Genomic DNA, 51,459 nt, shown 5'->3' with positions numbered 1-51,459 from the left:
CCGGGCGGTCTGCTGCGTTGCAAATCCTCGCGATACCGCCAGGTATCGCTGCGGTTTGCGCCTTGCAGCCCATCCCGATCCGCATCCCACACCCCTCACGCTGAGACTTTGAACACGCTCTTAGCCCAGTCGCACCAGCAACCCTGCCAGGGCATGCGCCACCGTCTGGGCACGCACGGCGGCGCGGTCGCCTTCAAAGCGCTGCACTTGGCTGGTAATGGCATCGCCCACACACCAGCCGAACCACACGGTGCCCACCGGTTTATCAGCACTGCCACCGGCAGGCCCGGCCACGCCCGTCACGGCCAGGCTGCATGTTGCGTGCGATCGCTGCACTGCGCCATATGCCATAGCGCGTGCCACCGGCTCACTGACTGCGCCGTGGGTGGCAATCAGCTCGGGCAGCACGCCCAGCAGTTCAGATTTGGCGGCGTTGCTGTAGGTGACCAGGCCGCGCTCGAACCACACGGACGACCCCGCCAGATCCGTGCAGGCGACGGCAATCAGCCCGCCGGTGCAGCTTTCAGCCGTGGCCATTTGCCAGTGCAGCGCGGTCAAGCGGGTTGCGACTTTCTGAGTCAAATCGGTTGTTTGCGCCCGTGCAAACTGCGTCAAAAGCTCACTTTGTTGTCGCATGCATGTTCACCATGTACGCCACAGTGCCATGACCAGCAGTGTGCAGAAAGCGGCTACCACGTCGTCCAGCACGATGCCGAAGCCGCCGCGCCAGCCGCGTGCGCCGTGCAGCCAGCGGTCGGCCCAGCCCACGGGGCCGGGTTTGGCGGCGTCAAAAAACCGGAACAGCGCAAACGCCACGCACTGCGCCCACCACCCGGCGGGCAGCACCAACCACAGCACGGCCCAGAAGGCGACGATCTCATCCACCACGATGGCGCTGGGGTCGGCCGTGCGCAGGTGGCGCGCGGTGACGGTGCTGGCCCACCAGGCGATGGGCAGCGATACGGCCAGCAGCCCGCCCAGTTGCGCCGCGTTCAGCCACTGGCTGAGCAGCCCCCACGTCAGCCAGGCCCACAGCGTGCCCACGGTGCCCGGCGCGATGGGCGACAGGCCGCTGCCAAAGCCCAGCGCCACCCAGTGCGCCGGATGGCTGCGCATGAAGCGCGCGCTGGGGCGCACCGCGCCTGCGGCGGCAGGCCCGTTGCCATGGTGGGCATTGCTGTGCGATGAAGTCGGCCCAAGCGGCTCCAGTCGTGTGGGTTGTGCACTGGTTGAAGCGCTTGCGGGCGACGCGTCTTCGTCCGGCCGCAGCGGCCTGGACTGCACGTCGCTCACGTTGTCGCGCGGGATGTCGGCCAGGCTCACAGGGGTGGGCTTATCGGGGTGGGCGGGAGCCGGTCAGCGGTTGTCGATCAGGCTGGCGTCTTTGGGCCAAGTGATGACGTGGTCGGCCGTCAGGCGCTGGGTGGCTCCGGCGGCCAGCGCTTGCTGCCACAGCACGGTACCGGGCTGGTCGTTCCATTTTTCGGTTTCGGGCTTGGGCTGGTAGCTGGACTGCACCTTTACCTCGTCGTTTTGAGGCACCGGGGCGGCGTCCAGCACTTGCAAGGTGATGGCTTCTTTGTGGCGATTTTCCACCACGAAGATGTGGCCTACGCGGCGTTCGCGGCGGCTGCCGATAAAGCCGCCCGTGCCATCGGTGCGCGCGGGCTGCTCGGTGCGCACCGTGACACGCTCGTCGCGGCCAAAGCTTAAGCCCTGGCGGGGCAGCAGCGTGGTGTCCAGTCGGCCATGGCCCACGTAAGCACCATCGCGGTACAGGCTGATGCTGCCCACCGGCCACACGCCGGGTGGCGCGGCCATGTCGGCCACCAAAAAGACGCTGGCGTCGCTGGCGGGCGTGGTGCGGGTCAGCAATTTGGCGCCTAGCACCTGCTCACCCAGCGACAGCGTGACGCGCTGGCCGTTGGACGGCACGCTGATGCGTTGGGGCACCACGAACTGGGTGGCAAAGCTGCCCTCGAACACGCTGACGTCGAAGTTGGGCATGTCGGGTTCAGCCGGAGCGTCGGCCCCGGCGGCTGCGACTTTCGAGCGCTCCAGCGCAGCAGGGGCAGGTGCCATCATGGGTGCGGCTTCTGCCAGCACCGGCACGTTGTTGGGCGACATCATGTCCACACGCCACGGGCTGGGCAGCGGCCCTTGCGTGGCTGCGCCGGGCTGGCCAGTGGACAGGGTGATTTGCGCGTCAGTCCAGTCCTCGCCGGTGTTTTGCGCCACCTGGGCCTGGCGTTCCAGCCGCACTTTGCGTGCGGCGCTGTCCAGCGTGGCGCGGTAGCTGGGCTGCCAACTGGGGCCGCGCACCTGGTACGACAGGCGCAGCTCGCCGCCTTGCGGTGCGGCCAGGTTGATGTGCACCACGCTGACGTGTCCGCGCGCGCCACCGGCGCGGTCGCGTTCGGCTTTCAGGGGCTTGAGTTCCATCTCCAGCACTTCGCGCTCGCGCTGAATTTGGTGCGCGCGCGTCAGCGGGGCCTTGGCGTTTTGGCGCAGCGCCTCTACTGTGGCGCTGATCTGTGCGGGCGTGCTTGCGCCGCCCCGGCCTGCACTGTCTTTTTCAGCGCCGCTAAAGCTGTTCAGGTAACCCAGCGCGTAGCCAATGCCTGCCTGCTCGGCTTGCAGCGTGGCGATCTGGTCTTCAATGCCTTTGATGCGATCTTCCAGCGGGCTGACGCAGGCTTTGCCCAGCAGCTCGCGCGCTTGCTGGCGTACGGCAATGTCGCCCACGCGGATACCTGCATCGCTGGCCACTTGCAGGCTTTGCGCATCCAGCCCCGCCGGCAGGCAGGCAAAGGTGGCCTGGCGCGCGCCAGCAGCCAGCCGCAGCGTGCGCTCTACCGTGGCGCTGCCGGGGTAGACGGTGACGCGCGCCAGGCGTGAAGCGTCGACATTGGCCGCGCCAGACGGCGTTGGCTGCGACCAGGCTGCGGGGGGCCAGGCTGCTGCCGCAGCGGCCAGGGTCAATACCCCAACGCCTGCAATGCGAACAATGGCGGACGGGTGTTTGCGGGCAGGTTTTTTCATGGGTCTGGTTGGTCAAAAGAAAAGCTTGTGGATGCCGCGCATGGTAGCAGTCGACGCCGTCGGACATGGTGGCATGACCAGCTCGCCAGGAATCTAAAGTTTAGAAGCCAAAACATGCTTTTGTGCTTATTTATAAAGCGAAGTGTGCTATTGATTTTGAATAAATTGGTGTCCAAAGTATTGGCCTTCAACGATCAGTCTTCATCGTGCCGATGCTTGGCCCATTTGGCATGAATGGCGTCAGCGATGGAAAGCGCGCGTGGGCCAGGGTGCAGGGTAAACCGCTCGCCAGCGGCCAGCGTGCCGGGCTGTTCTGCGGCCAGATAAAAACCGCAACGGGCTTGGCGCACCATCTGCTTGCCTGCGGCGGCAAAGCCCATCACGGCAGCCAGCTTGAAGCACGGCTCGCGCGGGCCAGTCACGCGCAGCACGCAGTGGGGAAAATGCAGCATATCGCCCACCCACACGTGGCCCTCCAGAAGATCGGTAACCCCCAAGTTTTCGCCCACAAAACCAGGAGGCAGCACTTCACCTGGCGGTGCAAGGCCGCGTGCGGCACGCTCGGCCTGCCAAAACGCCATGTGCTCCACAGGGTAGGCGTACACCGCTTTGTGCAAGCCGCCGTGCACGCTCAAATCCACCTGCTCGTCGCCCGCCAGACCCAGCGCGCCTACGGCCACTGGCCCGGTGACTTGCCGCTTGGCAATGCCCGACAGTACTGTGCGTCCCGCAATTGTCAGCGGCTGTGCTGCTCCCACGCAGACGTGGCGTATCTGGCCGGACAGGGCGGGGGTCATGTGGCGCAGCAGGCTTTATGCGGCCATCAACGCTTCAATGGCGTCCGCCTCCACGGGAACGCCGCGCGTGATCAGCTCGCAGCCGTCAAAACGCGGATCGGCGGTGACCACGGCATCGTCTTCGATGCGAATGCCGATGTTGTGGAATGCGGCGGGCACGTCATCGGCGGCGCGCAGGTAAATGCCCGGCTCGATGGTCAGCACCATGCCGGGGCGCAGGATGCGGGCGGGGCGGTCTTGAATGGTTTCGCCCGACAGCGGGTCGCGCCGCTCGCTCACCTGGCCCAGCTCGCCCGGCTCGACATAGCTGCCGCAGTCGTGCACGTCCATGCCCAGCCAGTGGCCGGTGCGGTGCATGTAAAAGCGGAAGTAGGCTCGGCTGGCGATCACGTCATCCACGTTGCCCACTTGGGTTTTGTCGAGCAGGCCCAAATCCAGCATGCCTTGCGCCAGCACGCGCACTGTGGCCTCGTGCGGTGCGGTAAAGCGCGCGCCGGGCCGTGTGGCCGCAATCGCCGCCTGCTGGCTGGCCAGCACCAGTTGGTACAGATCGCGCTGCGGACCGGTAAAGCGGCCATTGGCGGGAAAGGTGCGGGTGATGTCGGCGGCATAGCCATGCAGCTCGCACCCGGCGTCGATCAGCACCAGATCGCCCGCCCGCACCGGTGCGGCATCGGCGCGGTAGTGCAGCACACAGGCGTTGGCCCCGGCGGCGACGATGCTGCCGTAGGCGGGAAACTCAGAGCCGTGTTGGCGAAATTCGTGCAGCAATTCGGCATCCAGGTGGTATTCGCGCACGTCTTCGCCCGCGCGCAGCATGCGGGCGCAGCGCTGCATGGCGCGCACGTGGGCGGCGGCGCTGATCTGCGCGGCGCGGCGCATGAGGTCCAGCTCGTGGGTGTCTTTCACCAAACGCATCTCGTCCAGCAGCGCGCACACGTCGCGCTGCGCCTCGGGCACCAGCGCGCCAAAGCGCGCACGGACGCGTACTTTTTGCAGCCAGCCATCGACCTGTGTTTCCAGCCCTGTGTGGGTGGCAAAGGGGTACCAGACGGTGCGGCGGTTTTCCAGCAGTTTGGGCAGGCGCTGATCCAGCTCGGCCACGCTGTGCGCTTCATCCACGCCCAGCGTGGCGGGCGCGGCCTCAGGCCCCAGGCGGATGCCGTCCCAAATCTCGCGCTCCAGGTCTTTGGGCTGGCAAAACAGTGTGCTGCGGCCATCGCTGGTCAGCACCAGCCAGGCGTGGGGTTCGGTAAAGCCCGTCAGGTAATAAAAATAGCTGTCGTGTCGATACGGGAAATCGCTGTCGCGGTTGCGCATATGCACCGGTGCGGTGGGGATCAGGGCCACGCCGCCTTCGCCCAACTGGGCGGCCAGGCGGGCGCGGCGGGCGGCGTAATTGGCGATTGGCATGGCTGTGGATGCTGCGGCGTGGGGGCGATCGTTGATGACCGCACTGTACGGGATGGGTATGGCGCGGTTGATGTGGACTTAGCGATGCAGGGCGCTTTATTTCAGCCAGCCCCGCCGCCGGAAGTACCACATGGGTACCAGCGCGCTGGCCACCATCAGGCCCAGTGCCCAGGCGTAACCGTATTGCCATTGCAACTCGGGCATGAAGCGGAAGTTCATGCCGTACAGGCTGGCCACCAGCGTGGGTGGCAGCAGGGCCACGCTGGCCACCGAGAACAGCTTGATGATTTTGTTCTGGTTGATGTTGATGAAGCCCACGGTGGCGTCCATCAGGAAGTTGATCTTCTCGAACAAGAAGGCGGTGTGGCTGTCCAGCGAGTCAATGTCGCGCACGATCTGGCGTGCTTCTTCAAACTGCTCGGCGTCCAGCATTTTGCTGCGCATCAAAAAGCTGACCGCGCGCCGTGTGTCCATCACGTTACGGCGGATGCGACCGTTCAAGTCTTCTTGCCGGGCGATGGCGGCCAGCACGTCGCTGGCGGCTGAGTCGTCCACGTTGCCGTCCAGCACTTTTTTGCTGGCCGCTTCCAGCTCGTCGTAAATGCCTTCTAGCGTGTCGGCGCTGTACTCGGCATCGGCGTCGAACAGTTTGAGCAGCACCTCTTTGGCATCGGTCAGCAAGCCGGGCAGTCGCCGCGCGCGCATGCGCAGCAGGCGAAAGGCGGGCACTGTCTCGTCGTGGATCGAAAACAGCACGCCATGGCTGCGCAATTGTGCGTTGACCTGGTTCAGGATGAAGGCCACGCGCTCCTGGCGCGGCTCGTCTGGGTCGGCCACCAAAAAGTCGCAGCGAATGTGCAGCTCGCCGTTGTCTTCTTCGTAAAAGCGGGCCGACTCTTCAATGTCTTCGTCAATAGCGTCTTCAGGGATCGACAGGCCGTAATACTGCTTGATCCAGCGCTTTTCTTCTGGCGTGGGTTCTTCCAGATCGACCCAGATCGGGTGGAACTGCGACAGCTCTTCCAGCGATTCAATTTCTTCCTGGAACAGCCGCCCGTTGGACAGCGTGAAAACGTTGAGCATGAAAGATTCCCTGGGTTCAAAAAAGACCAACGCGGCGCTGCAGGTGAGGGGCTTGGCTTTCGGCCCCCCGCGCGCCAGCGGTTCCCAGGGAGGCGAAAGCTATCGACTTGGGACGGGTTCCAAAACGGGCTTTCGTAAAGTGGATGTAACGGGTGAATTATCGCACCAGGGGTTGGCCTTGCATGACAAAGCGCGCAGCGGCACGCGCCTGACCTTGTGCAGCGTATGGAATCGCGGTTGCCCCGGTTGATTTCGATGCCAATCCAGCGCATAGTGGGCTGGCGTGTCGGTTGTCGGGCCGCTTTTTGGTGGTCATCAACCGACGGTTTGGGCCGCTTGGTTTGAGCGGCCGATTTGTCCAAGAAGGAGCCTTTTGCCATGAACCTGACGATCAGCGGCCACCATCTCGAAGTCACGCCCGCGCTGCGCAGCTATGTGACCAGCAAGCTGGATCGAATTACCCGGCACTTCGATCAGTTGGTGGACGTGAAGGTTTTGCTGTCGGTTGAAAACCAGAAGGAGAAAGACCGGCGACAACGAGCTGAATGCCGCATCGGCGTCAAGGGATCGGACCTTTTTGCAGAAAGCAGCCATGAGGATTTGTACGCCGCCGTGGATGATCTGGTGGACAAGCTGGACCGGCAAGTGGTGCGCCACAAAGACAAGGTGCAATCACATGATCGTGCCGCTGCCAAGCATTTGATGTAATAATGCTTACAAACAACGAGCGAAGACCGTAGACTCCAGCTTCCAAGAGCCGCCCCGATCAACAAGTCGGGCGGCTTTCTTTTCGATCCTTGTTCTGCCTTGTATCCCATGCACTTTGTTGAACACTGTTTGGCTATCCACGAGATGACTGCTGCGTTTTCTTGATGCCTTGCCCAACGTGACAATTTAAGCGTGACAATTGCATACAAGGGCTGAAGCGGCATAAACTGGCACAAGTTCAGTGCTCGCCGCCATCGGGCACCATCAAGGCATAATTCCCGCACACTTATGAACCGTCTTGCCTCCATCCTTCCGGCATCGCAGGTGTTGGTCGGCGTTGACGCCACCAGCAAAAAGCGCGCTTTTGAAGAAGCCGGTCTGCTGTTTGAAAACCTGCACGGCTTGTCGCGAGCGCTGATCACCGACAGCCTTTTTGCACGAGAACGTTTGGGATCCACCGGCCTGGGGCATGGCGTGGCCATTCCGCATGGTCGCATCAAGGGGCTGAAAGCGCCCATGGCGGCGGTGATTCAACTGGCGCAACCGATTGGCTTTGATGCGCCAGACGAGCAACCCGTGGGGCTGTTGATCTTTTTGCTGGTGCCTGAGGCAGCCACGCAAAAGCATCTTGAAATCCTGTCCGAAATTGCCGAACTGCTGAGCGACTCAGCTTTGCGCGAACGTATCAAATCGGCCCCGTCAGTGGATGACCTGCACAGCCTGATCACCGACTGGCAGTCTGCGCAGGCGGCTTGAGAAGCAGCCGTGCCTTGCGCCTTGGCACATCAGCTTTCAACTGACAGCGCCTGATCTGCGGCCATGAAACCTTCAGCCATCAGCGCCGACGTTCTGTTTGAAGAACACCGGGCCGCCTTGCGTTGGCAGTGGGTGGCAGGCTTGGGGGCATCGGAGCGGCGTTTTGATGAGGTAGCAATTCGCGAGGCGCGCTCCAGCGCCGACCTGGTGGGTTACCTTAACTACATTCACCCTTATCGGCTGCAAATTCTGGGCGAGCGCGAAGTCGCTTACCTGAGCAACGCCGCGCCTGAAGACTGTGCGCGCCGCATCGCCCGCATCGTCACGCTGGAGCCGCCGGTGCTGGTGTTGTGCGACGGGCAGACCGCGCCTGAAGCGCTGGTGGCCATGTGCGAGCGCGCCCAGTTGCCCATGTTTGCCACGCAGGAGTCGGCGGCCTTCGTTATCGACGTGTTGCGCACCTATTTGTCCAAGCACTTTGCCGACCGCACCACCATGCACGGCGTGTTCATGGACATTCTGGGGCTGGGCGTGCTGATTACGGGCGAGTCAGGTTTGGGCAAGAGCGAGCTGGGGCTGGAGCTGATTTCGCGTGGCAACGGCCTGGTGGCCGACGATGCGGTGGATTTGTTTCGCGTCAACCAGACCACCATTGAAGGGCGCTGCCCCGAACTGCTGCAAAACCTGCTGGAAGTGCGCGGCATTGGCTTGCTCGACATTCGCACTATCTTTGGCGAAACCGCCGTGCGCAGGCGCATGCGCCAGCGCCTGATCGTGCACCTGGTGCGGCGTGAAACGCTGGAGCGCGATTACCAACGGCTGCCCTACGAGCCGCTGACCCAAGAAGTGCTGAGTGTGCCGATTCAAAAAGCAGTGATCCAGGTGGTGGCGGGCCGCAACATCGCCGTGCTGGTGGAAGCGGCGGTGCGCAACCACATCCTGCAATTGCGCGGCATTGACACTTATCAGGAATTTGTCGAACGCCATCGTCGGGCGATGGAGCAGCAAGGCAGCGCCTGAAACCTGCGCGGGCTAAATTAGGTTGCCCCAAGGGGCAGCGTTCCAGCCGCTTTGACTTCACCCAGCGAGAAGCTGGTGTGCAGGTCTTTCACGTTGGGCAACTGGATCAGCACCTCGCGCGCAAACTTGCTGAATTGCGCCAGATCGCGCCCCACCACTTGCAGCTCAAATGTGCCTGCGCCGCTGATGTAGTGGCAGCTGACGATCTCTGGTATGGCGCGAATGGCGTCTTCCAACTGGCGCAACTGGGCGGTGTTGATCTGGTCGGCGTCCAGTCGCACAAAGGCCAGCACGCCCAGGCCGATCTTGTGGCGATCGACCTCCGCGCGGTAGCCCAGGATGTAGCCAGCGGCTTCGAGCGCCCGCACGCGCCGCCAGCAAGGGGCTGCCGACAGGCCCACACGCTGCGCAAGCTCTGTGTTGGTCAAGCGGCCATTGGCTTGCAAATGCTGCAAGATGGCGCGGTCATAAGCATCAAGTGTTTCCATGATGGGCTAATTGTAGAAATTTTCTTTCTTTGATAAAGCCTTTGGCAGTATGCAAAGAAAGCACTTATCGCCCCATGCGGCCTACACTTTGCCTGGACAGCGGGCAAGCGATGTGGCACCGAAGGTGCCGCACGCCAACGCTGCCACCGGTTCACAAGACCGGCCTTACAGGAGACAAACACGATGAACGCCCCGCTGCCCGAGCACATCCGCCAGGCGCTGGAAACAGTGACTCTGGACGACAAGTACAGCCTGGAACATGGCCGCGCCTTCATGAGCGGCATTCAGGCCCTGGTCAAATTGCCCATGCTGCAACGCCAGCGTGACGCACTGGTTGGTCAAAACACAGCGGGCTTTGTCAGCGGCTACCGCGGCTCGCCACTGGGCGGCTACGACCAGGCGCTGTGGGCGGCGCGCCAGCATCTGGAAAAACAGCACATCGTCTTTCAGCCTGGCGTCAATGAAGAGCTGGCCGCCACCGCCGTGTGGGGCACGCAGCAACTGGGCTTTGCGCCGCCGGGCAGCAATCGCTTTGATGGCGTATTCGGCATCTGGTACGGCAAGGGGCCAGGCGTAGACCGTTGCTCGGACGTGTTCAAACACGCCAACATGGCGGGCACCACCGCCTGGGGCGGCGTGATCGCCATCGCAGGCGACGACCACGTGGCCAAGAGCAGCACCGCTGCGCACCAGAGCGACCACATTTTCAAAGCCTGCGGGCTGCCGGTGTTCTTTCCGGCCAGCGTGCAGGAGATTCTGGATTTCGGCATCCACGGCTTTGCCATGAGCCGCTATGCCGGCGTGTGGACCAGCATGAAGACGATTCAGGAGGTGGTCGAGTCCAGCGCCACCGCGCTGATCGACCCCGAGCGGGTGCAAATCCAATTGCCCACCGACTTCGAGATGCCGCCCGGTGGTGTGCACATCCGCTGGCCTGACGCCGCGCTGCCGCAGGAAGAGCGCCTGTTCAACACCAAGTGGTACGCCGCACTGGCGTACGTGCGCGCCAACCGGCTGAACTACAACGTCATCGCCGGGCCGGATGACCGACTGGGCATCATTGCCAGCGGCAAGGCTTACAACGACACCCGTCAGACGCTGCTGGATCTGGGGCTGGACGAGGCCGCCTGCCGCCAGTTGGGCATTCGCCTGCACAAAGTGGGCGTGGTGTGGCCGCTGGAAGCGCAAAGCACACGCGAATTTGCCTCTGGCCTGCGCGAAATTCTGGTGGTGGAAGAAAAGCGCCAGGTGATCGAATACCAACTGAAGGAAGAGCTGTACAACTGGCGCGCCGACGTGCGCCCCAACGTGGTGGGCAAGTACCACGAGATTGACGGTGACCATTCCGGCGGCGAATGGTCGCACGCCAACCCCACGGCCAACACCTTGCTGCGCGCCACCGCCGATTTGACGCCCGCGCTGATCGCTCGCGCCATTGCCCAGCGCCTGATCAAGCTGGGCCTGAGCGTCGAGATGCAGGCGCGCATCGACCGCCAGTTGGTGGTGCTGGATGCTGCCGACCACACCATGCAGGTGCTGCAAAAGGCGGGCACAGGGGTTGAGCGCCAACCCTGGTTTTGCTCCGGCTGCCCGCACAACACCAGCACCCGCGTGCCTGAAGGCTCGCGCGCCATGGCTGGCATCGGCTGCCACTTCATGACCATCTGGATGGACCGCAGCACCGTGGGCTTTACCCAGATGGGCGGCGAGGGCGTGCCCTGGGTCGGCCAGCAGCCCTTCAGCAACGAACAGCACGTGTTCGCCAACCTGGGTGACGGTACTTACTTCCACAGTGGCACGCTGGCCGTGCGTCAAAGCATCGCGGCCGGTGCCAACATCACCTACAAAATTCTCTACAACGACGCCGTGGCCATGACCGGTGGCCAGCAGATCGGCGAGCGGCCCGAAGGGCTGTCGGTGGTGCAGATTGCGCAGAACATGCGCGCTGAAGGTGCGGCCAAAATTATCATCGTCACCGACGAACCCGAGAAATACGACGGCGCGCGTGCCAAGGGCTTGCCCGGCGGCATCGAGGTGCAGCACCGGGACAAGCTGGACGCCATCCAGCGCCAGTTCCGCGAAATCAAAGGCACCACCGTCATCATCTACGACCAGACCTGCGCGACGGAGAAGCGCCGCCGTCGCAAGCGCGGCACCATGATCGACCCGGCCAAACGGGTGGTCATCAACGATCTGGTGTGCGAAGGCTGCGGCGATTGCAGCGTGCAAAGCAACTGCCTGAGCGTGGAGCCGCTGGAGACCGAGTTTGGCCGCAAGCGCACCATCAACCAGAGCACCTGCAACAAGGACATGAGCTGCCTGAAGGGTTTTTGCCCCAGCTTCGTCACCGTCGAAGGCGGGCAGCTCAAGAAAAAAAGCAAGTCAGCCGCCAAGGCGTCGCCGTTTCAGCTGGGTGCTTTGCCCGAACCTGAGTTTCTGCAACCCGCAGAAGGCAGCGCCTGGGGTATTGTGGTCGCAGGCGTGGGCGGCACCGGCGTCATCACCATCGGGCAGTTGCTGGGCGTGGCCGCGCACATCGAGGGCAAGGGCATCGTCACGCAAGACGCGGCGGGCCTGGCGCAAAAAGGCGGTGCGACCTGGAGCCACGTGCTGATTGGTGCCACGCAGGACGACATCCGCACCACGCGCGTGGGCATGGCCTCGGCCGATTTGATCATTGGCTGTGACCCCATCGTCGCTGCGCACAAAGAAACCGTGCTGCGCATGCGCGAGGGCCGCACCCACGTGGCGCTGAACAGCCACGCCACGCCCACCGCCGCTTTCGTCAAAAACAGCGGCTGGCAGAACCCGGCCGAGCGCTGCGCCGCCGACATCGCCCGTGCGGTGGGCGGCGGCGGACTGGGCATTTTTGATGCCGATGCCGTGGCGGCCAAACTGATGGGTGACACCATCTACGTCAACCCCATGCTGCTGGGCTACGCTTGGCAGCGCGGCTGGGTGCCGTTGACGCTGGCTTCGTTGCAACGTGCGATGGAGCTGAACAATGTGCAGGTCGACAACAACAAGGCCGCCTTTGAATGGGGTCGCCAGGCCGCGCACGACTGGACGCGGGTCGAGCAAGCCTTGGCCAGTGCAGGTGGTGCGCAGGTGATGGAGTTCAAGCCGCGCGAGACGCTGGCGCAGCTGATCGCGCGCCGCGTGGAATTTCTCACCGGCTACCAGAACACCGCTTACGCCGAAACCTACCGCGCCTTCGTGCAACAGGTCCAGCAGGCTGAAAGCGTACTGGGCAAAACCACCTTGAGCGAGGCGGTGGCGCGTGGCTTATTCAAGCTGATGGCCTATAAAGATGAATATGAAGTGGCACGCCTGCACAGCGACCCGGCGTTCATCCAGCGCATTGAAGGCATGTTTGAAGGCGACTACACGCTCAACTTCCATTTGGCCCCGCCCATGACGGCCGACCGCAATGAACGTGGCGAGCTGGTCAAGAAGAAGTACGGCCCCGGCATGCTGCGCCACTTCCGCCTGCTGGCCCGGCTGAAAGGCTTGCGCGGTGGCCCGCTGGACATCTTTGGCTACGCCGACGAACGCCGTACCGAGCGCGCGCTGATCGTCGAATACCGTACTTGCGTCGAAGGGCTGCTGAAGTCGCTCAACGCCGATAACCACGCCCTGGCAGTCGACATCGCCCGCATTCCTGAGCAGATCAAGGGTTATGGCCACGTGAAAGAACACCACCTGAAAGCCGCGCGCACGCGCTGGACAGAGTTGATGAAACAGTGGCAGCAGCCTGGTGTCTCTACATCGACCGACCGACGAACGGCTTAATTTCCGAAGTGTTTCCCGCTATTGGCGCTTGTACGCTAAGCGGCAAATGCTATCAAATTTACAGCGAAAACAGATCGGCCAAGGAGCTTGGTCTGTAAAGCGCTCCTGAGTCTGTCGCAGGATCAGCGGTGTGACGGGGCAAAATGGCCCGCCGCATACAATAGTTGGTTATTTTGCGGACATGAGGCCGCACCAATATTGCTGATCCACCGTCCGCTCAGGCGTTCGCTGGCAGGTGGCGCTTAGTCAGAGTGCCCGGCGATGCCCGCCCACCCTCTTGTCAGGAGTCTTTTGTCGTGTTTATTTCTGAAGCTTTTGCCCAAACCGCCCCTGCTGCCGCCAATGGCGGGCAGGGTTCTATCCTGCAAAGCCTGATGCTGCCGGCGATGCTGCTGGTGGTGATGTACTTCATCATGATCCGCCCGCAGATGAAAAAGCAAAAAGAACACCGCACCATGATGGATGCGCTGGCCAAAGGCGATGAAGTCGTGACAGCGGGTGGTTTGATGGGCAAGGTGACTTCGCTGTCCGAAAATGCCATTGGTGTGCAGATTGCCAACGGCGTCGAGGTGCAAATGCAGCGCAGCGCCGTGGTGCAGGTGCTGCCCAAAGGAACCATCAAATAAATCGTCTGCGTTCACAGTTAACGGGGTGGATGCATCCGCACCCTGCTGACAACGCTTGAAGTTCAGCGCGAGCACGCTGGCTGTGCCTTTGGACGCTTTTAACTGCCTGAAACCATGAACCGCTATCCGATCTGGAAATACGCGATCCTTGTCATCACGCTGCTGGTGGCTTTGCTCTACACCTTGCCCAACTTGTTCAGCGAGGCCCCTGCGGTGCAGGTGTCCAGCATCAAGGTCACCAGCAAGGTGGATGCCAGCACGCTCACGCGCGTGGAACAGGCGCTGAAAGAAGCGGGTCTGGCACCCACGCGGCTGGCGCTGGAGGGCACGTCGGTATTGGCGCGCTTTGAAACCCCCGACGAGCAGATCAAGGCCAAGGATGCGATCGAGACGGCAGTCAATCCGGATGCGGCCGATCCGGGCTACGTAGTGGCGCTGAATCTGGTGTCGCGCTCGCCCGCCTGGTTGACGGCGCTGAGTGCCAAGCCCATGTATCTGGGACTGGATTTGCGCGGCGGCGTGCACTTCATGCTGCAAGTGGACATGCGTGCGGCCATCACCAAGCGGCTGGACAGCATGGCCAGCGATTTGCGGGTGGAGCTGCGCAATAAAAATGTGCGTCACGGCGGTGTCTCGCGCGAGGGTAATACGATTGAAGTGCGTTCGCGCGATGCCGCAACGCTGGACGCAGCACGCCGGGTGATGGCCGATACCCAGCCCGATCTGGACATGGTCGAGCCTGCCGCAGGCAGCGACCTTAAGCTGGTGGCCAGCTTCAAGCCGCAGGCGTTGCTGCAAGTGCAAAACGAGGCCGTCAAACAAAACATCACCACACTGCACAACAGAGTGAACGAGCTGGGTGTGTCCGAGCCGGTGATTCAGCAGCAAGGCGCTGACCGCGTGGTGGTGCAGTTGCCCGGCGTGCAAGACACGGCCAAGGCCAAAGATATTCTGGGCCGTACAGCCACGCTGGAGCTGCGCCTGGTGGACGAGAGCGCCGAAGGCCACGCCGCCGAGGCGGGCACCGGGCCGGTGCCCTTTGGTTCAGAAAAGTTTTTGCAGCGCGACGGCCGTGCGGTGATTGTCAAGCGCCAGGTGGTGCTGACCGGCGATAGCCTGACTGATGCACAGCCTGGGTTTGATTCGCAGGACAACCAGCCCAAGGTAGATCTGACGGTCGATTCCAAGGGCGGCTCGGTGATGAAGCAGGTCAGCAGCGAAAACCTGAAAAAGCGCATGGCCATCATCTTGTTTGAAAAAGGCAAAGGTGAGGCACTGACGGCGCCAGTGATCCAGTCGGAATTGAGTAATCGCTTTCAGATCTCTGGCTCCATGACCATCACCGAAGCCAATGACCTGGCCTTGCTGTTGCGCGCGGGTTCATTGGCCGCGCCGATGGACATCATTGAAGAGCGCACCATTGGCCCCAGCCTGGGTAAAGAGAACATCGACAAAGGCTTTCAGAGTGTGACCTGGGGCTTTGTGGCGATTTGTGTGTTCATGTGCGTGTACTACGCCATGTTTGGCGCGTTTTCCAGCCTGGCGCTGGGTTTCAACCTGCTGTTGCTGGTGGCCATCTTGTCCATGCTGCAAGCCACGCTGACGCTACCCGGCATGGCTGCCATGGCGCTGGCGCTGGGCATGGCGATTGACGCCAACGTGCTGATCAATGAACGCATCCGCGAAGAGCTGCGCAATGGTGCATCGCCGCAGGCGGCCATTAATTCGGGTTACGACCGGGCGTGGTCGACCATTCTGGACTCCAACGTCACCTCGCTGATTGCGGGCTTGGCTTTGCTGGCTTTTGGCTCCGGCCCGGTGCGCGGTTTTGCCGTGGTGCACTGCATCGGTATCTTGACCTCCATGTTCTCGGCGGTGTTTTTCTCGCGCGGGTTGGTCAACTTCTGGTATGGCCGCCAGAAAAAGCTCAAGACGGTGTCGATTGGCACGGTGTGGCGGCCGGACAGCGGCACGGGCGCTTTACAGCAACGCCCCAGCCCCGACGCCTGATGCGCGTGTAGCGTGTATTCAAGAATTAGAGCTTAGGAACTTCAAGCCATGGAATTTTTCCGCATTCGGCGCGACATCCCGTTCATGAAGCACGCGTTGGTGCTGAACGCGATCTCGGCCATCACTTTCTTGCTGGCGGTGTTCTTTCTCGTCACGCGCGGCCTGCACTTGTCGGTCGAGTTCACCGGCGGCACCGTGATGGAAGTGGCCTACGAACAGCCGGCCGAGCTGGAAAAAGTGCGCGGCGCGGTGGCCGCCTTGGGCTACAGCGACGTGCAGGTGCAGAACTTTGGCACGTCGCGCGACGTCATCATCCGGTTGCCCGCCAAACAAGGCGAGTCGTCGGCGCAGCAAAGCGAACAGGTCATCAAGGCGCTGCGGGCCGACAACCCGCAGGTGCAAATGCGGCGCACCGAGTTCGTCGGCCCGCAGGTGGGCGAAGAGCTGGCCACCGATGGGCTGATGGCGCTGGGCTTCGTGATCATCAGCATCATGATCTACCTGTCGATACGCTTCGAGTGGAAGTACGCCGTGGCCGGCATCATTGCCAACTTGCACGACGTGGTCATCATCCTGGGCTTCTTCGCCTTCTTCCAGTGGGAGTTTTCGCTGGCGGTGTTGGCGGCGGTGCTGGCGGTGCTGGGTTATTCTGTCAACGAATCAGTGGTCATTTTTGACCGCATCCGCGAGAACTTCCGGCGTTACCGCAAGATGAACGCGGTGCAGATCATCGACAACGCCATTACTTCCACCATCAGCCGCACCATCATCACGCATGCATCGACGCAGACCATGGTGCTGTCGATGCTGTTGTTTGGCGGCGAGACGCTGCATTACTTTGCCATGGCGTTGACCATTGGCATCCTGTTTGGCATCTACTCCTCGGTTTTTGTGGCAGCGGCGATTGCCATGTGGCTGGGTGTCAAGCGTGAAGATTTGATCAAAGCCAGCCCGCAGGGCCATGATCCTAACGACCCCAACACCGGTGCCGTGGTGTAAGGTGCATGCGTATGCTGCGCTGATGGTTGGTGCTTGCATGACATACTGAGCCAATACTACCGACCACCTGCTCATATGGTTACTTCATCCCGTACACCACCGCCGACCGAGCATCGCCTGGCGCGTCAGGCGCGCGAGCGCTTCGTCAACCAAATGGACGGCGGCATCGTCGAGATGATGGCGCAGGCCCAGTCGCTGTTGACTGACGTGATGAACGGGGGGCTGAAAACGGCATCAGTGAGCGAGATGCAGTTGGCCATTGAAACCTCGCGTGTGTTTCAGGCCCAGCGTCAGAATTGGGTGGCGGCGTTGCGCACATCCTGGCGCGAATCGCTCACGCAACCCAAGGCCCCCACACAAGCGCTGGGCAAGTTGTCGTTTGAGTTGGTCGACGATTCGGTGGTCGAGCGCAAGATCGTGGCCACGCGGTTGGCCTCCAAGGTCAATGAAGCGGCGGGCACGCAAATCAATGATTTGAAGTTGCGCATTCAGCATCTGGAGCGCCGTGATGACTGGTCTGCCCAAGACGTCTTGCGGCCTGAGACTCTGGCCCAAGGCATTGTGCAGGCTTGGGAAGACTGCGGCTTGACCATGCCCATGTGGAAGTTGGTGCAACCGGCTTTTCAGGCCACGCTGGCCAAGCGCATGACCGATGCCTACCAGGTGGTCAACCAGTTTTTGATCGAAAACGGCGTGCTGCCGCAAATCGACTTCAAGTCGATGGTCCGGCGCGATGGGCAGAGCAGTGGGTTTGGGGCTGGGCCTGGGACGTCGCGTCCAGCGCCTTTGCAGCATCCCCAGTATCCGTCTGAGCAGATGAGCCAGCCCACAAGGCCAATGGATATGTCTGGCAGCCGAATGATGACTGCGCAAGGCGCACGTCAGCACATGCATTCTGGGCCCGTGACGCAAACGGCCTACGCTCACCCCAGCGATCTGGCACGTGCTGCTCAGGAAACACGCATGATGACCGGCATGAGTCCGATGGTGCGGATGCGCGAGCGGGCGCAAGGGGTATTGGGTCAGTTGCGGCGATTGATCTCAGACCGTGTGGCGGATTTTGCGCTCAGCGCACCTGGTGGCCCGCCATCGCCGCAATTGGCACAGGCGCTGGCTGCTCCAGAACCACAGTTCGCGGTCACAGAATTGATGGATCGCCGCATTAGCGGTGTAGGCGGTGAGCTTCCCGCAGGCAGCGTGGATGCGGTGGCCCAGCAGTTGCGCCGTCGCGCCAGCGAGCTGAAAACCAAGGCAGAAAAACCCAATGAAAAAGCCATCATCGAAATCGTTTCACTGATGTTTCAGGCCATTTTAGCCGAAGAGCGTATCCCTGCGGCATTACGGATATGGTTTGCGCGCTTGCAGATTCCGGTACTGCGACTGGCCTTGGCTGAGCCGGATTTTTTTGCCTCGGTCCAGCACCCTGCGCGTCAGTTGATTGACCGCATGGGTGCTTGTGCGCTGGGCTTTGATGCGGCCCATATCAGTGGCGGCCGCCTGGAACAAGAAATCAAGCGCATCGTCCAGATGGTCGAGCAATACCCTGAGACAGGACGGCGCGTATACCAACTGGTGCTGGACGAATTCAAGAAATTTCTCGGCAAATCCCTGACCGAAAACAAAACGGTGCAGCAAGCGGCCACGCTAGCGCAACAGGTGGAGCAAAAAGAGGCGTTGGGGATTCAGTACACGATTGAATTACGCCGCCTGCTCGATCCCTTGAATGTGAGCGAGAACGTGCGCGAATTTTTGTTCCGCGTTTGGTCTGAAGTGCTGGCGGTGTCGGCCGTGCGCCATGGGGCCAAGCATCCAGAAACACTGCGTTTCAAAAAAGCGGCCTCTGACTTGCTGTGGTCGGTCAGTCCCCGGCAAGACCGCGCTGAACGCACCCGTGTGGTGCAGCAACTGGCCGGCATCATTGCGGTGCTGCGCGATGGCATGACGACACTGGCCATGGCCGAAGAAGAGCAAACTGGCCATATCAAGCTGATCAATGAGGCGGTTATGCAGGCCTTTGTATCGCGCGCTGCAAGCATTGACCCGGCCAAACTGGCCGAGTTGGCCAGCAGTCTGGCGGGCCTGGAAGACGTGGTGACCGATGACCCAGAGGGCGATGTGCTGCTGGATCCAGGCATGATCGAGATGATGTTTGGCGTTCCACCGGATGAGCTGGCGGTGATTGCTGAAGGCGGCTCGATGCCAGGGCCAGGCATGTTGCAGTGGGCGCAACAGCTGGATTTAGGCAACTGGTTCCAGCTCGACTTTCAGAACAGCTCCGCGCGGGTGCAGTACGCATGGCGCAGTGCACACGGACAACTGCATCTTTTGGCCAGCGCAGGGGGCAAAAATTATCTGGTGCAAACACGTCGCCTGGCTTCGTACCTGCAAGCCGGGCTGCTGGTGCCGCTGGAAGACGAGGCACTCACCGTACGCGCTACGCGCGAGGCTTTGGGCAAGCTGGCGGCCCACCCGAATCAGTTGTTGCAGTAACCCTAGATCCAACAGTTGACCGCTTGTGTTCTTCTTGAGAGCCGCATGAATACACAACTTTCTGCCCTTTTCCACGCTCACTTTGGAGGTGAAGGCGCACCGCACCCACTGGCACTGCGCTCGCCACGCCATGCGGCGTTGCTCGTCCTTGCGGGCAGCAAGCCCGCAGCGTCCTCGCATCTTGCCTGACACGCCGATCACAGCACCATCGGATACGTCCAATTGCCGGATCTAGAGTAACGCACTGCCTGTCCGTTGGCCGGGTCTGAGGGTTATCCGAGCCCCATACGCTGAAACAGGCCGCCGGGCAGGCGGCCAACAGCGCCTTGCAATTCAAGCTCTAGCAAGTGCGCTTGTAGGGTGGCGGTATCCAAGCCGGTGCGGGCCTGCAAGGCGTCCAGACTGACGGGGTCTGCTCCCAGCGCTTGCAACAGGTCAGAGTGCGTGTTGCTTGCGGGGCTGGCGCTTGCTGCGTCCGTGACATCAGCTATTTTATTTGTAGTGCTTGACACTTCTGGCCAGGGCAGTTCCTCCAGAATGTCCGTGGCTGTTTCCACCAGCTTGGCACCTTGGCGGATCAAGGCATGGCAGCCGCGCGATTGCGGGCTGTGAATGGAGCCGGGAATGGCCAACACTTCCTTGCCCTGCTCGGCCGTCAGCCGGGCGGTGATGAGAGAGCCTGATTGCAAGGCGGCTTCCACCACCAATGTGCCGCTGCTCAGGCCAGCAATCAGCCGGTTGCGTTTGGGAAAGTTGGCCGCCAGCGGGGGGGTGCCCAGCGGGTATTCGCTGACGATCAGCCCGTGCGTGGCCACCCGATGGGCCAGGTCGCGGTGCTGGCGCGGGTACACCCGGTCGATGCCGGTGCCGATGACGGCCAGCGTGCGCAGCCGGGATGCAGGCGTGTCGATCAAGTGGTTGACCAATGCGCCTTCGTGCGCCGCGCCGTCAATGCCCAGTGCCAGCCCCGATACCACCGTCAAGCCAGCATCAGACAAAGCCTTGGCGAACTGGCGCGCGTTTTGCGCACCCTGCGGCGTGGGGTTGCGGCTGCCGACCATGGCCAGCGCCTTGGTTGGCCATGAATTTGCTATTGAATGAGAAGCGTCTGGTGCCTTGCTGACAGGCGCTGAAGCCAGATTGGGTTGTGCCCCGAGCAATCTTACCTGGCCCAGCAGATACAGCATCAGCGGCGGGTCTTCCAGGTTCAGCAAACTGGCCGGGTACAACGGATCGCCCAGTGTGACCAGGCGGCGCTGCTGCGTGCCATCACTATCGCCAGCAGTCAGCCAGTCGTGCGTGGCTTGCACCTGGGCAGGCAGCTTGGTTGGAGGCGATAACAGTGCACTGGTCTGTGCGGCGCTGACCACCTGGCGCAATGCACTCGCCGTTTGGTCGAAGATGGCTTGCGGCAAACCAAAGGCGGCCAGCAAGCGGCGTCCGGCATCGTTGCCCACGCCGGGCGTCAGCACCAGCCGCAGCCATGCCGCCAGCTCTTCGTGCGACATGGCGTGGGGAGAGTGGAATCTGATCCCGCCCTTAGTTGCCGGTGGGGTTGATCAGCTTATCGCCTACTTGCACCGGGCTGGTGATTTCCATCACCAAGGCGTACGAAGTGCGCTCGAACGGGCGGAACACCAACGCCAGACCATTGCGCTCGTCGGGCAGTTGAATGCGTGCGCGCGAGTCGTCGGTTTTGTCCACCATCTGCGAGCCAGTGGTCAGCAGCGCCAGCACATGGCCGTTTTCGACGCCGTCGCGCAAGCCCTTATTGAGGATCACAACCTGATTCTGCCCTGCATAGCGCACGGCATCGCCTTGTACCTTGACCACACGTGCGTCAATCGGAATGTCGGGTGCATGGGGCACGTAGCTGCGGAAGTCGCGCGGTGGCTCAGGGATCAGCCGGTCGCCCGGGCGCATTTCTTCTTTGCTGTTGACCACGTCCACGGTGGCGGGCACCGGCATCATCTTGCGCTCAGGGGCCGTGGGTTGCTGCTCTTCGGCGGTCATAAGCGGTTTGGAATCGCCAGACTCCGGCATTTCTGGCGGTGCTTTGGCGTCGTTGGAGCGGCCAGAGGCCAACTCTTCATCAACTTCACTTTCGCCACGCACCAGGTTGGCGCGGCCCACGTATTGGGCTTCGTAGCCCAGAATTTCTTCCGTGATCGGGTCTTTCAGCGGTACAGCCGAGCGAAACACGCGGAAATCGGTGGGCAGGCCAGGGGCTTTCAGCAACGGCGCATCTTCCAGCCCGCGCACATAGGCGCGGTCGTCCTTGGACACCAGAATGCGGTCTTTATTGGCCAGGGCCACGATGCGCGGGGCGCGTTCAAAGCTCTCGTCGTCCACGATCAGCGATTCGGTCAGGAAAGGCTCGATCAAATGGGGCTGCAAAGTGGGCAGCGGGCCAGATCCCAGCACGTCGACGCGGGTACGGGGTGACACGCGAATGGTTTCGCTGGGGGCCCCATCGCCACTGCGGCTGGTGCGCAAGAAGGCGCGACCACCTACACGTTCCAGATACAGCTTTTGGCCTGGATAGATCAGGTGCGGGTTGCGGATGCTTTTGAGGTTCATGCCCCACAGCTCAGGCCAGCGCCAGGGTGACTTCAGAAACAGGCCGGAAATGCCCCACAGCGTGTCGCCGCTGCGCACCGTGTATTGATCCGGTGCATTGGCGGCCAGGGCCGATAAGGGCACGCCCTGACTGGCCACGCGCTGAGCGGTGGCGCGCTGGCCAGAGGTGATCGGGCGGTCAGCCGCCGACTGGGCCTGCGCGGGCAGTGCTGTCAATATGGCGGCGGTGAGCAAGCCGAGAGAGACGTTCAGACGAGGTGAAGTGCGGGAGAAACAGGATTTCATTGTTGTAACAAGCTCTAGGGCTGACTTGACAAATCACTGGCGATTCTGCATTCAAGCCCTTGATCGGGCAACGTAATTGGCCCTTGCGAGCGGCATGAATCGTCAAAAATAGCGAAAATAACGACAACTTGGAAACATATTGCATGGCGCAACTTCCCATTCTTCGTTACCCCGACCCCCGTTTGCACAAGGTGGCCAAGCCGGTGCAGGCCGTGGATGCGCGTATTCAGGTGCTGATTGCCGACATGTTCGACACCATGTATGAGGCCAAAGGTATTGGTTTGGCTGCCACGCAGGTGGATGTGCACGAGCAATTGATCGTCATGGATGTGTCCGAAGAGCGCAACCAGCGCTTGGTGCTCATCAACCCCGAGCAGGTTTGGGCCAGCGACGAGCGCATCAAAGGTGACGAGGGTTGCCTGTCGGTACCCGATATTTACGACGGTGTGGAGCGCGCTGCGGCTGTCCGCGTGCGTGCGCTGGATGAGCGTGGTCAATCGCGCGAGATTGAGGCCGATGGCCTGCTGGCCGTGTGCATCCAGCATGAGATGGACCACTTGCGCGGCAAGGTGTTTGTGGACTACCTGTCGCCGCTAAAACGTGGCCGCATCAAAACCAAGCTGCTCAAGGCCGAGCGCGAAGATCAAAAAGCCGCTGCGGCTGATCGGGCGCGGGCACTGGAGCGCGTGTGACTACCCTGCTGCGGTGGGCCGGGCGTTGCCAACCGCGCCAGGCACACCGCGTGAGCCGATGGGCGTTGATTTTGGCGTTGGCTTGCACCGTGGGGTTGGTCGCCTGCGCCGACCCTTCGCGCGTGACACTGGGCACGCCCGCAGCCGACGTACTGCACAGCGTGGGCGCGCCCACTGGCCGCTACGCCCTGTCTGGTGGCGGTGAGCGCCTGCAATATTCCAGCCAGCCGTCGGGCCAGACGGTGGTCAACGTGGATGTCAATGCGGCGGGCCAGGTGGTGCGCGTAGAGCAAGCGTTGAACGAAGGGCTGTTCGGGCAGCGCATTCAGCCCAACACATGGACACGCGCCGACGTGCTGCGTGAATACGGCTCGCCCGCGCAGGTGATTCAGGTGCACAACTTTGTTGGTCACATCTGGGTTTGGCGCTACCTGTATGGCCCCACCTGGCGACTGCTGTACATCGACATCGGCCCTGACGGTGTGGTGCGCGGGTGGTCCAATGGCGACGAGAACATGCCGGATCCACCCGACCCGCGATGATTTTCAAGTATAAAAACAGGCTTTGACGCAATAACTGATTGCGCGAATAGCTATCAAAACATGAGCATTCGAGTCGCCTTTGCAGGCACCCCTGAATTTGCCCGCGTGGCGCTGGCGGCGTTGCACGCAGCGGGCTTTCACATCCCGCTGGTGCTCACCCAGCCTGACCGCCCCGCCGGGCGCGGCATGAAGCTGCACGCCTCGCCCGTCAAGCAGTGGGCGCTGGCGCACGGCATCCCGGTCGCCCAGCCGCACAGCCTGCGTCTGGACGGCAAATACCCCGACGATGCGCAGGCCGCCCGCGCTGCGCTGCAAACGGCACGTCCAGACGTGCTGGTGGTGGCCGCCTACGGACTGATCTTGCCGCCATGGGTGCTGGATCTGCCCCGGCGAGGTTGCTTGAACATCCACGCCTCACTGCTGCCCCGCTGGCGCGGCGCGGCACCCATCCACCGCGCCATCGAGGCGGGCGATGCCGACACGGGCGTCACCATCATGCAGATGGATGCAGGGCTGGACACGGGCGACATGCTGCTGATCGAGCGTTTGCCCATTGCCCCCACCGACACCACCGTCACGCTGCACGATAAGCTGGCCACGCTGGGTGGACGGCTGATCGTGCAAGCACTGGAGTGCGCGGCCTGCGGCGACCTGGCGGCCACCCTGCAACCGGCCAAGGGCGTGACCTACGCCCACAAGATTGAAAAGCACGAAGCGGCCATCGACTGGGCGCTGCCCGCTGCGCAAATCGAGCGGCGCATTCGCGCATTCGATCCCTTCCCCGGCGCGGCGAGCGTGTTGAATGGCGAAAACATCAAAATCTGGAAATCTGAAATTGATAGCAAACAGCACATACCAGATGGTCGACACGGCGCTATTTTATTGACAAGCGATCAAGGCATCACCGTGGCTTGCGGCGGCGGCACCGTGCTTACCTTGACCGAGCTGCAACGCCCCGGCGGCAAGCGTTTGCCTGCGCGCGATTTTTTGCGTGGCTGCCCGGTGCAAGCCGGTCAGTGCTTTGACGGTGCACCCGCATCTGTGTCTGCACCCGTGTCTGTATCCGCACCCTCTTCAAAGGCGCCATCATGAACATGCCGCTGCCCCAGCCGCCGAGCGATCTGCGCGCGCGCAGTGGCCGGGTGGGCGCGTGGCTGGCCGCGCGCATCGACGGCATGGCGCGCTCCGGGCGACACCCGCTGTTCTGGGTTGGCGCGCGCGAAATGGCGGGCGTGTCGGTGGGTCTGACGGCCTGGGCTTTCATGACCGGCGTGACCATGGTCAAAAGCGGCATGAGCATTCCCGAGGCGGTGGCCATGTCGCTGCTGGTGTTTGCCGGCAGCGCGCAATTGGCAGCCATTCCGCTGATTGCCGCAGGGGCGCCCATCTGGGTCATTTGGGCCACGGCGTTTTGCGTCAACCTGCGTTTTGTGGTGTTCAGCCTGCACCTGCGCGACTACTTCATGTTCATGCCGCGCTTTCGCCGCCTGTGGCTGGGTTTTTTTACCGGTGACGTGACTTACGTGCTGTTCACCCAGCGCTTTGCCAAACCCGGGCAAACCGCGACCCAGCGCCAGGCCCAAATGGCCTACTTGTGGGGCGGCAACATGACCAACTGGGTGTTCTGGCAAAGCTTTTCCATGCTGGGCATTTTCATGGGTGCGGCTTTGCCCGAGCGCTGGGGGCTTGAATACGCGGGCACGCTGGCTCTGCTGGCCGTGGCCTGCTCGCTGGCCACCACACGACTGCGGGCGTTTTCGGCCATTGTGGCGGCGGCCGCGTCGCTGGTGATGCTGAACTTGCCGTTCAAGCTCAACATCGTGGCCGCCATTGCCGTGGCCGTGGCAGCCAGCTTGCTGCTGGAGCGGCGCGCGCGCACTGTTGTTGCCGCCACCACAGGCACAGGCACGGGGGATGACCATGCGTGAAACCGATGGGTGGACACTGGGCGTGATCGTCGGCCTGGCGGTCATCACCGTCATTGCGCGCGGTTTCTTCTTCATCAGCGAAAAGCCCTGGCGGCTGCCTGGCTGGGCACTGCGCGGGCTGCAATTTGCGCCTGTGGCGGCGCTGACTGCCGTGATCGCGCCCGACATTCTGCTGGCGGGCCAAGCGTTCACCGCCCCCTGGCGCGACGCCCGCCTGCTGGCCGCCTTGGCTGCGGCTGCATTTTATTTTTGGCGGCGCGGCACCGGCTATGCCCTGCCCGCGTCCATTGGCATCGGCATGGCGGTGTACCTGCCGCTGCACGTGATGCTGGGGTGGTGAGCCATGCGGCGCTACTACTTACTTTGCATTGTTAGCAGGGTATTTTTTGCGCAGAGCACGCCTGCTAGCGCCAGCCAGTGCGGCAAATAATGCTATCAATGCGAAAGGATGATTAACGGGGACAGGCACAGTTGTTGCACTACCTCCGATGGGTGCGCCACCAACACCAGCAAATGCAAACAAATAGGTATTTGGAGAACCAGCAGGGTTGTTGGGCATGCCCAGTGAATACGCCTCAACACCAAGGCTTGTGAGTGCCGTCATGGCATCGGCACGGTTTGCTGTAGCGCCGTAGTAAATGCTGAACGTCCTACTGGCACCGGCCGCAAGCGTACCGAAGTTGAAATCAAACAGTGCACCATGATCTTCTGGACCGCTGTCGGTGGCGCTGCCGGTGAACAAAATGCTGGATGGGCCAGTAAGTGGATTGCCATTTGCAAAGCCGTCATCACTGGTGAACGTGATTTGTGGGCTGGTACCTGCTTGCAAAGTGACAAGCTCATTAAAAGTGTCCGGCGAAATATCCCAATCCATAGCCCGACGATAAAGTAGCGTGGTGCTTGCACCGCTGATATTTTCGACCGTGACTGCAACATGAAAGACCCCAGCCTCGGATGATGGGGTAAAGGCTTGAGTGACACGGAACAGCGGGCCGGAAATATCTTCCACACGAGTTACAGAAGTGGCGGAAGTGGCCGTGGATGAAAACGATTCGACCACGATGTTTTGTGTGCCGGTTGCTGCGCCTGTGGAGCCATAACGTCCCGAAACGGCGTCTGCAACACCCCATGCTTCGCACCAGCAACCTGGTATCAGCGCATCAGCTCCTGTGGGGATATAAGTGATACCGACGGGTGCTCCACCAGCAGGGTTGGCAACGTTGAGGGCACCATCTTGGCGAACACCGATCTGCACATCCCCGCTTTGAATAACGGCCTGAGACCATGAGATCTGAGCCGCAAATAAAGTAAGGGCTGCAAAAATAGTGTTGAGCGCAAATTGAGACCTTGATCGCATACTGTCCTCCCTGTGGATATGTACGATGCTGCATTATGCATTTTAACGGTTAAAAGAAAACCTTGAAACCAGCGTTTATAAGCTGGCAAACAGCAGGGCTGGGCACTGTGTCGAGGGTGCGTGCGCCCATAAAGCTGCTTTGCCCGCATCAATCGCAGGCTTGACATGGCGGTGTACCTGCCGCTGCACGTGGCGCTGGGGTGGTGAAAGCGCCAGCATCCGTGTTGGACAGACGCTGCCTTGCGGCTTGTGCAGGGGTGGCTGCACCCAAGCCAATCAGGGGGCGGATTCTGGCGCGGAAGCTGGTGTGGATGCAGGCGTAGATGCAGGCGTGGAAGCCGGTGCAAGGGCCATCTCAGCCACGCTGCGCGGCGTGCCCAGCGGCGCCGCCGCCTGGCCGTTTTGCACGGCTTTGATGTCTTGTTCGCTGGGATAAATACCCGCCAGCCAGTAGTCCATCACCCGGCGCACCAGCGGTGCGGCGTGGGCGGCACCAAAGCCGGCGTTTTCGACAATGGCGGCCACCGCAATGCGCGGCTGATCGGCCGGGGCAAAGGCGATGTACAGCGAGTGGTCACGCTGGTGCTCGGCCAGCTTGGCGGCGTTGTAGCGCGATTTCTGGCTGATGGTCACGGCCTGTGCGGTGCCGGTTTTACCGCCCGACAGATAAGGCGCGCCAGCAAACACCCTGCGCGAGGTGCCTTCTTGCGTGACGCCCACCATGCCGCGCTTGACCACGGCCACGTGCGGTGGCGCATAGCCCAGCGGCACCGGATCGGCCACGGGGATGTCTTTGAACGCCAGCGTGTCCGGGTCTTGCCGGGCCTTGACCACGTGCGGCTGGCGGTGCACGCCGTCTGCAGCCAGCGTGGCCGTGGCGCTGGCCAGTTGCAGCATGGTGAAGCTGTTGTAGCCCTGACCGATGCCCAGTGAAATGGTTTCACCGGCGTACCACTTTTGCTGGGCGGGCCTGCGGTAGGCGTTTTTCTTCCATTCGGTGGACGGCAAAATGCCGCGCGTCTCGCCCGGCAGGTCTATGCCGGTGGGCTGGCCAAAGCCCAGCGGCTTCATGAAGTCATGGATGGCGTTGACACCCATGTCGTTGGCCAGTTGATAGAAATAGACGTTGCTCGAATAAGTGATGGCGCGGCGCAAATCCACCGGCCCCAGCGCGTGGCCGGAACGAAAAGTGTTGCCGCCAAATGTCCACGAGCCGTTGTCCATGGTGATGGAGCCAGGGGCGCGCTTGCCGGTTTCCAACCCGGCCAGCCCCATGAAAGGCTTGTAGGTCGAGCCGGGCGGGTACAGGCCGCGCAGCGCGCGGTTGAGCAGCGGCTTGTCGATGGAGTTGTTCAGCTCGTCCCAGCTTTCCTGGTCAATGCCTTCGACAAACCAGTTGGGGTCATAGGTGGGTTTACTGACCAAGGCCAGTACTTCGCCAGTGGTGGGGTCGATGGCCACCAGCGCGCCCCGGCGGTTGCCGTACAGCTCTTCCACCATTTTTTGCAAGGTGATGTCGATGGTCAGCTGGATCGAGTTGCCCGGCGTCGCCGGATGGCTGGCCAGCTTGCGCACGGCGCGTCCGCCAGCGGCGGTTTCCATCTGCTCCACGCCGGTGGTGCCATGCAGATCGCGCTCGTAGCTGCTTTCCACGCCCAGCTTGCCGATGTAGTCGGTGCCGCGGTAGTTGGCGGTGTCCTCCTCGGACTCTTCGATGCGCTCTTTCTCGCGCGGGTTGATGCGGCCGATGTACCCCACCACATGGCCGCCGGTCTCGCCCAGCGGGTAGGTGCGAAACAGCCGTGCCTTGATGTCGGTGCCCGGAAAACGGTAGCGCTGCGCAGCAAAGCGCGCCACTTCTTCATCGGTCAGCCGCATGCGCAGGGGCAATGACTCAAAGCTGCGCGAATCACCCCTGAGTCGTTTGAAACGTTTACGGTCACGCGGCGTGATGTCCACGATCTGCGCGATGGCGTCGATCAACTCGTCCATCGGCTGCTTGATGCGCGAGGGCGTGATCTCCAGCGTGTACGCCTTGTAATTGGTGGCCAGCACCACGCCATTGCGGTCCACAATGTCGCCCCGGTTGGGCACGATGGGCACTACGGCCGTGCGGTTGGTTTCAGCGCGCGCGGCCAGCTCGTCATAGCGCAGCACCTGCAAGGTGTATAGCCGCCAACCCAGCAGCGCAAAGCAGCCCAGCACCACCAGTGCCACCGCCAGCAGTCGCAGGCGAAAGCGCGTCAGCTCGGCTTCGACGTTGCGCAGCTCGGTCATGATGAGGGGTCACTCAGACAGCTATCATAAAAATAGCTTTTTAAGCCTGCTATATAAGCGTTAAAGGTCGGGTTGACCATAAACTTACAGCGGCCTGTTGGCGTCAGGATTGGGCGCGCGCCGCTGCGGCGCCAGCAGCAGCACGCTGACCGGCAGCCACAGCAGCGCTTCCAGCAGCGGTGCCAGCAACGCTTGCCAGCCGGGCAGCGCACCGCCACCAATCAGTCGCAGCAGCGCCACGATGGCGTGCGCAGCGGCAAACAAGGGCAGCAACTGCACCGCCTGACCGAGTACCGAAAACCACTGAATGCGCCGGTGCAGCATGATGGCAAAGTAAATCAGCACCGAATACGCCAGCGCGTGCTGGCCCAGCAGTGATGCCTGATGCACATCCAGCGTCAGACCGAACACAAAGGCCGCGCCCAGGCCCACGCGGCGTGGCTGGTGGATGCTCCAGAACACCAGCACCACGGCCAGCACGTCGGGCATCCAAACCACCCGGCCCAGCGGCAGCAGGTTAAGCATCAGCGCCATCAGCAGGCTGGCCCAGATAAAGCCCGGGCTGGCGGGCAGCAGCAGTTGCTGGCCACGCGGCATGATCATGGGCGCGCTCCTGCTGTTCTGGATGCCGCGCGGCGTGTGCGGCTGACGGGCGCAGAAGCGGCTCGCGCCGCAGCGGAAGACACAGGTACGGACGTGGCAGGTTTAGAAGCCGCAGGTACAGACGATGCCGTCGCCTCGGCTGCCTTGGCGGCTACTGGCGCGCTGGCCGCTGCGACGCGCGGCTGAGGCGTGACCGGCTCCAGCACCATCACATGCAGCACCCCTTGCAAGCTGGCCAGGGGCTGGCACGGGATGCGCGCAAAGCTGGAATCGCTGCGCCGCTCCACCTTCATCACGCGGGCCACTGGCAAGCCGGGTGGGTACACGCCGTCGACGCCACTGGTGGTCAGCAAATCGCCTTCCTTCACGTCTTCGTTGGCCGACATGTAGCGCAGCTCCATCAAGCCGCCATTTGGGGACGGATCGCCATACGCCACGCTGCGCGCGCCGGTGCGCACGTTCAGCACGGGAATGGCCTGGTCGCGGTCGATCAGCAAGGTGATCTCGCTCACAAACGGGTACACGCGGGTAATTTGCCCCAGCACGCCAGATTCGTCCATCACCGGCGAGCCTTCCACGACGCCTTGCAACTGCCCCTTGTCGATCACCACGCGGCGGCTGTAGGGGTCGGTGGCGTCGTACAGCACCTGGGCTGCTTGGCTGGGCGTTTGCACTCGGCCCTGCAAGCCGAGCAAAGCGCGCAAACGGGTGTTTTCCAGTGTCAGTTGTTCCACCTGAGCCGCGCGCAGCGATTGGGTGGCCAGCTTTTGGCGGGCGGCTTCTTCGGTTTTGTGCGCCGTCTTCAAGTCGGTCAGGTAAGCGGTGAAGCTGTGCGCCAGTTGCACCGGTTGCAAGGCCAGCCACTGCGCCGGGTACAGCACGGTGGCAATGGCTGCGCGCAACGGCTGCACCAGATGAAAACGCGCGTCCGCCACCATTAAAAACAACGCCAGGGCGCTGAAAAATACCAGCCGCGACAGCGCCGACGGGCCTTGCTTGAAAAATGGCGGCGGGGATCGGTCCAGCGTGTCGAGCGGCATGATGGGGCGGCAGGCGCGTCGATCAAAGCTTCTTTTGCGCCGCTGGTGCTGGCAGGATCAGGCCAGCACCATCATTCATCGGCAAAGATGTTGCCCAGCCGCTCCATGCGCTCCAGCGCCAGGCCGCAGCCGCGCACCACACAGGTCAAAGGCTCTTCGGCCACCAGCACGGGCAGGCCGGTTTCTTCGGCCAGCAGGCGTTCCAGATCGCGCAGCAGCGCGCCGCCACCGGTCAGCATCATGCCGCGCTCGGCAATGTCGGCCCCCAGCTCGGGCGGGGTTTCTTCCAATGCTTTTTTCACCTCGGAGACGATGTTGTTCAGCGGCTCGGTCAGGGCCTCCAGAATCTCGTTGCTGCTGATGGTGAAGCTGCGCGGCACGCCTTCGCTCAGGTTGCGGCCTTTGACTTCCATCTCACGCACTTCGCTGCCGGGAAAGGCGCTGCCGATTTCCTTTTTGATCAGCTCGGCCGTCGGGTCGCCAATCAACATGCCGTAGTTGCGGCGGATGTAATTGACGATGGCGTCATCAAATTTGTCGCCGCCCACACGCGCCGAGCCTTTGTAGACCATGCCGCCTAGGCTGATCACGCCCACCTCAGTGGTGCCGCCGCCAATGTCCACCACCATCGAACCGCTGGCTTCGCTGACCGGCAGGCCCGCGCCAATGGCAGCGGCCATCGGCTCTTCAATCAGGTAAACATTGGATGCGCCTGCGCCCAGCGCCGATTCGCGGATGGCGCGGCGCTCCACCTGGGTCGAGCCGCAAGGCACGCAGATGATGATGCGCGGGCTGCGCAGCCAGCCGCGCGCGTGCACCATCTTGATGAACTGCTTGAGCATTTGTTCGGTGACGGTGAAGTCGGCAATCACGCCGTCTTTCATCGGACGAATCGCCTCGATGTTGCCCGGCACCTTGCCCAGCATGGCCTTGGCTTCGTGGCCCACGGCCTGGATCGATTTTTTGCCTTGTGGGCCGCTTTCGTGCCGGATCGACACCACCGACGGCTCGTCCAACACAATGCCCTTGTCGCGCACGTAAATCAGCGTATTGGCCGTGCCAAGGTCAATCGCCAGGTCGGTCGAGAAAAACCGACGAAAAGCTCCGAACATGAAAAAACCCTTCTGGGGCCGCCCGCCGACGCCTGCGCTGCGGCCCTTAGATTGCTGCGAAATAGCCGCGATTTCGTGCAAATACGGCCCGTTTCAGGGCCGTTGCAGTAAAGGCTGGAATAATACCGTATCGGGCTGGCTCGCCGGTGGCGCGCCGCATAGAAAAGTCCGTTTGTTTCAATTGTTTCTATTGGTTTTGCCCATGTCTTTAACCCGTCAGGACATCAACCGCATCGCGCATCTGGCGCGCTTGCAGCTCGATGACACCCAAAGTAAGCAAATGCTCACCAAACTCAACGGCTTTTTCGCCCTGGTGGACGCCATGCGCGTGGTGGATACCCAAGACGTGGAGCCGCTGGCCCACCCCATGGCCAGCGTGCGCGAGATCAGCCTGCGTTTGCGCGATGACGTGGTGACCGAGCCTGACCAACGCGTGCTGAACCAGCGCAGCGCCCCGGCGGTAGAGGGCGGCCTGTACCTCGTGCCCAGGGTGATCGAATGAGCACTTCTTCCGTCACAACATCTTCTGCGGCATGGCACCAATGCACAGTGGCCCAATTAGGTGCCGCGCTGCGCGCGCGCGAAGTGTCTGCCGTCGAGCTGGCCGGACACTTTTTGCAACGCATGGCCGAATACGCCGATCTGGGCGCGTTTCTCGCCACCGACCACGAAGCCACGCTGGCACAAGCCCGCGCTGCCGACGCGCGCCTGGCCCAAGGCGACGCACCGCTGCTCACCGGCGTGCCGCTGGCGCACAAGGACATCTTTGTCACCAAAGACTTTCCCACCACCGCCGGCTCGCGCATGTTGGTCGGCTATCAGTCGCCTTTTGACAGCACGGTGGTCAGCAAGCTGGCGCATGAAGGCATGGTTTGCCTGGGCAAGCTGAGTTGTGACGAATTCGCCATGGGTTCGGCCAACGAGAACAGCGCTTTTGGCGCGGTCAAAAACCCGTGGGATGTGGCCCGCGTGCCTGGTGGATCTTCAGGCGGCAGCGCAGCAGCCGTGGCCGCGCGCCTAACACCAGCGGCCACTGGCACCGACACCGGCGGCTCCATTCGCCAGCCCGCCAGTTTCTGTGGCCTGACGGGCATCAAACCCACTTATGGCCGAGCCTCGCGCTACGGCATGATCGCCTTCGCCTCCAGTCTGGACCAGGCCGGGCCTATGGCACGCACCGCCGAAGACTGCGCGCTGCTGCTGTCGGCCATGTGCGGGCCTGATCTGGAGCGTGATTCCACCTCGCTCGATGTGCCAGTTGAAAATTTCGCACAGGGCCTGAATCAAAGCCTGGAGGGCCTGCGCATCGGCCTGCCCCAGGAGTTTTTTGGTGACGGCTTGAGCGCCGACGTGCGCGCCGCGCTGGAAGGTGCGCTGGCCGAGCTGAAAAAGCTGGGCGCTACTGTGGTTGACATTCACCTGCCACGCACCGAGCTGGCCATTCCCGTCTATTACGTCATCGCCCCGGCCGAGGCCAGCTCCAACCTGTCGCGTTATGACGGCGTCAAGTTTGGCCACCGCACCCAGAACTACACCGATCTGGAAGACATGTACAAAAAGACGCGCGCCGAAGGCTTTGGTGACGAGGTCAAGCGCCGCATCATGACCGGCACCTATGTGCTCTCGCACGGCTATTACGACGCCTACTACCTGCAAGCGCAGAAGATTCGACGTCTGATTGCCGACGACTTCCAGGCTGCGTTCAAAACCTGCGACGTGATCGCAGGCCCCGTTGCCCCCACCGTGGCCTGGCCACTGGGTGCGCACGGCAGCGACCCGCTGGCCGACTACCTGGCCGACATCTACACCCTGCCTGCCTCATTGGCGGGCCTGCCGGGCATGAGCGTGCCCGCTGGCTTTGGCGCACACGGCATGCCCGTAGGTCTGCAACTGATCGGCAACTATCTGCAAGAAGGCCGCCTGCTGAACGTTGCCCACCGCTTGCAACAAGCCACCGACTGGCACCAGCGTGTGCCGGAGGGGTTTTGAGCTAGCCTACAGTCATGAATGCTGCATTGCCTTTACACACGCTGTCCACCATGAGATCCGAGGTTCATGAGGGTGATTGCCTGAACGTCTTGAAGCAGTACCCGGACGCCAGTTTTGACCTGATCGTCACCTCGCCGCCGTATGCCGATCAGCGTGCATCTACCTATGAGGGAGTTCGCCCTGACCGGTATGTGGAATGGTTCTTGCCGCGCGCGGCGGAATTTTTGCGTGTACTCAAGCCGACCGGCTCGTTTGTGCTCAACATCAAAGAAAAGGCGGTCAACGGCGAGCGTCACACTTATGTGCTTGAACTTATTCTCGCGCTGCGCCAGCAAGGCTGGTTGTGGACAGAGGAATACATCTGGCACAAGCGCAACAGTTTTCCCGGTAAATGGCCCAACCGCTTTCGTGACGCCTGGGAACGCTGCCTACATTTCACCAAGCAGCGCAAGTTCAAAATGAACCAGGATGCGGTGATGGTGCCGATGGGCGACTGGGCGCAAACACGCCTGAAATCACTGGGCAAAAACGATGTCGTGCGCTACGACTCGCAAGTTGGCAACGCTTTCGCCAAAAACATTGCCAACTGGCAAGGACGCACGATGGCGTACCCCACCAATGTGCTGCATCTGGCCACGGAATGCGGCAACAAAAATCACAGCGCGGCATTTCCCGTGACGTTGCCCAAATGGTTCATCGACTTATTTACTGATCCGGGCGATGCGGTGCTTGATCCATTTGTGGGGTCAGGGACGACGATTGAAGCAGCCGTTGGTGGTGGCCGCACAGCGGTCGGTATCGACTTGTCGCCGGAATTCGCAATACTGGCTCGGCAGCAGTTGAAGTCCGTACAAGGTGCGCTGGCGTTCACAGAAAAGAGCAACGCATGACGCTGATACAAAGCGCCGAAGGCTATGTGCAAAGCCGTATAGCGCCTGAATTCCATGACAAGCGACTTGCCAAATTGCGCGAGCTTAAATTGGCACAGGTGCTCAAACGGAAAAACCCGTATCTTTTTCGCGCTAAGGCCATCGTTAGCGCGCCCGATCTGGTCAAGCATTTGCTGCTGGCTTACCTGTCGTCCCAAGAAGAAACGATTTTCGGTGACTTTCTTGAGGGCTTGGCCATCCATATCTGCCATCAAGCGTTCGGTGGACAGAAGTCGACGGCGGAAGGCATTGATCTTGAGTTTGCGCGCGAAGGTGTGCGCTATATCGTCAGCGTCAAAAGCGGCCCCAACTGGGGCAATTCGTCGCAGATCAATAAGATGGTGCAAAACTTTGACAAAGCTCGGCGAATTGCTGGCCGTCACACACAGCTTGTGGCGGTCAACGGTTGTTGTTACGGACGAGACGCCAAGCCAGACAAAACCAAAGGCAACTATGTCAAGCTGTGCGGGCAGGATTTCTGGAACCTGATATCGGGCGAACCTTTGCTGTATCAAAAAATCATTGAACCGCTGGGTTATCAAGCCAGGCTGCGCAACGATGAGTTTGAGCAAGCGTTCGCCCGTTTGCAAACAGTGTTCACTGCCGAATTCACCAAAGATTTTTGCCTGTCCGATGGTTCAATGGATTGGGACAAACTGGTAGCGCTCAATTCAAGCGCCAAGGAGCTGTGGATTTCATGACAAGCGCACCATTGATTCAAGGCTACGAAGTCGTCATCGGCTTTGAGACGCACGCCCAGCTGCAAACGCGCAGCAAAATCTTCAGCCGTGCCAGCACCGCTTTTGGTGCCGCGCCCAACACCCAGGCCAGTCCGGTTGATCTGGCGCTGCCCGGTACGTTGCCGGTGATGAACCGGGAAGCCGTGCAGTGCGCTATCAAATTAGGATTGGCGATTGGCTCCCACATTGCGCCACGCAGTGTTTTCGCGCGAAAAAATTATTTCTACCCTGACCTGCCCAAGGGCTACCAAATTAGCCAATTCGAGATCCCGGTGGTGCAAGGCGGCGAGGTGGCGTTCTTCGTGGATGAGAACAAGCAGACCGTGCGCAAAGTGGTTCGGCTGGTGCGCGCGCATCTGGAAGAAGATGCGGGCAAGTCGCTGCATGAAGACTTTCACGGTCAATCGGGGATTGACCTGAACCGCGCGGGCACACCACTGCTGGAAATCGTGACCGAGCCTGACATGCGCAGCAGCGCCGAGGCGGTGGCTTATGCCAAAGAGCTGCACAAGATCGTCACCTGGATCGGCATTTGCGACGGCAACATGCAAGAAGGCAGCTTTCGCTGCGACGCCAACGTCAGCGTGCGTCGACCGGGCCAGCCGCTGGGCACGCGGCGCGAGATCAAGAACCTGAACAGCTTCAAGTTCATGCAGCAGGCGATTGATTTCGAGATCCGCTGGCAGATCGAGCAGATTGAGGATGGTCACGCGATTCAACAGGCCACCGTGCTGTTCGACCCCGACACCGGCGAGACCCGTGCCATGCGCAGCAAGGAAGACTCAGCCGACTACCGCTATTTCCCCGATCCGGATTTACCACCGCTCTTTATTTCGGAGCGGTGGGTTAAAGACACACAGGCGCAAATGCCCGAATTACCGCGCAAAATGGCCGAACGCCTAGTGGTCGACTACGGCCTGCCCGAGTACGACGCCACTACGCTGACGCAGTCGCCTGCCATGGGCGCATACTTTGAAGCTGCGGCGCGCGCCAGCGGCGCACCAAAGCTGGCCAGCAACTGGATCATGGGCGAAGTGTCCAAGCGTCTGAATGCGGAAGAGTTGGGCATCGAAGTGGCCAAAGTCTCGGCCGCGCAACTGGGCGCATTGATTGGCCGCATTCAGGACGGCACCATCAGCAACAACGCCGCGCGTCAGGTGTTTGAGGTGCTGTGGAATGGCGACAGCACTGAAGTCGATGCCGTGATTGAGGCCAAGGGTCTCAAGCAGATGAATGACAGCGGGGCGCTGGAACAAATCATCGACGAAGTGCTTGCTGCCAACCCCGACAATGTGGCGCAGTTCAAGGCGGGCAAGGACAAGGCATTCAATGCCCTGGTGGGCCAGGCCATGAAGGCCAGCAAAGGCAAGGCCAACCCGGCGCAGGTGAATGCGCTGTTGCGTGCCAGGCTGGAAGGCTGAGAATTGTCAGCCCACCACCCCAGTGGCGCATGACCGGGTTACGGGGCGGGCGTTTTATGAAAGCGCCAGTCAGCGCGAACTGGGTGCGGCTGCCGTCGCCGGGCTGACCGCAGTTGCCACCGCCTTGGCATCCCACAGCGGTTGGAGGCGCTCTAAAGTCGCATCAAACCGCGCATTGATGCGCTTGCGCTCTTCGGACTGGCCCGCAATGGCGCGGCGCTGCTCCTCCACGTCCTGGGCGTTGGATTCGATCGACTGGCGCAGCTTGCCGGGGGCTTTGGACGGGTCTTTGCGGTAAAACTCCATCTCGTCGTCCAACACTTTGCGGGCAGCGGCCAGATCGGCGATGCGGCTTTCAGCGACATCCACCACAGCTTGCGTCTGCGCCAGCTCTTTCTTGCGGTCGGCATCGTGGGTGGCGCGGTCAGGGTAGCGAGTGATGAGCGCCTGGTCGCGGCGCATCGCATCGCGTGCGCGTTGGGCGTCTGCCGCTTCCTGACGTTGACGTGCGACACGCGCATCACGCTCGTTGGCGGTCAGCGTGGGGGAAATGACCCGCAGCGTGACGCCCGAAGGGCTGAGTTCGCGCTGTTCGCGGTCATTGCAGGCCAGGATGGGGCGGTCAGAGGTAAGGCGTCTGCCGTTCGCATCTACGCAGACATAAATGGACTGCGCTGTGGCGGCCAGACCAGTCAGGCCCAGCACCCCGCCTGCCAGTAGATGTGGCAAATGACGAGTTACAAAATGCAGCAATAAATTCATAAGCCATTATTCAACGCCATACCGCTCGCGGTAGGCTGACACCGATTCAAAAAACTGCGAAAAATTGTCAGTCAACCGCAAATGCTGCAATAAATGGGCCAGCTTGGCGATGGCGCATACCTGCAACCCCAGGGTGTCGCGGACATATTGCACGGCCGACCAATCCACGTCGTGGCCGTTTTCGGTGGCTTTTTCTTGCCGGTCGAGCGCAATGGCCACCGCATGGGGCGCGGCACCGGCCTTTTCAATCAGCGCAATCGACTCGCGCACGGCGGTGCCTGCCGATATCACGTCGTCCACGATCAGCACCTTGCCTTGCAATGGCGCGCCCACCAGCAGGCCGCCTTCGCCATGGTCTTTGGCTTCCTTGCGGTTGTAAGCGAAGGGTTTGTTCACGCCCAGCCGGGCCAGCTCGACGGCCACCACCGCACCCAGCGGAATACCTTTGTAGGCGGGGCCAAAAATCACATCGAACTCGATGCCCGAAGCGAGCAAGGCACGCGCATAGAATTGCCCCAGCCGCAGCATCTTGGTGCCATCGTCAAACAAGCCCGCGTTGAAAAAGTAAGGCGACAGCCGCCCGGCCTTGGTCTTGAATTCGCCAAAGCGCAGCACGCCGCAGTCAATGGCGAACTGCACAAACTCTGCGGCCAGCGCATCTTGCGCGCTGTGGTCAACGGGGGCTTGAGTTGAAGTCTGCGGCGTATTCATTGGAGTCATCCTTTTTGTTCAAACTCACCAGTCTCAACCTGAACGGCATTCGCTCGGCCACCACCAAAGGCTTGGCGGCCTGGCTGGCGCAGCACGCGCCGGATTGTATTTGCGTGCAGGAAATCAAGGCCCAATGGCCTGATTTGCAAGGCAAGTTCGAGCAACTGGCAGGCATGCGCGGTTATTTTCAATTGGCTGAGAAAAAGGGCTATTCCGGCGTGGGCGTGTACACCCGGCACGAACCCAGCGACATCATCATCGGCTACGGCGCGCCCGAGTTCGACGCCGAAGGGCGCTACGTGGAAGTGCGCTTTGATACCCCCAGGCGCAAGCTCAGTGTCATCAGCAGTTATTTCCCCAGCGGCTCATCCGGTCCCGAGCGGCAAGAAGCCAAATACCGCTTTCTGGACGGCTTTTATCCCGTCTTGCAGCGCCTGAAGGCCGAGCGCGACTTTGTGCTGTGCGGCGACATCAACATCGCCCATCAAGAAATTGACCTGAAAAACTGGAAGAGCAACCAGAAAAACAGCGGTTTTCTGCCCGAAGAGCGCGCCTGGCTCTCACGCGTGCTGGACGATGTGGGCCTGGTGGATGTGTACCGGCACCTTAGGCCCGACGCTACCGGTGACGCCTACACCTGGTGGAGCAACCGCGGCCAAGCCTATGCCAAGAACGTGGGCTGGCGCCTCGACTACCACTTGGCCACGCCCGCCATCGCCGCAGCCGCCCGCACCGAATCGATCTACAAAGGTGAAAAGTTTTCTGACCATGCGCCGCTGACCATCGACTACGAGCTTCAGGTTTGACCGCAGTGGTCAAGGTTCAGGGTTCAGCACCTCAGGATTCAGCCTCTGATCGTGCGCGCTCATCGCCCCCAGCGGTTGGGCTGATCGGGGTCGTACACCACGGTGCCCACACCCACGCCGACATCTGCCCGCGCGCCACCTACGGGCATGCTGGCACCTGCGCCCGCGCCCGCCGACACCTGCCCGCGCTGGTTGACGCCGACACCCACACCCACCGGGCCTGCACCTGCACCCAAACCCACGTTGGCGTTGCCGCCCGAATCCATGCCTACGCCGATCGACACGCCCGGTGCCAGCGGCACGCCAATGCCGATGCCTGCGGCGCAGCCCGAAAGAGCCACTGCTGCCAACACTGCGGTAAGCCATGTGCCGCTGCCCATGGTTGGGTCTGGCGTGGACTGCCACGCGCAGTGCGGTGCGGTGGTTTTGGGGCGAGTGGTGGTGCGCGGCATGGATGGCGTGTCAAACGAAAACGGAAGGGGTGAGGCGAAGGTGGGCGGAGAAGGCACGTGGAGAAGGCGCGCAGTTTGATGCTTCAGTGTGCTCCCGCCTTGCCCAACGCCTTACGCCAGCAGCGCGTTGACCCGGCGCACATAGCCTGCAGGGTCGTCCGGCAGACCGCCTTCGGCCAGCAGGGCCTGGTCGAACAGCACTTGCGCCAGATCGTCAAAGCGTGCGTCGCCGCCTTCCAGGCGCTGGATGAGGGCGTGTTCGGGGTTGATTTCCAGTACCGGCTTGGTTTCTGAGACGGGCTGGCCAGATTGCTTGAGCAGGCGCGCCATTTGCAGGCTGATGCCTGCGTCTTTCACGACCAGGCAGGCGGGCGAATCGACCAGGCGGGTGGTGATGCGCACGTCCTCCACCTGATCTTTCAGCGCGGTTTTCAGCTTGTCCAGCAGTGGCCTGGCGGCATCGGCGGCGGCGTCAAAGGCTTTTTTCTCGGCCTCGTCCTGCAAATCGCCCAAGTCGACCGCACCCTTGGCCACCGATTGCAGCGGCGTGCCATCAAATTCGTTGAAGAACGACAGCGCCCACTCGTCCACGCGGTCGGTCATCAGCAGCACTTCGATGTCCTTTTTGCGAAACAGCTCCAGTTGCGGGCTGTGCTGGGCAGCGGCCAGGCTGTCGGCGGTGATGTAGTAGATGGCCTTTTGGCCTTCTTTCATGCGCGCCTTGTATTCAGCCAGCGACACCGTAGGCGACTCGCTGCGGGTCGAGGCGTAGCGCAGCAGCTTGGCGATGCGCTCGCGGTTGGCGGTGTCTTCGCCCAGGCCCTCCTTCAGCACCGCGCCAAAGGCGGCCCAGAAAGTGGCGTATTTGTCTTGCGCAGGCGTGGATTCGGCAGATTTGCTGGCCTTGGCCTCGGCGTCTGACGAATCGGCGGCTTCAGCAGGCTTGGCCAGGTCTTCAATCAGGCCCAGCACGCGGCGCGTGTTGCCTTCGCGGATGGCTTTCACGTCGCGGCTTTCTTGCAGCAGCTCGCGGCTGACGTTCAGCGGCAAATCGGCCGAATCGACCACGCCCTTGACGAAGCGCAGGTAGCGCGGCAGCAGCTGCTCGGCGTCGTCCATGATGAACACGCGCTTGACGTACAGCTTGACGCCGCGCCGGGCATCGCGGTCCCACAAATCCATCGGCGCATGGCTGGGCAGGTACAGCAGTTGCGTGTACTCGGTGCTGCCTTCGACGCGGTTGTGCGTCCAGGCCAGCGGCGGCTGCCAGTCGTGCGCCAGCTGCTCATAAAACTGGGTGTACTGCTCGTCGGTCACGTCCTTCTTGGGCCGCGTCCACAGCGCCGTGGCCTGGTTGATGGTTTCCCACTCGCCGGTTTTCACCATCTGGCCGGGCTGGCCTTCTTCCTTGCCCTCTTCCCACTTCTCGCCTTCCATCTTGATCGGGATGGCGATGTGGTCGGAGTACTTGGACACCAGCTCGCGGATGCGCCAGCCGTCGGCGTACTGCAGCGCATCGTCGCGCAGGTGCAGCGTGACGCTGGTGCCACGCGTGGCGCGCATGATGCGCTCCACCTCAAAATCGCCCGCGCCGCCGCTGGCCCAACGCACGCCCTCATCGGCAGGCAAGCCCGCGCGGCGCGACTCCACGGTGATCTTGTCGGCGACGATGAAGCCCGAATAAAAGCCCACGCCAAACTGCCCGATCAGCTGCGCGTCGGCCTTCTGGTCGCCACTCAGCTTGCCCATGAAGTCGCGCGTGCCGCTTTTGGCGATGGTGCCCAGGTGGGCCACCGCCTCGGCTTCGCTCATGCCGATGCCGGTGTCGGTCACCGTCAGCGTCTCGGCGGTCTTGTCAAACGTCAGGCGAATCTCCAGCTCGGGCTGGTCGCCGTACAGCGCGCTATCGGCCAGCGCCTCGAAGCGCAGTTTGTCGCAGGCGTCGGACGCGTTGGAGACCAGCTCGCGCAAGAAGATCTCGGGGTTGGAATACAGCGAATGGGTGACCAGGTGCAGAAGCTGGGCCACTTCGGCCTGGAAGGCGTGTTTTTGGGTGGTCATGGGGTTTGGATGAACGAACAAAACCTGCAATTATGGGCACCTCTTGTGCATTCAAGTACGGCTATCTGGCGATACCGGACACGCGGAATGTGTTTCCCATTGATTTGGCCTGAAGCTGCCAATCCCATGCCTCTGACAAAATAAGCGAACAACATGTTGTAGCGAATGTAGAAGATGCCTGCTTACTATGAATTTTTTGCTGGTGGTGGGATGGCGCGCGCTGGCCTGGGCGAGGGGTGGACTTGTTTGTTCGCCAATGACATCTCAGAGAAAAAGGCGGAGTCTTATCGAGCCAACTGGGGTGATCAACATCTGCATGTTGGCGACGTATTCGAGGTGGGCACGCACCAATTGACTGCTCAAGCGGATGTGATGTGGGGGTCGTTTCCGTGCCAGGATTTGTCCCTTGCTGGTCACGGCCGTGGACTGTCAGGCGAACGCAGTGGCAGCTTCTGGGGATTTTGGCAACTGGTTCGTCAACTTCGCCGAGAAGGTCGAAAGCCTTGCACGGTTGTGCTTGAAAATGTTTATGGCATGTTGACCGCCCACGATGGAAAAGACTTCGACCAAATCAGCCGTGCTTTGGCTCAAGAGGGATATCAGTTTGGAGCCATGGTGATTGATGCAGTGCACTTCACGCCACAGTCACGCCCACGACTTTTCATTGTGGGGATTGACGAGGCGCTTTCCATCCCGAAGCACTTGGCCTCTGATCTGCCCACGCCAGCCTGGCATCCGAGTTCTGTCATTCGTGCCTGGCACCGACTCCCGGACCGTCTCAAAACTTCGTGGATATGGTGGAACCCTCCTCCCCCTTTGGGTCGCGGCGTCAGCCTGGATGAACTCATTGAGATCGAACCCACTGGAGTAGCGTGGAACGACGAAGCTGCGACATTAAAACTGCTGCAAAGCATGACCGAGGTTAACCGGCGCAAGGTGTTGGAGGCACAACGGTGCGCAGGCATCAAAGTTGGAACCATCTACAAACGTACACGGGCGGGCATAGTACGCGCCGAAGCGCGGTTTGATGGCATTGCTGGGTGTTTGAGAACTCCTTCAGGCGGATCGAGTCGGCAGACCATTCTGGTAGTAAACGGTCCTCACGTTCGCAGTCGGCTCATCTCGCCGCGCGAGGCAGCACGATTGATGGGCTTGCCTGATACCTATCACCTACCCAAAAACTACAACGATGCTTACCATCTGTTGGGCGACGGCGTGGTCGTCCCGGTGGTCGCCCATCTCAGGCAGCACCTATTTGATGCCGTCATAGCGGTCAATGGTAGGCACACGAAGCAGCACGCCGCATGACCACCAATGAACATGATGCAGCACGGTCGAATGTTTCGGCCACTGAACTACCGTTTGAAACGCAGCAGTTGCGTGCAGCGCTGTCGGGTTTTCTCGACCAAATTTATACCTTGCCCGACAGAAAAAAGATTCGATTGGGCGCTGTGGTCTGGGGCGTATATGCATTCTTTGACTACGATGGCGAGCCAATATACGTTGGTCAAACCAAGGAACGCATCGGAACGCGCATTCGACGCCACCTGACCAATCAGCGCACAGACGCGGTGGCCATGAATGTGCTCGATCCTTTTGAAGTTCATTCCATCACAGTGTGGCCTTTGCCTGAGTTTCAATCAGAACGCACAAGCAACGCCACAGCAAAAGCGCACCTCAACGCACTGGAGCATGCCGTGTTTCGGCAGCTTTTAAAGCAATCTGAGTTCAACGCAGTACTGAACGAAAAGAACCCTCCTGAGCCAACGGTCAACATCCAGATGCCTGCCTCAATCAGCGGGAGCATTGTTTCAAAGGAGGTTAGCCGGTTGCGCGATCACCCTGACTTGCGCATTGCTCATCGTGCAGCAACGCTTGCCAAACTCGCACAGGTGATCAGTGAGCGAAAGGTGCAAAAAGGGCTGCGCCACACGCTACTGGCGCAAGCCCAACGTCTTCAAGCATTGGCTCAACGTCGTTATGACCATGCAGCCGACATGCCCGAAGACAGTGGTGACGAATAGCGCATAACAGCATCAAAATTTTTCATTCGCCCCCAGATACCGCCACTGCCCCACGGGCAGCTGGCCCAGGGTGACGCGGCCGATGCGGATGCGTTTGAGGCCGGTGACTTTGAGGCCCACCTGCTCGCACATGCGGCGGATTTGGCGTTTTTTGCCTTCGCGCAGCACAAAGCGCAGTTGCTCGGGGTTTTGCCAGTCGACCTGCGCGGGCTTGAGCGTCTGGCCGTCCAGGCTGAGACCGTGGCGCAGGCGGGCCAACCCCTCGTGCGGAAAGGCAGCTTGCACGTTCTGCTGCACCTCACCGTAGGCCACGCGCACCAAATATTCTTTGTCCACGTCGGAGTTCTCACCGATCAACTGGCGGGCCACGCGGCCGTCTTGCGTCAGCACCAAGAGGCCGACCGAGTCAATGTCCAGCCGTCCGGCGGGGGCCAAACCCCGCAGCTGCGCAGGCGAAAAGCGGGTGCGCGCCGCATCGCCACGCCAATGGCTGCGTGCGTTGATGAGGGTGACGGCGGGCTGGTGCCCGTCTTCGGCCTGGCCGCTGACGTAGCCCACCGGTTTGTGCAGCAAGATGGTCACGCGCTGGGCCTGGGCGGCGTCGGCCTGCTGGTCCACGCGCACGTCGTCTTGCGGCGTGACCTTCAGGCCCATCACAGCGATCTGACCATTGACGCGCACCCAGCCGCGCTCGATCCACTCATCCGCCTCGCGGCGCGAGCACAGGCCCAGATCGGCCAGGCGCTTGTTCAGGCGCACGGCGTCGGTGGGCGCAGCGGCAGTGGGACGGGGCGCGCGGCGGAAACGAGGAGTGTCAGACATCACAAGACCAGGCAAGACATGGATTGCTTCAGTATTGATAGCTTTTGATGCTTTGTCATCAAGCGCCAACGGTGTATTTTGTCATGATGAAGGTACTGCGCTGGGGTTGAATGTTGACGCAACGGTTTTACTGCCCCGCGCCGCGCAGCAGCAGACTCAGCGTGCACAAAACAGGCAGCGCGGCACGGCTGTCTGGGCTGCGCAGGTGCGCCAGCATCGACCGCAACAGTGCGGCGCAGCGGCTCAGGCCCGCCTGTTGCAGTGCCGCAGCCTGCGCCTGGCACCGCGCCGCCATGCTGCCGCCCTGATGCAGCAAGCCCTGCCGCAGCCACTGGGCCAGCAGGGCCTGGGTTTGTTGCACCACGGCGCTGCGTGCCGAGGGCGTGATGGCGGCAACCTGCATGGACAAGGACTGTGGCGCAGCGGCCTCCAACGGCAACACCACGGCACGCTGTGTGGTCAGCAGCGCCAGGGGCTGCATCCATGCGGCACCGTCTTGCAGCCATGCGGTGCCTGCCACGGCGCGCACCTCGCCCCATTCGCCCGCCAGTGCGCGCGCCAACGCATCGACCGCGCCGGGGGTAATGGCGCGGTGCGGCAGGGCCAGGTGCAGCGGCAGGCCAGTGGCCTTATCCGCAGTGGCCTCGTCCGCAGTGGGGCCAGCGGCTGGGCTGGCGGCTGTGTCGGCGGGCGGCGCGTCCGCCTGCAACCGCGCATGCAGCACCTGGGTGGCGGCATCCCAATGGCTGTCGACTGGGTGCCGCTGCTCGCTAAACAGCACGTGCAGCGCTCCGGCGGCTCCTCCCACAGCGCCGCTGGCGGCGTGGCGTGGCAAAACAAAGTCGGGCAGTGTGTTTTTGAGCTGCGCGATCAGCGCGGGCACCGAGTCCACCCGCAGGGGTGCACGCAAATCGTCCCACGACGAGGGCGACAGCGGCATCACCCCGGTTTGGCGCGTGCCTGCGGTGATGTCGATGCGACCATTGGCGCGGCGCGTGGCCGTCTTGGTGATGATTTGCCCCGCGGCCAACTGGCGCAGCGGAAAGCCCGCCACGCGCCGACTGGCCAGCGGCATGGGTTGGCCGCCAGCGGCGGCATCGACCGCACGCGGCCACTGCCGCTCCAGCACGGTGATCGATTGCGTGTCGGGGTCGGCCAGTAGCACGTCGGCCCCTTCGCCGCTGTCGTCAGACCACAGCACAGCGCCCAGCGACACCAGCCGCAGGTGATCCAGCGCCACCTCGCCTTTGATGCCCAACCCCAGGATTTGGCTGGCCAGCCGTGGTGGCAATGCGCCGCCGTTGGCCAGAGATTGGGCATGCACGGCGGCGCGCAGGCGTGCCCACAGCTCGGCCATCACGGCCAGCAGGCGCTGCACATCAAAGCGGCTGCTGCGCGCTTGCTGCGCTTGCAACAGTTGCCAAAGCTCGTCAATGCCATCGTCCACCCAGCGCCATTGCAGCGCCTGCACCTGCGCGCGCAAAGCCTCGATGCGGGCCGACAGCGCCAGCAGGGGCTGGCCCGATCCTTCCATCCACACCGCCAGCAACAGCGCTTCAAGCTGGGTTTGCGCGGCGTGGGTTGCTTCGTCATCCAGCCAGGATGTGGCGGCGTGCAAGGTAGGGGCATCGGCGGATCGCGGCGACAGCGCCACCATGCGTTCGGCTTCGCCTGGCTGCCATGCGCCCGCCTGCTGAAATGCCCACACGGCCAGCACCACGTGCGCACAGCCGCTGCCTTGCTTGCAGTCGCAGCGGGCATGCGCCAGCGCGTTGCGTGAGAAAAAGCGCACGCTGCACATCGGCAGGTGTGCCACGGGCGGGGTGCGGGCGTTGCGCCAGGGTTGCACCGCAATCACCGGGCGCGCGGCGGCCAGCTTGGCGGCCTGCTCCAGCACCGACGGCGCAAAGCTGGCGGCCAGCGCCGCATCGTCAAACTGTGCTGGACTCCATGCGCCTGCGGCCATCTGGCTGGTGCCTGCGATGTGGGCCGCAAGGGGGAGGTCATCGTTTTGTGCAGCGTTGGCAGGCGGTGCCGTTGGTGCCGTTGGTGCCGTTGGTGCTGTTTGTGCTGTTGTGTCACTGATCGCCGCCTGTGCCTGATAGGCCAGCACCAGCGTCACCCGGTGGCGGCACATGGTGCTGGCCGGGCAGGTGCAATCGGCATCGCGCAGCGTGCGCTCGGGCGGCAGGCGTGTGGCGGTGCCGTCGTCGAAGCGGGCCGTGACCGTGCCGTCGGCCGACACGTCAAGCTGAGGCAGCAGCCCTGCTGCCACGTCTTTTTGCGCGCGCTTGACGAAGCCCGCATTGGCCAGCGCCGTCAGCGCCTCGGGCGAAAGTTCAAGCAAGTCGTGGCGGATCATGGGGCTTGTTGTTTTGCGGCTGTCAGCCCTGCACTTTTTCGGCCAGCCAGCCGGCCAGTTGGCCGGGCGTCATCGCACCGACTTGCGCACCTTCTTGCACCAGCCGCGCGGCCATTTCGCGGTCGTAGGCGGGCGCGGCCTGTGCGTCCAGCGCGGCCAGGCCCAACACTTTGGTGCCGCCTTCCACCAGCGCTTTCACGCGCCGCACCAGCTCGCTGGCGCTGCCGCCTTCGTAAAAGTCGCTCACCAGCACCACGATGCTCTTGCCGGGGTTGGCGATCAGCGATTGCGCATAGGCCACGGCCTGGGCGATGTCGGTGCCGCCGCCCAGTTGCACTTTCATCAGCAGCTCGACCGGGTCGGACACGTCGGCGGTGAGATCGACCACGGCGGTGTCAAACGCCACCAGGCGCGTGCGCATGCCAGGCAACTGCCACAGGCAGGCCGCCATGACAGCGCTGTGGATGACCGAATCGACCATCGAGCCGCTTTGGTCGATCAGCAAGATGATGTCCCACGACTCGGTATGGCGGCGCGTGCGGCTGTTGAAAATGGGCGTGTCCAGGTACAAGCGCTGGCGCGCCGGGTCGTACCGGTGCAGGTTGCGGACGATGGTGCGTTTGAAGTCGAAATTGCGCGCAATTTTCATGCGCGAGAGGCGGCGGCGGTCACGCGTGCCGCTGAACGCCTGACGCACCTCTGTGGCCAGCTTTTCCATGATGCGGCGCACCACCTCGGCCACCAGCTTGCGCGCGGCGGCCAGCACGTCGGGGTTCATCAAATGCTTGGTGTGCAGCACCGCGCGCAGCAGCGATTCAGACGGCTCGATGCGCTCCAGCACGTCCAGATTGGTCACTACCTCGTCAATGCCGAAGCGCTCTACGGCGTCGCGCTCCAGTCGTTCGATCACCTCTTTGGGAAACAACCGGTGGATGGTGTTGATCCAGTCTGGCGTGGTCAGCGCCGACGGCCCCAGCCCCGCGCTGCGTTCGCCGCGCGATGCACGGTCGTCATCGCGCCCGTAAAGCCAGTCCAGCGCCGCATCAGCGGCTTGTGCATCGGCGCTCAGCGCGCCGCAGGCGGCTTCGGCCGGGTCGCACAGCAGCAAGCGCCAGCGCTGCAAGGGGGAAGAAAGCTCAAGCGGCATGCGGCAACCCTTTGCGTTTATTTATCGGCACCGGCACCAGCACCGACTTCGACGCCGATTCCCCAGGCGGCCAGCGCCTCCATCGCGGCTTGTTCAGCCCACTGCGTCTGTGCCACCTCTTCGGCTGAGAACGTGCCGTCGCCGGGGGCGGTCAGCACCCTGCGGGGCAGCCCAGCCGCGTCGTGCAAGGCCAATACTTGATCGGCCAGCGCCCCGCGCTCTTGCGCTGGCAGCCAGGCGAAGGCCGCGCGCAGGCTGGGCAGGGCCTGCACAAAATCAGCATGGTCCAGCGCCTGCACCATGTGATCCATACCGGTGGCGAAAGCGGGTTCGGACGACAGTGCTTCGCGCGCCAAGGCCAGCAGGCCGGTGAGCGCATCGCCCAGCACGGGCGCGGGCAGGGTGCCCAGCAGGTGCATGGCGTGGTGCATGGCGTCGGCCACATCCATCCCCTCGCTCGTGCCCTGTTCTGCGGCACTACCGCGCCCGGCCAGGCTGAGAGCCGCGCCGAGCGCCGCGCCGCGGCTGACGGGCGCGGCGGTGGCATCGGCTGCTTTGCGTTGCCACACGGCCAGCGCGCGGGCCGGTTCGATGCGCAGCGGTGCGGGGTGGTCAAGGCTGTGGGTGCTATCAGCCCCGGCCAGCACGTCGGCCACGATCTGGCGCAGTGCCATGTGGCCGTGCAGGTGCGGCTCAAACTCAGCCAGCGCGACGGCGGCAGGCGGCTCCAGCAGCCACAGGGCGCGGTCAAAGCCCGCTTCGATCACCACGCGCAGCACGGGCGCGTCGGCCATGCCCAGCATCTGGCCATGGCGCAGCAGGGTGTGCAGCAAACCCAGTGCCGGGGCCAGCGCCTCAAAACGGGGTTCGTTGGCCATGGCCGATTGCAGCTCGCCCAGCAGGCGGCGACTGAGCGCGGCCAGCCCGGCCCAGGCGGCCTGGTTCAGCCCCTCGGCCAGCGGCGCGATGCGGCCTTGCGCCCGGCGCAGCCGGTCTTCAAGTTTGGCGCGGGCGGCATCGATCAGGGTGGCACCCCAGGCACCGGCCTCGATCAGCGCGGCTTGCTGCTCCAAAGGCTCTGACAGTTGCCAGACCTCGGCGCGCTCGCCCGACAGGGCTTGCTTGGGGCCGTGCTGGCGCGTGATGCCGGGCAGGCCCAGAATGCGCAGGCGGTGCAGCGCCTGGCTTTTGGCGCGGTCAGCGTCGCGCAGCAAATCCAATTCCAGCGTTCCGCGCAGCACGATGCCCAACGCCGCCAATTCGCTGCGCACCGACTCAACCAGCGGCGGTTGTGGCGTGCCGGGTGCCAACTGGCCCACCACGTCACCGGCCAGCACGTCCATGGCTTCGACCAGCACCGGGTCGGTACCGACGCGCATGGGGCCACGATACGTCCAGGGCAAGGGCGCATCCAACGCAGTTTTGACCAGCGCCCCCGCCAGGGCATCCAGCCAGTCGCTGCGCAGGGGCTGGGCGTGGCCGCGCAGGCGCGCCAGCCCCTGCGCGCGCAGGTGCACGGCCATCAAGTCGGCGGTGGAGGCGGGCAGTTTTTTCTCGCGCAGGCGGCGCACCACGCCTTCGAGTGCGCGCGCTGCCGCGCCGTCCACGCCGCACTCCCACACCCATTGGTAATACGCCGGTGATGGCATGCCCGAGGCATAACCGGCAAACGCATCCAGCCGCTTGAAGGTGTAGGGCACCAGGTAAGAGCCAAATCGCGCTTCAGTGCCATTCTGATCAGCACTCAATGCTTCTGAATTGGCAGCATTTTCAGAAGTTTGCCCTTCACTTTTCGATGGCTGCGGCGTGGCAGGCAGATCGCCGGGCATGGCCTGCCACAGCCGCGCCAGCGCAGGCGCGTGGTAGCCGCCGCAGACCACCAACACGCGCCCGGCCGCGCCGCCCGATTGCGCCACAGCCCAGGCGATCCAGCGGGCCATCATTTGCTCGCGCGCCTGATTGCCGGATGAGCCAGGATCGTCCGCAGGCCGCAGGTGGTTGAAATAGGTGGCCAGCTTTTGCGCCAGCTCGTCCAGCGCTTGGCCGCTGGCATGGTCCTCTTCAAACAGGTGATCCCACAGTGCATCGCGGCCCTGTACCGACAGGGCCTGGGTCAGTGCGTCTTCGTACGCCTCGGCGTGGCGCGCGTGTTCGGCATCGGCGACATCGGCGTAGCGGTTTTCCGTATCCGAAAAGGCGTTGTGCCAGGCGGGCAAATCGATGAAACGCCCTTGCGCGCCCACCTCGTGCGCAGCTTGCAGCGCCTGCCATTCGGGCGAATGCTCGGCCAATGGCGACCAAGAACTGCGGTGCATGTCATCGCTGGACAGATAGCTGTAAATCGCCACCGGCAACCGGTGCGGCAGCGTCAGCTCGTCCAGCCGGTCATTGAAATCGGCTGGCCCTTCAATCAGCACATAGGCGGGCTTGAGCGCGCGAATGCGTTGCGCCACCAGCCGCGCGCAGGCCGGGCTGTGGTGGCGGATGCCGAGGATGTTGGGCGAAGGGGCTGTCGACACGGGCCTCCACTCAGGCTGTCACCACGACAGACATTGCATAGCTGCTTGTCATGGCAGGTACTTCTACCCAGTCAATTTGATGTATCGAAATTCGTCCGAAAATTTAAGGGCGAGGCTTTGCCCGCCTGTATTGCGACTTGCTTCCCACTCTTTGTCCTGATGGGTCTTCGTTAGCACAAATTCGACCAGCGCAAATCACGACATCTGATGCATAGAACGCTTGCACGATAGCCACGGCGCTCTCATAGCGCTGTAATTCCTCCTTGCTGCTGGAAAGCTCACGACGGTAGTAATCAAGCATCGTCCACCCGACCAGGAGCGCAAGTATCAAGATTGCTCCGCAAACAGCAAACCATATCCAGACCGTCCTGTCTGCCTTTCTTAGCAGCGCGAAAGCCGCCGATGTATCCCGACTATGCTGCGCGGCAACGCTGGTCACCACGTCCTTTGCATTCTTGGTAATCTGAGAGCTTGCGCCACGAACGATGCTGTCGATCTTGTCATCGAGTTGAATGACTTCGCTTTGCAGGAGCTGCATGCGCAAGTCAAAATTCGCTTGCATCCGCTCTTCTCGCTGTTCGAATTTCGCCATCAACGCCGCCTGGAGTTTGACTGTACTCTGCAACGACGTTAATAGTTCTGGGAGCAAGCGGTCTTCAGCCATGAGCGTATTCCGTGATTGACTTGGAAATCAACGCGACATCACCGGAATCTGCTGCGTCGCATGCTCTGGCTGCATATTGCGCTGCTGAAGTTCTGTAGCAGCTTGGTCTCGGCCCTGCTGCTCCAAGCTCCACATTTGCGGCGACTGCGCAATCTGGGTGGCTGCACGGACGATGTCCGCATCATTTCCTGTTGAAAGCGCTGCGGCTAATCGGTCAAGCTCCGGATCACCGGTTCTGTCCAACATCGACTTCTCAAGACGAGTTCCTTCCAAACTCGCATGGTGACCTCTAGGGAAGGTCTGCACAACCCCCGCTGCAGGGCGAGGTGACGCGTGAATGTTCACATGGCGAAACGAGCGTTGAATTTCTCATCGTTTTGCGCTGTTTTTGGTTCGCTTGACCCTGATTT

At 62.1% G+C, this 51,459-nt stretch carries 45 protein-coding genes; 21 read left to right on the top strand and 24 right to left on the bottom strand.

Annotated elements, in window-relative coordinates; translation table 11 throughout:
- Positions 1 to 120: 120 nt before the first annotated feature.
- The 6 genes from ACK5NW_RS14895 to corA all read right to left on the bottom strand — a co-directional run bounded on the left by ACK5NW_RS14895 (position 121) and on the right by corA (position 6,335).
- Entirely contained in the window at positions 121 to 636 is a 516-nt protein-coding gene (locus ACK5NW_RS14895; RefSeq protein WP_416929454.1) for a CinA family protein, read from the bottom strand.
- Positions 637 to 642: 6 nt separating this feature from the next.
- Positions 643 to 1,116, bottom strand: a complete 474-nt coding sequence (locus ACK5NW_RS14890; RefSeq protein ID WP_416929460.1) for a phosphatidylglycerophosphatase A — start codon at positions 1,114 to 1,116, stop codon at positions 643 to 645.
- Positions 1,117 to 1,356: 240 nt separating this feature from the next.
- A complete protein-coding gene (locus tag ACK5NW_RS14885) occupies positions 1,357 to 3,042 on the bottom strand; it encodes a DUF4139 domain-containing protein (protein ID WP_416929452.1) in 1,686 nt (561 codons plus the stop codon).
- A 194-nt stretch (positions 3,043 to 3,236) separates the two neighbouring features.
- Positions 3,237 to 3,839, bottom strand: coding sequence for an MOSC domain-containing protein (locus ACK5NW_RS14880; RefSeq protein WP_416929450.1), 603 nt, complete (start codon positions 3,837 to 3,839; stop codon positions 3,237 to 3,239).
- 15 nt (positions 3,840 to 3,854) lie between these two features.
- The gene (locus tag ACK5NW_RS14875; protein ID WP_416929448.1) at positions 3,855 to 5,252 is read right to left on the bottom strand and encodes an aminopeptidase P N-terminal domain-containing protein; all 1,398 of its coding nucleotides are present in this window, start codon (positions 5,250 to 5,252) and stop codon (positions 3,855 to 3,857) included.
- Positions 5,253 to 5,348: 96 nt separating this feature from the next.
- Positions 5,349 to 6,335, bottom strand: a complete 987-nt coding sequence (gene corA, locus ACK5NW_RS14870; RefSeq protein ID WP_416929446.1) for a magnesium/cobalt transporter CorA — start codon at positions 6,333 to 6,335, stop codon at positions 5,349 to 5,351.
- Between the two features lie 378 nt (positions 6,336 to 6,713).
- Between corA and hpf the strand changes: the two genes are divergently transcribed.
- The 3 genes from hpf to hprK all read left to right on the top strand — a co-directional run bounded on the left by hpf (position 6,714) and on the right by hprK (position 8,819).
- A complete protein-coding gene (gene hpf, locus ACK5NW_RS14865; protein WP_416929444.1) occupies positions 6,714 to 7,043 on the top strand; it encodes a ribosome hibernation-promoting factor, HPF/YfiA family in 330 nt (109 codons plus the stop codon).
- Between the two features lie 288 nt (positions 7,044 to 7,331).
- The gene (locus ACK5NW_RS14860; protein WP_416929442.1) at positions 7,332 to 7,799 is read left to right on the top strand and encodes a PTS sugar transporter subunit IIA; all 468 of its coding nucleotides are present in this window, start codon (positions 7,332 to 7,334) and stop codon (positions 7,797 to 7,799) included.
- 63 nt (positions 7,800 to 7,862) lie between these two features.
- Positions 7,863 to 8,819, top strand: coding sequence for an HPr(Ser) kinase/phosphatase (gene hprK, locus ACK5NW_RS14855; RefSeq protein WP_416929440.1), 957 nt, complete (start codon positions 7,863 to 7,865; stop codon positions 8,817 to 8,819).
- 17 nt (positions 8,820 to 8,836) lie between these two features.
- Here hprK and ACK5NW_RS14850 read toward each other — a convergent pair whose 3' ends face one another.
- Positions 8,837 to 9,307, bottom strand: a complete 471-nt coding sequence (locus tag ACK5NW_RS14850; RefSeq protein WP_416929438.1) for an Lrp/AsnC family transcriptional regulator — start codon at positions 9,305 to 9,307, stop codon at positions 8,837 to 8,839.
- A gap of 183 nt (positions 9,308 to 9,490) precedes the next feature.
- Here ACK5NW_RS14850 and ACK5NW_RS14845 point away from each other — a divergent pair, with 183 nt between their 5' ends.
- From ACK5NW_RS14845 to ACK5NW_RS14825, 5 genes are all read left to right on the top strand, one after another.
- Positions 9,491 to 13,099 (top strand): indolepyruvate ferredoxin oxidoreductase family protein, encoded by a 3,609-nt coding sequence (locus ACK5NW_RS14845; RefSeq protein ID WP_416929436.1) that lies wholly within the window; start codon positions 9,491 to 9,493, stop codon positions 13,097 to 13,099.
- A gap of 296 nt (positions 13,100 to 13,395) precedes the next feature.
- Entirely contained in the window at positions 13,396 to 13,725 is a 330-nt protein-coding gene (gene yajC, locus ACK5NW_RS14840) for a preprotein translocase subunit YajC (RefSeq protein WP_416929434.1), read from the top strand.
- A 114-nt stretch (positions 13,726 to 13,839) separates the two neighbouring features.
- On the top strand, positions 13,840 to 15,735 hold the full coding sequence (gene secD / locus ACK5NW_RS14835) for a protein translocase subunit SecD (protein ID WP_416929432.1): 1,896 nt from the start codon (positions 13,840 to 13,842) through the stop codon (positions 15,733 to 15,735).
- Between the two features lie 48 nt (positions 15,736 to 15,783).
- Positions 15,784 to 16,734 (top strand): protein translocase subunit SecF, encoded by a 951-nt coding sequence (gene secF / locus ACK5NW_RS14830; protein ID WP_416929430.1) that lies wholly within the window; start codon positions 15,784 to 15,786, stop codon positions 16,732 to 16,734.
- A gap of 75 nt (positions 16,735 to 16,809) precedes the next feature.
- Positions 16,810 to 19,224, top strand: coding sequence for a DUF1631 family protein (locus tag ACK5NW_RS14825; protein ID WP_416929428.1), 2,415 nt, complete (start codon positions 16,810 to 16,812; stop codon positions 19,222 to 19,224).
- A 272-nt stretch (positions 19,225 to 19,496) separates the two neighbouring features.
- On the opposite strand, the gene dprA is transcribed toward ACK5NW_RS14825, so the two are convergent.
- Together dprA and ACK5NW_RS14815 are read right to left on the bottom strand one after the other, a co-directional pair.
- The gene (gene dprA / locus ACK5NW_RS14820; RefSeq protein ID WP_416929426.1) at positions 19,497 to 20,732 is read right to left on the bottom strand and encodes a DNA-processing protein DprA; all 1,236 of its coding nucleotides are present in this window, start codon (positions 20,730 to 20,732) and stop codon (positions 19,497 to 19,499) included.
- Between the two features lie 31 nt (positions 20,733 to 20,763).
- Positions 20,764 to 22,089 (bottom strand): LysM peptidoglycan-binding domain-containing protein, encoded by a 1,326-nt coding sequence (locus ACK5NW_RS14815; RefSeq protein ID WP_416929424.1) that lies wholly within the window; start codon positions 22,087 to 22,089, stop codon positions 20,764 to 20,766.
- Between the two features lie 143 nt (positions 22,090 to 22,232).
- On the opposite strand from ACK5NW_RS14815, the gene def reads away from it, so the two are divergent.
- The 5 genes from def to ACK5NW_RS14790 all read left to right on the top strand — a co-directional run bounded on the left by def (position 22,233) and on the right by ACK5NW_RS14790 (position 25,591).
- On the top strand, positions 22,233 to 22,781 hold the full coding sequence (gene def / locus ACK5NW_RS14810; protein WP_416929422.1) for a peptide deformylase: 549 nt from the start codon (positions 22,233 to 22,235) through the stop codon (positions 22,779 to 22,781).
- Positions 22,778 to 23,323 carry a hypothetical protein gene (locus ACK5NW_RS14805; protein WP_416929420.1) on the top strand — a complete coding sequence of 182 codons (546 nt, stop codon included), beginning with the start codon at positions 22,778 to 22,780 and terminating at the stop codon, positions 23,321 to 23,323. Before def ends, ACK5NW_RS14805 begins: the two co-directional genes overlap by 4 nt.
- Before the next feature lie 66 nt (positions 23,324 to 23,389).
- Positions 23,390 to 24,415: a methionyl-tRNA formyltransferase gene (gene fmt / locus ACK5NW_RS14800; RefSeq protein WP_416929458.1), complete on the top strand. Its 1,026-nt coding sequence runs from the start codon at positions 23,390 to 23,392 to the stop codon at positions 24,413 to 24,415.
- An 83-nt stretch (positions 24,416 to 24,498) separates the two neighbouring features.
- The gene (locus tag ACK5NW_RS14795; RefSeq protein ID WP_416929456.1) at positions 24,499 to 25,251 is read left to right on the top strand and encodes an AzlC family ABC transporter permease; all 753 of its coding nucleotides are present in this window, start codon (positions 24,499 to 24,501) and stop codon (positions 25,249 to 25,251) included.
- On the top strand, positions 25,238 to 25,591 hold the full coding sequence (locus ACK5NW_RS14790) for an AzlD domain-containing protein (protein WP_416929418.1): 354 nt from the start codon (positions 25,238 to 25,240) through the stop codon (positions 25,589 to 25,591). The genes ACK5NW_RS14795 and ACK5NW_RS14790 overlap by 14 nt, the downstream gene beginning before the upstream one ends.
- A gap of 18 nt (positions 25,592 to 25,609) precedes the next feature.
- Here ACK5NW_RS14790 and ACK5NW_RS14785 read toward each other — a convergent pair whose 3' ends face one another.
- From ACK5NW_RS14785 to ACK5NW_RS14765, 5 genes are all read right to left on the bottom strand, one after another.
- A complete protein-coding gene (locus tag ACK5NW_RS14785; RefSeq protein WP_416929416.1) occupies positions 25,610 to 26,608 on the bottom strand; it encodes a hypothetical protein in 999 nt (332 codons plus the stop codon).
- A gap of 276 nt (positions 26,609 to 26,884) precedes the next feature.
- Positions 26,885 to 28,885: a penicillin-binding protein 2 gene (gene mrdA, locus ACK5NW_RS14780; RefSeq protein ID WP_416929414.1), complete on the bottom strand. Its 2,001-nt coding sequence runs from the start codon at positions 28,883 to 28,885 to the stop codon at positions 26,885 to 26,887.
- Positions 28,886 to 28,969: 84 nt separating this feature from the next.
- Positions 28,970 to 29,488: a rod shape-determining protein MreD gene (mreD, locus tag ACK5NW_RS14775; RefSeq protein WP_416929412.1), complete on the bottom strand. Its 519-nt coding sequence runs from the start codon at positions 29,486 to 29,488 to the stop codon at positions 28,970 to 28,972.
- Complete coding sequence (mreC, locus tag ACK5NW_RS14770) at positions 29,485 to 30,528, bottom strand: rod shape-determining protein MreC (RefSeq protein WP_416929410.1); 1,044 nt, start codon at positions 30,526 to 30,528, stop codon at positions 29,485 to 29,487. The genes mreD and mreC overlap by 4 nt, the downstream gene beginning before the upstream one ends.
- A gap of 71 nt (positions 30,529 to 30,599) precedes the next feature.
- Positions 30,600 to 31,640: a rod shape-determining protein gene (locus tag ACK5NW_RS14765; RefSeq protein ID WP_416929408.1), complete on the bottom strand. Its 1,041-nt coding sequence runs from the start codon at positions 31,638 to 31,640 to the stop codon at positions 30,600 to 30,602.
- A 202-nt stretch (positions 31,641 to 31,842) separates the two neighbouring features.
- Here ACK5NW_RS14765 and gatC point away from each other — a divergent pair, with 202 nt between their 5' ends.
- Genes gatC through gatB form a run of 5 tightly spaced genes read left to right on the top strand, consistent with a single transcriptional unit; the run spans position 31,843 to position 36,719 of the window.
- Positions 31,843 to 32,142 carry an Asp-tRNA(Asn)/Glu-tRNA(Gln) amidotransferase subunit GatC gene (gene gatC / locus ACK5NW_RS14760; RefSeq protein WP_416929406.1) on the top strand — a complete coding sequence of 100 codons (300 nt, stop codon included), beginning with the start codon at positions 31,843 to 31,845 and terminating at the stop codon, positions 32,140 to 32,142.
- Positions 32,139 to 33,629, top strand: a complete 1,491-nt coding sequence (gene gatA, locus ACK5NW_RS14755) for an Asp-tRNA(Asn)/Glu-tRNA(Gln) amidotransferase subunit GatA (RefSeq protein WP_416929404.1) — start codon at positions 32,139 to 32,141, stop codon at positions 33,627 to 33,629. The genes gatC and gatA overlap by 4 nt, the downstream gene beginning before the upstream one ends.
- A 14-nt stretch (positions 33,630 to 33,643) precedes the next feature.
- A complete protein-coding gene (locus ACK5NW_RS14750) occupies positions 33,644 to 34,519 on the top strand; it encodes a DNA-methyltransferase (protein WP_416929402.1) in 876 nt (291 codons plus the stop codon).
- The gene (locus tag ACK5NW_RS14745) at positions 34,516 to 35,259 is read left to right on the top strand and encodes a PmeII family type II restriction endonuclease (protein WP_416929400.1); all 744 of its coding nucleotides are present in this window, start codon (positions 34,516 to 34,518) and stop codon (positions 35,257 to 35,259) included. Before ACK5NW_RS14750 ends, ACK5NW_RS14745 begins: the two co-directional genes overlap by 4 nt.
- Positions 35,256 to 36,719 carry an Asp-tRNA(Asn)/Glu-tRNA(Gln) amidotransferase subunit GatB gene (gene gatB / locus ACK5NW_RS14740; protein WP_416929397.1) on the top strand — a complete coding sequence of 488 codons (1,464 nt, stop codon included), beginning with the start codon at positions 35,256 to 35,258 and terminating at the stop codon, positions 36,717 to 36,719. Before ACK5NW_RS14745 ends, gatB begins: the two co-directional genes overlap by 4 nt.
- 69 nt (positions 36,720 to 36,788) lie before the next feature.
- Here gatB and ACK5NW_RS14735 read toward each other — a convergent pair whose 3' ends face one another.
- Both ACK5NW_RS14735 and pyrE read right to left on the bottom strand, forming a co-directional pair.
- A complete protein-coding gene (locus ACK5NW_RS14735; RefSeq protein ID WP_416929395.1) occupies positions 36,789 to 37,481 on the bottom strand; it encodes a DUF4124 domain-containing protein in 693 nt (230 codons plus the stop codon).
- 6 nt (positions 37,482 to 37,487) lie between these two features.
- Positions 37,488 to 38,192, bottom strand: a complete 705-nt coding sequence (pyrE, locus tag ACK5NW_RS14730; RefSeq protein ID WP_416929393.1) for an orotate phosphoribosyltransferase — start codon at positions 38,190 to 38,192, stop codon at positions 37,488 to 37,490.
- Between the two features lie 14 nt (positions 38,193 to 38,206).
- Here pyrE and ACK5NW_RS14725 point away from each other — a divergent pair, with 14 nt between their 5' ends.
- Positions 38,207 to 38,998: an exodeoxyribonuclease III gene (locus tag ACK5NW_RS14725; RefSeq protein ID WP_416929391.1), complete on the top strand. Its 792-nt coding sequence runs from the start codon at positions 38,207 to 38,209 to the stop codon at positions 38,996 to 38,998.
- A gap of 59 nt (positions 38,999 to 39,057) precedes the next feature.
- On the opposite strand, the gene ACK5NW_RS14720 is transcribed toward ACK5NW_RS14725, so the two are convergent.
- On the bottom strand, positions 39,058 to 39,450 hold the full coding sequence (locus tag ACK5NW_RS14720; protein ID WP_416929389.1) for a hypothetical protein: 393 nt from the start codon (positions 39,448 to 39,450) through the stop codon (positions 39,058 to 39,060).
- 111 nt (positions 39,451 to 39,561) lie between these two features.
- Entirely contained in the window at positions 39,562 to 41,511 is a 1,950-nt protein-coding gene (htpG, locus tag ACK5NW_RS14715) for a molecular chaperone HtpG (protein ID WP_416929387.1), read from the bottom strand.
- 174 nt (positions 41,512 to 41,685) lie between these two features.
- Between htpG and ACK5NW_RS14710 the strand changes: the two genes are divergently transcribed.
- Together ACK5NW_RS14710 and ACK5NW_RS14705 are read left to right on the top strand one after the other, a co-directional pair.
- Positions 41,686 to 42,819: a DNA cytosine methyltransferase gene (locus ACK5NW_RS14710; RefSeq protein WP_416929384.1), complete on the top strand. Its 1,134-nt coding sequence runs from the start codon at positions 41,686 to 41,688 to the stop codon at positions 42,817 to 42,819.
- Entirely contained in the window at positions 42,816 to 43,535 is a 720-nt protein-coding gene (locus ACK5NW_RS14705) for a GIY-YIG nuclease family protein (RefSeq protein WP_416929382.1), read from the top strand. The genes ACK5NW_RS14710 and ACK5NW_RS14705 overlap by 4 nt, the downstream gene beginning before the upstream one ends.
- A 12-nt stretch (positions 43,536 to 43,547) precedes the next feature.
- On the opposite strand, the gene ACK5NW_RS14700 is transcribed toward ACK5NW_RS14705, so the two are convergent.
- The 6 genes from ACK5NW_RS14700 to ACK5NW_RS14675 form a co-directional block, all read right to left on the bottom strand.
- Positions 43,548 to 44,357 (bottom strand): pseudouridine synthase, encoded by an 810-nt coding sequence (locus ACK5NW_RS14700; protein ID WP_416929380.1) that lies wholly within the window; start codon positions 44,355 to 44,357, stop codon positions 43,548 to 43,550.
- 127 nt (positions 44,358 to 44,484) lie between these two features.
- The gene (locus ACK5NW_RS14695; RefSeq protein ID WP_416929378.1) at positions 44,485 to 46,719 is read right to left on the bottom strand and encodes an SWIM zinc finger family protein; all 2,235 of its coding nucleotides are present in this window, start codon (positions 46,717 to 46,719) and stop codon (positions 44,485 to 44,487) included.
- A gap of 22 nt (positions 46,720 to 46,741) precedes the next feature.
- Entirely contained in the window at positions 46,742 to 47,866 is a 1,125-nt protein-coding gene (locus ACK5NW_RS14690) for a VWA domain-containing protein (protein WP_416929376.1), read from the bottom strand.
- Between the two features lie 17 nt (positions 47,867 to 47,883).
- Entirely contained in the window at positions 47,884 to 50,385 is a 2,502-nt protein-coding gene (locus ACK5NW_RS14685) for a DUF5682 family protein (protein WP_416929374.1), read from the bottom strand.
- Positions 50,386 to 50,488: 103 nt separating this feature from the next.
- A complete protein-coding gene (locus tag ACK5NW_RS14680) occupies positions 50,489 to 51,049 on the bottom strand; it encodes a hypothetical protein (RefSeq protein ID WP_416929372.1) in 561 nt (186 codons plus the stop codon).
- A 27-nt stretch (positions 51,050 to 51,076) separates the two neighbouring features.
- On the bottom strand, positions 51,077 to 51,295 hold the full coding sequence (locus ACK5NW_RS14675) for a hypothetical protein (protein WP_416929370.1): 219 nt from the start codon (positions 51,293 to 51,295) through the stop codon (positions 51,077 to 51,079).
- Positions 51,296 to 51,459: the final 164 nt, after the last annotated feature.

Source organism: Ottowia sp., assembly GCF_047975795.1.
GTDB lineage: Bacteria > Pseudomonadota > Gammaproteobacteria > Burkholderiales > Burkholderiaceae_C > Ottowia.
This window is presented reverse-complemented; position numbering and strand designations above follow the sequence as displayed.

Coding starts and splice junctions, on each gene's coding strand:
- ACK5NW_RS14825 (WP_416929428.1), top strand. CDS start 16,810: ATGGTTACTTCATCCCGTACACCACCGCCGACCGAGCATCGCCTGGCG.
- secD (WP_416929432.1), top strand. CDS start 13,840: ATGAACCGCTATCCGATCTGGAAATACGCGATCCTTGTCATCACGCTG.
- ACK5NW_RS14790 (WP_416929418.1), top strand. CDS start 25,238: ATGACCATGCGTGAAACCGATGGGTGGACACTGGGCGTGATCGTCGGC.
- def (WP_416929422.1), top strand. CDS start 22,233: ATGGCGCAACTTCCCATTCTTCGTTACCCCGACCCCCGTTTGCACAAG.
- ACK5NW_RS14695 (WP_416929378.1), bottom strand. CDS start 46,719: ATGATCCGCCACGACTTGCTTGAACTTTCGCCCGAGGCGCTGACGGCG.
- ACK5NW_RS14690 (WP_416929376.1), bottom strand. CDS start 47,866: ATGCCGCTTGAGCTTTCTTCCCCCTTGCAGCGCTGGCGCTTGCTGCTG.
- gatB (WP_416929397.1), top strand. CDS start 35,256: ATGACAAGCGCACCATTGATTCAAGGCTACGAAGTCGTCATCGGCTTT.
- ACK5NW_RS14675 (WP_416929370.1), bottom strand. CDS start 51,295: ATGTTGGACAGAACCGGTGATCCGGAGCTTGACCGATTAGCCGCAGCG.
- mrdA (WP_416929414.1), bottom strand. CDS start 28,885: ATGACCGAGCTGCGCAACGTCGAAGCCGAGCTGACGCGCTTTCGCCTG.
- ACK5NW_RS14815 (WP_416929424.1), bottom strand. CDS start 22,089: ATGAAATCCTGTTTCTCCCGCACTTCACCTCGTCTGAACGTCTCTCTC.
- ACK5NW_RS14745 (WP_416929400.1), top strand. CDS start 34,516: ATGACGCTGATACAAAGCGCCGAAGGCTATGTGCAAAGCCGTATAGCG.
- ACK5NW_RS14860 (WP_416929442.1), top strand. CDS start 7,332: ATGAACCGTCTTGCCTCCATCCTTCCGGCATCGCAGGTGTTGGTCGGC.
- ACK5NW_RS14700 (WP_416929380.1), bottom strand. CDS start 44,357: ATGTCTGACACTCCTCGTTTCCGCCGCGCGCCCCGTCCCACTGCCGCT.
- ACK5NW_RS14765 (WP_416929408.1), bottom strand. CDS start 31,640: ATGTTCGGAGCTTTTCGTCGGTTTTTCTCGACCGACCTGGCGATTGAC.
- ACK5NW_RS14785 (WP_416929416.1), bottom strand. CDS start 26,608: ATGCGATCAAGGTCTCAATTTGCGCTCAACACTATTTTTGCAGCCCTT.
- gatC (WP_416929406.1), top strand. CDS start 31,843: ATGTCTTTAACCCGTCAGGACATCAACCGCATCGCGCATCTGGCGCGC.
- ACK5NW_RS14890 (WP_416929460.1), bottom strand. CDS start 1,116: ATGCGCAGCCATCCGGCGCACTGGGTGGCGCTGGGCTTTGGCAGCGGC.
- ACK5NW_RS14720 (WP_416929389.1), bottom strand. CDS start 39,450: ATGCCGCGCACCACCACTCGCCCCAAAACCACCGCACCGCACTGCGCG.
- dprA (WP_416929426.1), bottom strand. CDS start 20,732: ATGTCGCACGAAGAGCTGGCGGCATGGCTGCGGCTGGTGCTGACGCCC.
- ACK5NW_RS14795 (WP_416929456.1), top strand. CDS start 24,499: ATGGCGCGCTCCGGGCGACACCCGCTGTTCTGGGTTGGCGCGCGCGAA.
- pyrE (WP_416929393.1), bottom strand. CDS start 38,192: ATGAATACGCCGCAGACTTCAACTCAAGCCCCCGTTGACCACAGCGCG.
- hprK (WP_416929440.1), top strand. CDS start 7,863: ATGAAACCTTCAGCCATCAGCGCCGACGTTCTGTTTGAAGAACACCGG.
- hpf (WP_416929444.1), top strand. CDS start 6,714: ATGAACCTGACGATCAGCGGCCACCATCTCGAAGTCACGCCCGCGCTG.
- ACK5NW_RS14875 (WP_416929448.1), bottom strand. CDS start 5,252: ATGCCAATCGCCAATTACGCCGCCCGCCGCGCCCGCCTGGCCGCCCAG.
- ACK5NW_RS14880 (WP_416929450.1), bottom strand. CDS start 3,839: ATGACCCCCGCCCTGTCCGGCCAGATACGCCACGTCTGCGTGGGAGCA.
- gatA (WP_416929404.1), top strand. CDS start 32,139: ATGAGCACTTCTTCCGTCACAACATCTTCTGCGGCATGGCACCAATGC.
- ACK5NW_RS14680 (WP_416929372.1), bottom strand. CDS start 51,049: ATGGCTGAAGACCGCTTGCTCCCAGAACTATTAACGTCGTTGCAGAGT.
- mreD (WP_416929412.1), bottom strand. CDS start 29,488: ATGATCATGCCGCGTGGCCAGCAACTGCTGCTGCCCGCCAGCCCGGGC.
- secF (WP_416929430.1), top strand. CDS start 15,784: ATGGAATTTTTCCGCATTCGGCGCGACATCCCGTTCATGAAGCACGCG.
- corA (WP_416929446.1), bottom strand. CDS start 6,335: ATGCTCAACGTTTTCACGCTGTCCAACGGGCGGCTGTTCCAGGAAGAA.
- ACK5NW_RS14850 (WP_416929438.1), bottom strand. CDS start 9,307: ATGGAAACACTTGATGCTTATGACCGCGCCATCTTGCAGCATTTGCAA.
- ACK5NW_RS14845 (WP_416929436.1), top strand. CDS start 9,491: ATGAACGCCCCGCTGCCCGAGCACATCCGCCAGGCGCTGGAAACAGTG.
- ACK5NW_RS14895 (WP_416929454.1), bottom strand. CDS start 636: ATGCGACAACAAAGTGAGCTTTTGACGCAGTTTGCACGGGCGCAAACA.
- mreC (WP_416929410.1), bottom strand. CDS start 30,528: ATGCCGCTCGACACGCTGGACCGATCCCCGCCGCCATTTTTCAAGCAA.
- ACK5NW_RS14705 (WP_416929382.1), top strand. CDS start 42,816: ATGACCACCAATGAACATGATGCAGCACGGTCGAATGTTTCGGCCACT.
- ACK5NW_RS14750 (WP_416929402.1), top strand. CDS start 33,644: ATGAATGCTGCATTGCCTTTACACACGCTGTCCACCATGAGATCCGAG.
- ACK5NW_RS14735 (WP_416929395.1), bottom strand. CDS start 37,481: ATGAATTTATTGCTGCATTTTGTAACTCGTCATTTGCCACATCTACTG.
- ACK5NW_RS14710 (WP_416929384.1), top strand. CDS start 41,686: ATGCCTGCTTACTATGAATTTTTTGCTGGTGGTGGGATGGCGCGCGCT.
- ACK5NW_RS14885 (WP_416929452.1), bottom strand. CDS start 3,042: ATGAAAAAACCTGCCCGCAAACACCCGTCCGCCATTGTTCGCATTGCA.
- htpG (WP_416929387.1), bottom strand. CDS start 41,511: ATGACCACCCAAAAACACGCCTTCCAGGCCGAAGTGGCCCAGCTTCTG.